Origin of the sequence: Salibaculum halophilum (genome assembly GCF_002094885.1) — a bacterium.
GTDB classification, from domain to species: Bacteria; Pseudomonadota; Alphaproteobacteria; order Rhodobacterales; family Rhodobacteraceae; genus Salibaculum; species Salibaculum halophilum.
In genome coordinates this window covers 1-53,459 of the sequence record NZ_MSIT01000016.1, presented here as the reverse complement: position 1 = coordinate 53,459, position 53,459 = coordinate 1, and the positions used below count along the sequence as shown (strand labels likewise).

General features: G+C 66.0%; 64 protein-coding genes and 1 tRNA gene (1 of these 65 running past the window's edge). 42 read left to right on the top strand and 23 right to left on the bottom strand.

The genetic code is table 11. The features are described 5' to 3' along the window. The 8 genes from rplB to BU124_RS15160 all read left to right on the top strand — a co-directional run. Positions 1-376 carry the end of a 50S ribosomal protein L2 gene (gene rplB / locus BU124_RS11150; RefSeq protein WP_084863659.1) on the top strand. The gene continues 467 nt to the left of window position 1, outside the view, so the window shows 376 of its 843 coding nt (coding positions 468-843); the start codon falls outside the window, past its left edge; it ends in the stop codon at positions 374-376. A 3-nt stretch (positions 377-379) separates the two neighbouring features. Then, the gene (rpsS, locus tag BU124_RS11145) at positions 380-658 is read left to right on the top strand and encodes a 30S ribosomal protein S19 (protein ID WP_084863658.1); all 279 of its coding nucleotides are present in this window, start codon (positions 380-382) and stop codon (positions 656-658) included. A gap of 2 nt (positions 659-660) precedes the next feature. Continuing rightward, a complete protein-coding gene (gene rplV / locus BU124_RS11140) occupies positions 661-1,041 on the top strand; it encodes a 50S ribosomal protein L22 (RefSeq protein WP_084863657.1) in 381 nt (126 codons plus the stop codon). Further along, positions 1,041-1,748 (top strand): 30S ribosomal protein S3, encoded by a 708-nt coding sequence (rpsC, locus tag BU124_RS11135; RefSeq protein WP_084863656.1) that lies wholly within the window; start codon positions 1,041-1,043, stop codon positions 1,746-1,748. Before rplV ends, rpsC begins: the two co-directional genes overlap by 1 nt. Before the next feature lie 13 nt (positions 1,749-1,761). Further along, positions 1,762-2,175 (top strand): 50S ribosomal protein L16, encoded by a 414-nt coding sequence (rplP, locus tag BU124_RS11130; protein ID WP_084863655.1) that lies wholly within the window; start codon positions 1,762-1,764, stop codon positions 2,173-2,175. Positions 2,176-2,439: 264 nt separating this feature from the next. After that, entirely contained in the window at positions 2,440-3,084 is a 645-nt protein-coding gene (locus tag BU124_RS11125; protein ID WP_084863654.1) for an SGNH/GDSL hydrolase family protein, read from the top strand. Positions 3,085-3,262: 178 nt separating this feature from the next. Then, positions 3,263-3,877, top strand: coding sequence for a hypothetical protein (locus BU124_RS15165; protein WP_342743740.1), 615 nt, complete (start codon positions 3,263-3,265; stop codon positions 3,875-3,877). A gap of 33 nt (positions 3,878-3,910) precedes the next feature. After that, the gene (locus BU124_RS15160; protein WP_342743741.1) at positions 3,911-4,384 is read left to right on the top strand and encodes an SAM-dependent methyltransferase; all 474 of its coding nucleotides are present in this window, start codon (positions 3,911-3,913) and stop codon (positions 4,382-4,384) included. Here BU124_RS15160 and BU124_RS11115 read toward each other — a convergent pair. After that, a complete protein-coding gene (locus BU124_RS11115) occupies positions 4,297-4,974 on the bottom strand; it encodes a lysozyme family protein (RefSeq protein ID WP_084863653.1) in 678 nt (225 codons plus the stop codon). The two genes, BU124_RS15160 and BU124_RS11115, sit on opposite strands and share 88 nt — an antisense overlap. Positions 4,975-5,054: 80 nt before the next feature. After that, a complete protein-coding gene (locus BU124_RS11110; RefSeq protein ID WP_084863667.1) occupies positions 5,055-5,675 on the bottom strand; it encodes a TIGR02466 family protein in 621 nt (206 codons plus the stop codon). Positions 5,676-5,849: 174 nt separating this feature from the next. Here BU124_RS11110 and rpmC point away from each other — a divergent pair, with 174 nt between their 5' ends. The 11 genes from rpmC to rpmD all read left to right on the top strand — a co-directional run bounded on the left by rpmC (position 5,850) and on the right by rpmD (position 10,147). Beyond that, positions 5,850-6,056 (top strand): 50S ribosomal protein L29, encoded by a 207-nt coding sequence (gene rpmC, locus BU124_RS11105; RefSeq protein ID WP_084863652.1) that lies wholly within the window; start codon positions 5,850-5,852, stop codon positions 6,054-6,056. A 3-nt stretch (positions 6,057-6,059) separates the two neighbouring features. Beyond that, complete coding sequence (gene rpsQ, locus BU124_RS11100) at positions 6,060-6,290, top strand: 30S ribosomal protein S17 (protein ID WP_084863651.1); 231 nt, start codon at positions 6,060-6,062, stop codon at positions 6,288-6,290. Between the two features lie 74 nt (positions 6,291-6,364). Next, positions 6,365-6,733: a 50S ribosomal protein L14 gene (rplN, locus tag BU124_RS11095; RefSeq protein ID WP_084863650.1), complete on the top strand. Its 369-nt coding sequence runs from the start codon at positions 6,365-6,367 to the stop codon at positions 6,731-6,733. Then, entirely contained in the window at positions 6,733-7,038 is a 306-nt protein-coding gene (rplX, locus tag BU124_RS11090) for a 50S ribosomal protein L24 (RefSeq protein ID WP_084863649.1), read from the top strand. Before rplN ends, rplX begins: the two co-directional genes overlap by 1 nt. Continuing rightward, positions 7,038-7,601, top strand: a complete 564-nt coding sequence (rplE, locus tag BU124_RS11085; protein WP_084863648.1) for a 50S ribosomal protein L5 — start codon at positions 7,038-7,040, stop codon at positions 7,599-7,601. The genes rplX and rplE overlap by 1 nt, the downstream gene beginning before the upstream one ends. A 12-nt stretch (positions 7,602-7,613) precedes the next feature. Next, positions 7,614-7,919 (top strand): 30S ribosomal protein S14, encoded by a 306-nt coding sequence (gene rpsN, locus BU124_RS11080; protein ID WP_084863647.1) that lies wholly within the window; start codon positions 7,614-7,616, stop codon positions 7,917-7,919. 12 nt (positions 7,920-7,931) lie between these two features. Continuing rightward, positions 7,932-8,321, top strand: coding sequence for a 30S ribosomal protein S8 (gene rpsH / locus BU124_RS11075; RefSeq protein ID WP_084863646.1), 390 nt, complete (start codon positions 7,932-7,934; stop codon positions 8,319-8,321). A 12-nt stretch (positions 8,322-8,333) separates the two neighbouring features. Continuing rightward, positions 8,334-8,867 carry a 50S ribosomal protein L6 gene (gene rplF, locus BU124_RS11070; protein WP_084863645.1) on the top strand — a complete coding sequence of 178 codons (534 nt, stop codon included), beginning with the start codon at positions 8,334-8,336 and terminating at the stop codon, positions 8,865-8,867. An 11-nt stretch (positions 8,868-8,878) separates the two neighbouring features. Beyond that, complete coding sequence (rplR, locus tag BU124_RS11065; RefSeq protein WP_084863644.1) at positions 8,879-9,238, top strand: 50S ribosomal protein L18; 360 nt, start codon at positions 8,879-8,881, stop codon at positions 9,236-9,238. 126 nt (positions 9,239-9,364) lie between these two features. Further along, entirely contained in the window at positions 9,365-9,952 is a 588-nt protein-coding gene (gene rpsE, locus BU124_RS11060) for a 30S ribosomal protein S5 (protein ID WP_084863643.1), read from the top strand. A gap of 3 nt (positions 9,953-9,955) precedes the next feature. Next, positions 9,956-10,147 (top strand): 50S ribosomal protein L30, encoded by a 192-nt coding sequence (gene rpmD / locus BU124_RS11055; protein WP_084863642.1) that lies wholly within the window; start codon positions 9,956-9,958, stop codon positions 10,145-10,147. A 335-nt stretch (positions 10,148-10,482) separates the two neighbouring features. On the opposite strand, the gene BU124_RS11050 is transcribed toward rpmD, so the two are convergent. Continuing rightward, positions 10,483-10,854, bottom strand: a complete 372-nt coding sequence (locus tag BU124_RS11050; RefSeq protein WP_245831676.1) for a transposase — start codon at positions 10,852-10,854, stop codon at positions 10,483-10,485. Between the two features lie 13 nt (positions 10,855-10,867). On the opposite strand from BU124_RS11050, the gene BU124_RS14790 reads away from it, so the two are divergent. Then, positions 10,868-11,029 (top strand): hypothetical protein, encoded by a 162-nt coding sequence (locus tag BU124_RS14790; protein WP_179141904.1) that lies wholly within the window; start codon positions 10,868-10,870, stop codon positions 11,027-11,029. A gap of 607 nt (positions 11,030-11,636) precedes the next feature. On the opposite strand, the gene BU124_RS11045 is transcribed toward BU124_RS14790, so the two are convergent. From BU124_RS11045 to BU124_RS11030, 4 genes are all read right to left on the bottom strand, one after another. Next, positions 11,637-14,771, bottom strand: a complete 3,135-nt coding sequence (locus BU124_RS11045; protein ID WP_084863640.1) for an efflux RND transporter permease subunit — start codon at positions 14,769-14,771, stop codon at positions 11,637-11,639. Between the two features lie 3 nt (positions 14,772-14,774). Then, positions 14,775-15,908: an efflux RND transporter periplasmic adaptor subunit gene (locus tag BU124_RS11040; RefSeq protein WP_342743739.1), complete on the bottom strand. Its 1,134-nt coding sequence runs from the start codon at positions 15,906-15,908 to the stop codon at positions 14,775-14,777. A 71-nt stretch (positions 15,909-15,979) separates the two neighbouring features. Continuing rightward, positions 15,980-16,735 carry a SpoIIAA family protein gene (locus BU124_RS11035; RefSeq protein ID WP_084863638.1) on the bottom strand — a complete coding sequence of 252 codons (756 nt, stop codon included), beginning with the start codon at positions 16,733-16,735 and terminating at the stop codon, positions 15,980-15,982. A 1-nt stretch (position 16,736) separates the two neighbouring features. Beyond that, the gene (locus BU124_RS11030; protein ID WP_245831675.1) at positions 16,737-17,519 is read right to left on the bottom strand and encodes a TetR/AcrR family transcriptional regulator; all 783 of its coding nucleotides are present in this window, start codon (positions 17,517-17,519) and stop codon (positions 16,737-16,739) included. Positions 17,520-17,869: 350 nt separating this feature from the next. On the opposite strand from BU124_RS11030, the gene rplO reads away from it, so the two are divergent. From rplO to BU124_RS10950, 16 genes are all read left to right on the top strand, one after another. Next, entirely contained in the window at positions 17,870-18,343 is a 474-nt protein-coding gene (rplO, locus tag BU124_RS11025) for a 50S ribosomal protein L15 (RefSeq protein WP_084863636.1), read from the top strand. 138 nt (positions 18,344-18,481) lie between these two features. Then, positions 18,482-19,822, top strand: a complete 1,341-nt coding sequence (gene secY / locus BU124_RS11020) for a preprotein translocase subunit SecY (RefSeq protein WP_084863635.1) — start codon at positions 18,482-18,484, stop codon at positions 19,820-19,822. Continuing rightward, complete coding sequence (locus tag BU124_RS11015; protein ID WP_084863634.1) at positions 19,819-20,400, top strand: adenylate kinase; 582 nt, start codon at positions 19,819-19,821, stop codon at positions 20,398-20,400. The genes secY and BU124_RS11015 overlap by 4 nt, the downstream gene beginning before the upstream one ends. 210 nt (positions 20,401-20,610) lie before the next feature. After that, entirely contained in the window at positions 20,611-20,979 is a 369-nt protein-coding gene (gene rpsM, locus BU124_RS11010) for a 30S ribosomal protein S13 (RefSeq protein WP_084863633.1), read from the top strand. 15 nt (positions 20,980-20,994) lie between these two features. Further along, complete coding sequence (gene rpsK, locus BU124_RS11005; protein WP_084863632.1) at positions 20,995-21,387, top strand: 30S ribosomal protein S11; 393 nt, start codon at positions 20,995-20,997, stop codon at positions 21,385-21,387. Positions 21,388-21,493: 106 nt separating this feature from the next. Beyond that, the gene (locus tag BU124_RS11000; RefSeq protein WP_084863666.1) at positions 21,494-22,510 is read left to right on the top strand and encodes a DNA-directed RNA polymerase subunit alpha; all 1,017 of its coding nucleotides are present in this window, start codon (positions 21,494-21,496) and stop codon (positions 22,508-22,510) included. A 138-nt stretch (positions 22,511-22,648) separates the two neighbouring features. After that, the gene (gene rplQ, locus BU124_RS10995) at positions 22,649-23,068 is read left to right on the top strand and encodes a 50S ribosomal protein L17 (RefSeq protein ID WP_084863631.1); all 420 of its coding nucleotides are present in this window, start codon (positions 22,649-22,651) and stop codon (positions 23,066-23,068) included. A 107-nt stretch (positions 23,069-23,175) separates the two neighbouring features. Further along, entirely contained in the window at positions 23,176-24,492 is a 1,317-nt protein-coding gene (locus BU124_RS10990) for a replication-associated recombination protein A (RefSeq protein WP_084863630.1), read from the top strand. 32 nt (positions 24,493-24,524) lie between these two features. Continuing rightward, a complete protein-coding gene (gene crcB, locus BU124_RS10985) occupies positions 24,525-24,905 on the top strand; it encodes a fluoride efflux transporter CrcB (RefSeq protein ID WP_084863629.1) in 381 nt (126 codons plus the stop codon). Continuing rightward, positions 24,902-25,942, top strand: coding sequence for an RluA family pseudouridine synthase (locus BU124_RS10980; RefSeq protein ID WP_084863628.1), 1,041 nt, complete (start codon positions 24,902-24,904; stop codon positions 25,940-25,942). Before crcB ends, BU124_RS10980 begins: the two co-directional genes overlap by 4 nt. Beyond that, the gene (locus BU124_RS10975; protein ID WP_143529957.1) at positions 25,942-26,436 is read left to right on the top strand and encodes an HAD-IA family hydrolase; all 495 of its coding nucleotides are present in this window, start codon (positions 25,942-25,944) and stop codon (positions 26,434-26,436) included. The genes BU124_RS10980 and BU124_RS10975 overlap by 1 nt, the downstream gene beginning before the upstream one ends. Continuing rightward, the gene (locus BU124_RS10970; protein ID WP_084863627.1) at positions 26,433-27,137 is read left to right on the top strand and encodes an ATP12 family chaperone protein; all 705 of its coding nucleotides are present in this window, start codon (positions 26,433-26,435) and stop codon (positions 27,135-27,137) included. Before BU124_RS10975 ends, BU124_RS10970 begins: the two co-directional genes overlap by 4 nt. Positions 27,138-27,352: 215 nt before the next feature. Further along, the gene (locus BU124_RS10965; protein WP_084863626.1) at positions 27,353-28,369 is read left to right on the top strand and encodes an amino acid ABC transporter substrate-binding protein; all 1,017 of its coding nucleotides are present in this window, start codon (positions 27,353-27,355) and stop codon (positions 28,367-28,369) included. 136 nt (positions 28,370-28,505) lie between these two features. Beyond that, positions 28,506-29,807: an amino acid ABC transporter permease gene (locus BU124_RS10960; RefSeq protein ID WP_084863625.1), complete on the top strand. Its 1,302-nt coding sequence runs from the start codon at positions 28,506-28,508 to the stop codon at positions 29,805-29,807. Between the two features lies 1 nt (position 29,808). Further along, positions 29,809-31,125 (top strand): amino acid ABC transporter permease, encoded by a 1,317-nt coding sequence (locus BU124_RS10955; protein ID WP_084863624.1) that lies wholly within the window; start codon positions 29,809-29,811, stop codon positions 31,123-31,125. Between the two features lie 11 nt (positions 31,126-31,136). Further along, positions 31,137-31,928, top strand: coding sequence for an amino acid ABC transporter ATP-binding protein (locus BU124_RS10950; protein ID WP_084863623.1), 792 nt, complete (start codon positions 31,137-31,139; stop codon positions 31,926-31,928). A gap of 16 nt (positions 31,929-31,944) precedes the next feature. Here BU124_RS10950 and BU124_RS10945 read toward each other — a convergent pair whose 3' ends face one another. From BU124_RS10945 to rpmH, 10 genes are all read right to left on the bottom strand, one after another. After that, positions 31,945-32,451 (bottom strand): SixA phosphatase family protein, encoded by a 507-nt coding sequence (locus BU124_RS10945; RefSeq protein ID WP_084863622.1) that lies wholly within the window; start codon positions 32,449-32,451, stop codon positions 31,945-31,947. Continuing rightward, a complete protein-coding gene (locus tag BU124_RS10940; RefSeq protein WP_084863621.1) occupies positions 32,448-33,077 on the bottom strand; it encodes a ferredoxin in 630 nt (209 codons plus the stop codon). The genes BU124_RS10945 and BU124_RS10940 overlap by 4 nt, the downstream gene beginning before the upstream one ends. After that, positions 33,074-33,940, bottom strand: a complete 867-nt coding sequence (argB, locus tag BU124_RS10935; RefSeq protein ID WP_084863620.1) for an acetylglutamate kinase — start codon at positions 33,938-33,940, stop codon at positions 33,074-33,076. The genes BU124_RS10940 and argB overlap by 4 nt, the downstream gene beginning before the upstream one ends. A gap of 5 nt (positions 33,941-33,945) precedes the next feature. Beyond that, on the bottom strand, positions 33,946-34,596 hold the full coding sequence (gene yihA / locus BU124_RS10930) for a ribosome biogenesis GTP-binding protein YihA/YsxC (RefSeq protein WP_084863619.1): 651 nt from the start codon (positions 34,594-34,596) through the stop codon (positions 33,946-33,948). 61 nt (positions 34,597-34,657) lie between these two features. Beyond that, complete coding sequence (yidC, locus tag BU124_RS10925) at positions 34,658-36,514, bottom strand: membrane protein insertase YidC (protein WP_084863618.1); 1,857 nt, start codon at positions 36,512-36,514, stop codon at positions 34,658-34,660. Between the two features lie 113 nt (positions 36,515-36,627). Next, positions 36,628-38,064 (bottom strand): putative bifunctional diguanylate cyclase/phosphodiesterase, encoded by a 1,437-nt coding sequence (locus BU124_RS10920; protein WP_084863617.1) that lies wholly within the window; start codon positions 38,062-38,064, stop codon positions 36,628-36,630. 72 nt (positions 38,065-38,136) lie between these two features. Further along, on the bottom strand, positions 38,137-38,997 hold the full coding sequence (ttcA, locus tag BU124_RS10915; RefSeq protein WP_084863616.1) for a tRNA 2-thiocytidine(32) synthetase TtcA: 861 nt from the start codon (positions 38,995-38,997) through the stop codon (positions 38,137-38,139). Positions 38,998-39,088: 91 nt separating this feature from the next. Continuing rightward, entirely contained in the window at positions 39,089-39,310 is a 222-nt protein-coding gene (gene yidD, locus BU124_RS10910) for a membrane protein insertion efficiency factor YidD (protein ID WP_084863615.1), read from the bottom strand. After that, on the bottom strand, positions 39,307-39,690 hold the full coding sequence (gene rnpA / locus BU124_RS10905; protein ID WP_084863614.1) for a ribonuclease P protein component: 384 nt from the start codon (positions 39,688-39,690) through the stop codon (positions 39,307-39,309). The genes yidD and rnpA overlap by 4 nt, the downstream gene beginning before the upstream one ends. Before the next feature lie 28 nt (positions 39,691-39,718). Further along, positions 39,719-39,853: a 50S ribosomal protein L34 gene (gene rpmH / locus BU124_RS10900; RefSeq protein WP_084863613.1), complete on the bottom strand. Its 135-nt coding sequence runs from the start codon at positions 39,851-39,853 to the stop codon at positions 39,719-39,721. Positions 39,854-40,149: 296 nt separating this feature from the next. Here rpmH and BU124_RS10895 point away from each other — a divergent pair, with 296 nt between their 5' ends. The 4 genes from BU124_RS10895 to BU124_RS10880 all read left to right on the top strand — a co-directional run bounded on the left by BU124_RS10895 (position 40,150) and on the right by BU124_RS10880 (position 43,847). Continuing rightward, positions 40,150-40,872, top strand: a complete 723-nt coding sequence (locus BU124_RS10895; RefSeq protein ID WP_084863664.1) for a TVP38/TMEM64 family protein — start codon at positions 40,150-40,152, stop codon at positions 40,870-40,872. Positions 40,873-40,875: 3 nt separating this feature from the next. Next, complete coding sequence (locus BU124_RS10890; protein WP_084863612.1) at positions 40,876-42,258, top strand: dihydrolipoyl dehydrogenase family protein; 1,383 nt, start codon at positions 40,876-40,878, stop codon at positions 42,256-42,258. A gap of 12 nt (positions 42,259-42,270) precedes the next feature. After that, positions 42,271-43,671: a sensor histidine kinase gene (locus BU124_RS10885; RefSeq protein WP_084863611.1), complete on the top strand. Its 1,401-nt coding sequence runs from the start codon at positions 42,271-42,273 to the stop codon at positions 43,669-43,671. 99 nt (positions 43,672-43,770) lie between these two features. After that, positions 43,771-43,847, top strand: a tRNA-Arg gene (locus tag BU124_RS10880). Between the two features lie 273 nt (positions 43,848-44,120). Here BU124_RS10880 and BU124_RS10875 read toward each other — a convergent pair. The 5 genes from BU124_RS10875 to BU124_RS10855 form a co-directional block, all read right to left on the bottom strand. Next, on the bottom strand, positions 44,121-44,882 hold the full coding sequence (locus BU124_RS10875) for a DeoR/GlpR family DNA-binding transcription regulator (RefSeq protein WP_084863610.1): 762 nt from the start codon (positions 44,880-44,882) through the stop codon (positions 44,121-44,123). A gap of 127 nt (positions 44,883-45,009) precedes the next feature. Then, entirely contained in the window at positions 45,010-45,966 is a 957-nt protein-coding gene (locus tag BU124_RS10870) for an ABC transporter ATP-binding protein (RefSeq protein WP_084863609.1), read from the bottom strand. Next, positions 45,963-47,846: a dipeptide/oligopeptide/nickel ABC transporter permease/ATP-binding protein gene (locus BU124_RS10865; protein WP_084863608.1), complete on the bottom strand. Its 1,884-nt coding sequence runs from the start codon at positions 47,844-47,846 to the stop codon at positions 45,963-45,965. Before BU124_RS10865 ends, BU124_RS10870 begins: the two co-directional genes overlap by 4 nt. After that, positions 47,843-48,790 (bottom strand): ABC transporter permease, encoded by a 948-nt coding sequence (locus tag BU124_RS10860; RefSeq protein WP_084863607.1) that lies wholly within the window; start codon positions 48,788-48,790, stop codon positions 47,843-47,845. Before BU124_RS10860 ends, BU124_RS10865 begins: the two co-directional genes overlap by 4 nt. Before the next feature lie 69 nt (positions 48,791-48,859). Continuing rightward, a complete protein-coding gene (locus BU124_RS10855; RefSeq protein ID WP_084863606.1) occupies positions 48,860-50,437 on the bottom strand; it encodes an ABC transporter substrate-binding protein in 1,578 nt (525 codons plus the stop codon). Between the two features lie 95 nt (positions 50,438-50,532). Here BU124_RS10855 and BU124_RS10850 point away from each other — a divergent pair, with 95 nt between their 5' ends. Continuing rightward, a complete protein-coding gene (locus tag BU124_RS10850; RefSeq protein WP_084863605.1) occupies positions 50,533-51,192 on the top strand; it encodes a DUF1028 domain-containing protein in 660 nt (219 codons plus the stop codon). A gap of 37 nt (positions 51,193-51,229) precedes the next feature. On the opposite strand, the gene BU124_RS10845 is transcribed toward BU124_RS10850, so the two are convergent. After that, the gene (locus BU124_RS10845; protein ID WP_084863604.1) at positions 51,230-51,991 is read right to left on the bottom strand and encodes a FadR/GntR family transcriptional regulator; all 762 of its coding nucleotides are present in this window, start codon (positions 51,989-51,991) and stop codon (positions 51,230-51,232) included. A gap of 91 nt (positions 51,992-52,082) precedes the next feature. On the opposite strand from BU124_RS10845, the gene BU124_RS10840 reads away from it, so the two are divergent. Next, a complete protein-coding gene (locus BU124_RS10840; RefSeq protein ID WP_084863603.1) occupies positions 52,083-53,309 on the top strand; it encodes a M20 family metallo-hydrolase in 1,227 nt (408 codons plus the stop codon). Positions 53,310-53,459 lie beyond the last annotated feature (150 nt).

Below are 53,459 nucleotides of genomic sequence, written 5' to 3'. Positions count from 1 at the left end.
GGCGGCGGGTACCTATGCGCAGTTCGTCGGCCGTGATGGTGGTTACGCCCAGATCCGGCTGTCCTCGGGCGAGCTTCGGATGGTCCGGCAGGAATGCAAGGCCACCGTCGGGGCCGTCTCGAACCCCGACAAGACCAACCAGAACATCGGCAAGGCCGGGCGCAACCGCCACCTGGGCAAGCGGCCCTCGGTGCGTGGTGTCGTGATGAACCCCATCGACCACCCCCACGGCGGTGGCGAGGGGCGGACATCAGGCGGTCGCCACCCCGTCACGCCCTGGGGCCAGCCCACCAAGGGCAAGCGCACCCGCAACACCAACAAGGCGTCGCAGCGCATGATCCTGCGCTCGCGTCACGCCAAGAAGAAAGGGCGCTAGGACATGGCTCGCTCTGTATGGAAAGGCCCGTTCGTCGACAGCTTCGTGCTCAAGAAGGCTGAAGCTGCCCGCGAATCCGGCCGCAACGACGTTATCAAGATCTGGTCGCGCCGCTCGACGATCCTGCCCCAGTTCGTGGGCCTGACGTTCGGCGTCTACAACGGCCGCAAGCACGTTCCCGTGAACGTAACCGAAGACATGATCGGTCAGAAGTTCGGTGAATATTCGCCGACCCGTACCTACTACGGGCACATGGCCGACAAGAAATCGAAGCGGAAATAGTCATGGGCCAGGACAAGAACCCCCGCCGCGTGGCCGAGAACGAAGCGATGGCGAAAACGCGCATGCTTCGCACCAGCCCGCAGAAACTCAACCTCGTCGCCGGCATGATCCGCGGCAAGAAGGTCGAGACGGCCCTCAACGACCTGACCTTCTCAAGGAAGCGGGTCGCCGAGGACGTCAAGAAATGCCTTCAGTCCGCCATCGCCAACGCCGAGAACAATCACAATCTCGACGTGGACGAACTGGTGGTCGCCGAGGCCTTCGTCGGCAAGAACCTGACCATGAAGCGCGGTCGCCCGCGCGCGCGTGGCCGGTTCGGCCGTATCCTGAAGCCGTTCGCGGAAATCACCATCAAGGTGCGTCAAGTTGAGGAGCAAGCCTAATGGGTAACAAGGTCAATCCCGTCGGAATGCGCCTCCAGGTCAACCGCACCTGGGACAGCCGCTGGTATGCCGACACCAAGGACTATGGCAACCTGCTGCTCGAGGACATCAAAATCCGCGAGTTCATCAAGGCCGAGTGCAAGCAGGCCGGTGTCGCCCGCGTCATCATCGAGCGGCCGCACAAGAAGTGCCGCGTGACGATCCACACCGCGCGCCCCGGCGTCATCATCGGCAAGAAGGGCGCGGACATCGAGACGCTGCGCAAGAAGCTCGCCACGATGACGGCCAGCGAACTGCACCTCAACATCGTCGAGGTGCGCAAGCCCGAGCTTGACGCGCAACTCGTGGGCGAGAACATCGCCCAGCAACTCGAGCGTCGTGTCTCGTTCCGCCGTGCGCTCAAGCGCGCCGTTCAGAACGCTATGCGCATGGGCGCCCTCGGCATCCGCGTGAACATGGCCGGGCGCCTCGGCGGGGCCGAGATCGCGCGGACGGAATACTACCACGAGGGCAGCGTGCCGCTTCACACCCTGCGGGCCGACATCGACTATGCCGGCAGCGAAGCCGCGACGCCCTACGGCATCATCGGGATCAAGGTCTGGATCTTCAAGGGCGAGATCATGGAGCACGACCCCTCCGCGCGCGATCGCAAGCAACAAGAGCTGCAAGACGGCCCCGCCCCGCGCGGCGCCGGCGGCCGTCGTTAGGGAGATCTGAGACATGCTTCAGCCAAAGCGCACGAAATTCCGCAAGATGCACAAGGGCCGCATTCGCGGCGAGGCCAAGGGCGGCTCCGACCTGAACTTCGGCACCTTCGGGCTCAAGGCGGTGGAACCCCAGCGCGTCAGCGCCCGCCAGATCGAGGCCGCCCGCCGTGCCATGACGCGCCACATGAAGCGTCAGGGTCGCGTCTGGATCCGCATCTTTCCCGACACGCCGGTCTCGGCCAAGCCGATCGAGGTCCGCATGGGCAAGGGCAAGGGCTCGGTCGATCGCTGGGTCTGCAAGGTCAAGCCTGGCCGCGTGATGTTCGAGATCGACGGCGTCAGCGACTCCATCGCGCGCGAGGCCCTGCGCCTGGCCGCGATGAAACTGCCGGTCAAGACGCGCACCGTCGCCCGCGAGGACTGGTAACCCGCGAAACCCGTTTCGCGGCGTGCAGCCGTACTCGGTAAAAAATTTCCGCCCCCGCCGGGACACCGGCGGGGGTTTTTCTTGGCCCGTCCTCCGGCCGTGGTCGCGCCGTGACATCGAAATCCGCAAACGTCAGGGTGTCTCGTTGGCGCCAGCCGCCGCCCGATAATGGCGCGCGTCGGGCCGTGTTGATGCGTGACTGTCACATTGTCCGGTCAGATTGTGCGATACTGACCCGAGGGTGTTTGCCGACCGGAGTCTCACATGATCCTGCGCTTTGCCGCACTGGCTCTATCCGTCCTGCTCACAGCGCCGGTGCAGGCGCAGGACATCATCGCCATTGGCGACAGTATCATGGACTGGAACGGCGCGCAGTCCGTCCCGGCCCAGCTGTCGCGGGAATTGGGACTTCCGGTCGATGACCGGTCCCTCGCCGGGGCGCGGATCAGCACCGGATTCTGGGACCGCATGGCAGGGCTCGACATCCGGGCGCAACTGGGTGGTGACCGCCCCGATATCCTTGTCATGACGGGTGGCGGCAATGATATCGGCACGGGGTGCGGGTGCCGCGCGGGCTGCGCCGAGGCGGCCGAGGCGTTGGTGACCGAGGACGGGCAGGGCACGCTCGGCGACTTTCTCGGGGACGTCGTGGCCGACGGCACGCAGGTCTTTGTGCTGGGCTATGCCGACCCGCCCGTCGGTGGCAACGCGTTTTCCGGCTGTATCCCGCATCTTCGGGCGTTAGCCGAGCGGCTGGACGGGCTATCCGGCGTGACCCTGGTGCCGGTGCGTCGGGCGATCGATCCGGCCGACCTGTCCCTTTACGACGCCGACCGGGTGCATCCGTCGGTCAAGGGTTCTGCGGTTATGGCCAGGGTGCTGGCGGACGCCATCGCGGCGGCGCCCTGAACCGTTATCCGGGCGGCACCGGGACAGCATCGCCCGAAGCGGCGCCCGGATCGTGTTTCGTTCAAAACTGACCGCGTAATGGGCAGCCTGCTTCAAAGACCGGCCGGGGCGCGAGGGACCATGTGCAATTTGCCCAGACAGGCTTGCCCTGGCGCGGTTGCGGTTTCACTCAAAAGACATGCCCACCAGGCTCTCCGTCGTCATCGTTGAGGAAGATCGTGCGCGGGCCATCGCGATCGTCGATGCGCTGAAGGACGCGCATGTCTGCGACGCGATCGCGATCGACAATTCCAGCGGGCTGGCGCGCCGTATCGCGGCGCATGCGCCGGACATCGTGCTGATCGACATCGATAATCGCACGCGCGGCATGATGGAGGAACTGACCCTGGCGTCGGGTCCTCTGGAACGCCCAGTGGCCATGTTCGTCTCGGGCGACGCGGGCGGACTGGCGCAAATGGCGATCGAGGCGGGCGTGTCGGCCTACGTTGTGGACGGGCTGACCCGGGCCGCGTGCTGCCCTGTCAACGTGGTGGATCAACCCGACTTGTGCGACGTGACCACGCCCGCGCTGGTCGACCGCGACCCCGTCGTCGTCGTCATCGGTAGCGAAGGCACGGCCCCGGTTCTGACCCGTAAGATCAAGACGCGGCTGGAGCGCATGTTGCCGGGCAACCTCGGCGGCCTGGCGGCACTGGCCCGACGCCTTCGCGCTGACGTCAGCGCCCGCGTGCCACGGCAGAGGCGCCGCGCCTTCTGGGGCTGGGTGTTCAAGCGCGCCCCGCGCGCCGCCTGAGCCCGCGGCAAGGAACGCGCCGTCGCGCGCGATATCAAGGCCGCGATCGCCCGCGGTGGCCCACCGCGAGATGTACAGGGCGGCCATGTCTCGCTGGTCGGGGCCGAGCCGGGCGCGCGCGATCTGTTGACACTGCGCGCCGTCGAACACCTGCAGGAAGCTGACGTGACCTTCCATGATCGGCTGGTCGATCCGGATGTTTTGGAACTGGCCCGCCGCGATGCCAAGCGGGTCTATGTGGGCAAGACGGTCGGGGCGCACCGTCGTGCCTGTCTCGCTTGGCACGACGTCTGGCGGCGGGGGCGCCCTGCCTTGGCAGTTGCCCTAAGGGCTAGCAGACGGCCTGCGCCTTGGCCGACCCGGGCATGTCCCCGTCATGACCCACGAACCGAGGGGTCGCCTCGCCCGCGTGTCCTCCGTCAACCCGCCTCCGGCCAGATCTCTCGCATCGTGCCCTCGAAATCGGCCCAGGTCATGGTGGCGCTATTGCCCGCATGGCCCTCGTAGTAGGAGCGCCCGTCGGGCAGGGGCAGTCCGGCCCAGATGCGGGCGAGGTTGTGCATGAAATCTGCGCGGGGCAGGGTGCCGTCGCGGAAATCCGCCAGCCCCGCCTCTTGCAGCAGAATCATGGCGAGGCGGTCCTGCACGCCGGGGGCGAAAACGGTCTGTCGCGGCAAACCCTCGGCCCGGACCAGTCTGCGTAGCGTGTCAGGGATGAACTGGTAGCGCCCGATGGCATGGGGCTGGCCGGGTGTGGCCGCGATCCAGGCGTCGATCTGGCCGAGGGTCAGGTCGGTGGGTGGCCGGGGCGGTGGCACGCGGGCCCCGTGCTGAACGGCATCGTAGTCGGCGGGGCCGGCCTCGGCCCGGGCGATCAGGGCCAGCAGGCGGTCGATCCGCGTATGCTCCCGGCCCGGCGGGGCGGGGGCCGGTTGGCGCACCACGGCGCGGAACAATCCGGCCTCGGCCCCGGGGAACGGGCTGGCTGGCGCGGCGGGCGCCGCCGCCCCGTCCTGTCGAGGAAAGAGCGACTGCAACTCCGCCACTGCCGGCGTGGCCAGACAGGCCAGACACAGCCCCAATACGCGCCAAGCCATTCTGGCCGCCTCCGATCACTGGACATAGGTCCGATCTACGGCGGCAAGGGTTTCGAAGGCCTTTCGGCCAGGGGCGGAAATTACGCCCATTTGTAATTGAAACTGACGGAAATCCGCTCGTCCTCGGCCATGGTCATGGGCACCTCGTGGCGCAGCCAGCTTTCCCACATCAGGACGTCGCCGACCTGCGGCGCGACGTAGACGAAGGTGCGCAACGCCTCGCGCGCGTCCTTGCGGCGCGGGGGCGCGGCCATCAGTCGGGCCGACCGCGGGTCTTCCAGCTTGAGCGCCGAGGCCCCGTCGGGCATGGCCACGTAGGTCGTGCCCGAGATCACCGAATGCGGGTGGATGTGGCTGGCATGGGTGCCGCCCTCGGGCAGGATGTTGATCCAGATATCCTCGAGCACCAGACCGCGCCCGTCCAGGTCGAACTCCAGATCCTCGGCAAAGGCCATGACGTGCCGGTCAAGGCTGTCGACGACCTGCTGAAAGATCGGGAAGCGCCAGGGCAGGTCGCCCAGCGAGGCGTAGGAGGTATAGCCGGGATAGCCTTCGCGTTCGCACCAGGCCTGGCCGGCGGCGTCATCCTCGGCGATCGAATAGCACGACGCCTCCAGTTCCTGCGCATCGACGGGGGCGCCATACTCGGACAGGCGGGCGTGATAGAGGCGGGTCACGAAGAGGGATCTTATATCGGCCATGCCGCCCTGATAGCCCAGCCGCGATCGGCCCGCGAGGGGCATTTTCGCCGTGCACGACAAAGGGGTTGCCAGAGCCGGAAATCGCCCCTATACGGCGCACTTCTACACGAGCTCCACCGAATCTGTGGGTGACCCGCAAGGGGCCCCTCGGTGATGTTGGAAAGGACAAGGGCGATGGACGCCAAGGAACTTCGTGACAAGACCCCCGATCAGCTTCGGGATCAACTTGCCAACCTGAAAAAGGAGGCCTTCAACCTCCGCTTCCAGCAGGCCACCGGCCAACTGGAGAACACCGCCCGCATGCGCGCCGTCAAGCGCGACGCCGCCCGGGTCAAGACAATTCTGAACGAGAAAGCGGCGGCTGCCGCGCAGGAGGCGTAAGACATGCCCAAGCGTATCCTTCAAGGCACCGTCACCAGCGACCAGAACGCCCAGACCGTCACCGTTTCGGTCGAGCGTCGCTTCAAGCACCCGCTGCTGCAGAAAACCGTCCGCAAGTCCAAGAAATACCGGGCCCACGACGAGGCCGACCAGTTCAAGGTCGGCGACAAGGTTCGCATCCAGGAATGCGCGCCCAAATCCAAGACGAAACGCTGGGAGGTGATCGCCACCTAGGGCGGTCACATCCCGGTTTGAGCGAAACCCTGGGGAACAGGCAATGACGCCCCCCAAAGGTCGGGAGAAACCACATGATCCAGATGCAGACCAATCTGGATGTCGCTGACAACTCCGGCGCGCGCCGGGTGCAGTGCATCAAGGTCCTCGGTGGCTCGCACCGCCGTTACGCATCAGTCGGCGACATCATCGTCGTCTCCGTCAAAGAGGCCATTCCGCGCGGCCGCGTGAAAAAGGGCGACGTCCGCAAGGCCGTCGTCGTGCGCACCGCCAAGGAAGTCCGCCGCGAGGACGGGACCGCGATCCGCTTCGACCGCAATGCCGCCGTCATCCTCAACAACAACGAAGAACCTGTCGGCACCCGTATTTTCGGGCCGGTGGTTCGCGAACTGCGCGGCAAGAGCTTCATGAAGATCATCTCGCTCGCCCCGGAGGTGCTGTGATGGCTGCGAAACTCAAGACCGGCGACAAGGTCATGGTCCTGGCCGGCAAGGACAAGGGCAAGACCGGCGAGATCACATCGGTTGATCCCAAGGCCGGCAAGGCCGTGGTCGACGGCGTGAACATCGCCATCCGCCACGAGAAGCAGAGCCAGGCCAGCCAGGGCGGCCGGACGCCCAAGCCGGCGCCGATCCAGCTAAGCAACCTGGCCATCGTCGACAAGAACGGCAAGCCGACCCGCGTCGGGTTCAAGATGGACGGCGACAAGAAGGTCCGCTTTGCCAAGACCACGGGGGATGTCATCTGATGCTGGACACCACGACCTATACCCCGCGCCTGCGCGCCCAGTTCAATGACAGCATCCGTGCTGCCATGAAGGAAGAATTCGGCTACGGCAACGACATGGAAATCCCGCGCCTGGACAAGATCGTCCTCAACATCGGCTGCGGGGCCGAAGCGGTGAAGGACTCGAAAAAGGCCAAGGCGGCGCAGGACGACCTTACCGCGATCGCCGGCCAGCAGGCCGTCATCACCAAGGCCAAGAAATCCATCGCCGGCTTTCGTGTCCGCGAAGGCATGCCGTTGGGTGCCAAGGTGACCCTGCGCGGCGACCGCATGTATGATTTCCTCGACCGTCTGATCACCGTGGCGATGCCGCGCATCCGCGACTTCCGCGGGGTCTCGGGCACGTCGTTCGACGGCAGTGGCAACTACGCCACCGGCCTGAAGGAACACATCGTGTTCCCGGAAATCAACTTCGACAAGGTCGACGAGGTCTGGGGGCTTGATATCGTCATCGCCACCACCGCCAAGACCGATGCAGAAGCCAAAGCGCTGTTGAAGCATTTCAACATGCCTTTCAACAGCTGAGGGACGTATACGATGGCCAAGAAATCCATGATCGCCCGCGAGACCAAGCGCCAGAAGATGGTCGAGAAATTCGCCGCCAAGCGCGCCGCTCTCAAGGAAACCGCCAACGATGAATCCAAGCCCATGGAAGAGCGTTTCAAGGCGCGGCTCGCGCTTGCCAAGCTGCCGCGCAACAGTTCGCCCACCCGGCTTCACAACCGCTGCCAGCTGACCGGGCGTCCGCACGCCTATCATCGCAAGCTGAAGATCAGCCGGATCGCGCTTCGGGACCTCGGGTCCGACGGGCAGATCCCGGGCCTGGTCAAGTCGAGCTGGTAAGGAGGGACAGTCATGAACGATCCTATCGGTGATATGCTGACCCGTATCCGCAACGGCCAGCTGCGCGGAAAGTCGACGGTGTCCACCCCGGCCTCCAAGCTGCGCGCCTGGGTGCTGGATGTGCTGGCCGACGAAGGCTACATCCGCGGCTATGAAAAGACCGAAGCCAAGGGCCACCCCGCCTTCGAGATCAGCCTCAAGTACTACGAGGGCACCCCTGTCATTCGCGAGCTTGCCCGTGTGTCCACACCCGGCCGCCGTGTCTACATGGGTGCCAAGGACATTCCCCAGGTCCGTCAGGGCCTTGGCGTGTCGATTGTCAGCACGTCCAAGGGCGTGATGTCGGATGCAAACGCCCGCGCTGCCAAGGTCGGCGGCGAGGTGCTTTGCCAGGTCTTTTAAGGAGATCAGATCATGTCTCGTATTGGTAAAAGACCGGTCGAGCTGCCCGGCGGCGTGAGCGCCACTGTCTCCGGCCAGACCATAGAAGTGACCGGCCCCAAGGGCACCCGCAGCTTCACGGCAACCGACGACGTCACCCTGACGGTGGACGATAACGCCGTGTCGGTCGAGCCGCGCGGCCCCTCCAAGCGCGCCCGCCAGCAGTGGGGCATGTCGCGGACCATGGTGCAGAACTGCGTGACCGGCGTGACCGACGGCTTCAAGAAGGAGCTCGAGGTCAGCGGCGTCGGCTACCGGGCGCAGATGCAGGGCGACGTGCTCAAGCTGAATCTCGGCTACAGCCACGACGTGAACTTCGAGGTGCCCGAGGGCGTCACCGTCACCGCACCCAAGCCGACCGTCGTGGTCGTCGAGGGCGCCGACCAGCAGCAGGTCGGCCAGGTGGCCGCGAACATCCGCGAATGGCGCATCCCCGAACCCTACAAGGGCAAGGGCATCAAGTACGCCGACGAGTATATCTTCCGCAAGGAAGGCAAGAAGAAGTAAGGACGCGACAGATGGCAAACAGCAAGAGACAACTGTTCCAGAAGCGCCGCCTGCGCGTCCGGAACAAGCTTCGCAAGATGAACTCGGGCCGTCCGCGGCTGAGCATTCACCGCTCTAACAAGAACATCAGCGCCCAGCTGATCGACGACGTGAACGGCGTTACCCTCGCTTCGGCCTCCTCGATGGAGAAGGAAATGGGCGGAGCCGGCAAGAACAACGTTGAGGTGGCCACGAAAGTGGGCTCGGTGATCGCCGAGCGCGCGAAAAAGGTCGGCGTGAGCGAGGCCTACTTCGACCGTGGCGGGTTTCTGTTCCACGGCAAGGTCAAGGCAGTGGCCGATGCCGCCCGCGAGGGTGGCCTGAAGATCTGACAGTTGCGGGGGGCGGGGCACGCCCCCCCGATGATCCGGGCCTGCATCGTCCCTGGCGGGACGCACCGGCACCAGGATTGAGCGAAATGCAAGGCGCGCCGTCGCGCCAGACCGAGAGGAAGCCAGATGGCTCGAGACCAGCAGAACCGCGGAAAAGGTCGCGACCGCGACGAGACCCCGGAATTCGCCGATCGCCTTGTTGCGATCAACCGTGTGTCCAAGACTGTGAAGGGGGGCAAGCGATTCGGCTTTGCCGCGCTCGTCGTCGTGGGCGACCAGAAGGGCCGCGTCGGCTTCGGCAAGGGAAAGGCCAAGGAGGTCCCCGAGGCCATCCGCAAGGCCACTGAAGCCGCCAAGCGCAAGATGATCCGCGTGCCGCTGCGCGAGGGTCGCACCCTGCACCACGACGGCTTCGGCCACCACGGGGCCGGCAAGGTCGTGCTGCGCACCGCGCCGCAGGGGACCGGGATCATTGCCGGTGGCCCGATGCGCGCCGTCTTCGAGATGCTGGGCGTTCAGGACGTCGTCGCCAAGTCGGTCGGCACCCAGAACCCCTACAACATGATCCACGCCACGCTGAACGCGCTGCAGTTCCAGCAGAGCCCGCGCAACGTGGCGCAGCGGCGTGGCAAGAAGGTCACCCAGATCCTGCCCAGCCGGGACGAGGCGCCCGACTACGGCGATCCGCAGACCCAGATTGCCGAGGAGGCCTGATCCATGGCGCAGAAAACCATTGTCATCAAGCAGATCGGCTCGCCCATCCGCCGTCCGCGCGACCAGCGCGCGACCCTCGTCGGGCTGGGCCTGAACAAGATGCACAAGACCCGCGAGCTGGAGGACACCCCCGCCGTCCGCGGCATGATCGCCAAGATCCCGCACATGGTCGAGATTGTCGAAGAGCGCGGCTGAGGCCGCGCTCGGAGACAGAAGACGGCGCCCCGTTCACGAATAGCCCGGCCGTTCACTTTAGAGTGGCTCCAGTGAGAACGATACTGGAACACGCCCCATAAATATGGTTCTGGGCAATGCGTTAGCACATTGCCCGGAGCTTGTCCCCGCGCGAAGATATTATCGTGAGCGCGGAGTGGGTCGAAAATCGGGGAACACAAGATATTGAGATGCCGGCGGAGACTATCGTATTCCGCCGCCGCATGGCGACCTTCAGGTGAATGCGTGCAGGACGCCCGGATATCCGAACTTCGGGGTCGAGGCGCTCTCACGGGTGGACTACGGCCTGTTGACGTTCATTTAAGGTGAACAAGTGTTACGGCGAGTGAGATGAAGGCTTGGAAGCTTTGGTCCGTCTTGCACGAGCACACGGAGATGCCTCTGTTTTCATTGATTTTTCCGAAGTAATTCTCGATCAAGTGCCGCCATTTGCAGGTGTCCGTATCGAAATCGGCAGGAAAGCGGCGGTTGGATTTCGGTGGGATGACAGGGGTGATGTTCCGTTCGTCGAGGTTGGCGCGCAGCCAGTCGGCTTCGAAGGCACGGTCGGCAAGCAGGTGATCGGCGGCAAGTTCCTCGATCAGTTCCGGCACCGCGCGGAGGTCGTGCGCCTGCCCCGGCAGCAGGCGGAAATCGGCAAGGTTTCCAAGCACGTCGGTGAGGGCCAACATCTTGGTCGTGATGCCGCCGCGCGAGCGGTCTAGGGCCTGGCTCTGGGTCGCCCGGTATCTGGAGATTTTCAGGGTCTACACGACCTACATCGAGACGGACGCCAAGTGGGTCACGCCGGCGTTGCGGTTTGGCTTGGCGCGCGGGCCGATCAAGGTTGAGGACATCCGCTAATTCTGGCTGTGGAAGTGACTTCATCGCCGGTACGGGGCGCAGCCACTTCTCATCGGTGACGTCTCGGATCAGGTCGATTTCGCCGGAAGAATCTGGAAATTGCAACGGGATCAAGGTTGGAGGTTCGCCCATCAACCCGATGAAGCAAACGCCTTGCGTTCGAGCTTGATATCGGGACACCTGAAATCTGCCCAGCCTTTCCCGCAGCACACTGCAAGGGCTCGGCCGCTCCGGCATCGGCAGCGCATGCTTGGGTCGATACTGTCATTGTTGGCATATCGACGAAGGAGGGTTCGGACGGTGAGTTTGTTGATCTACCGCCAGGGGCGCGGCGCTCGCGCGCGCGGATGACGCTGGCCATGCGCCACGGCATGGATGTCTTCACGAGGCGCAAGGACGGCAAGCAAGACCCACCCGACATCTATCGGATTCTATATCACCCCTGGATCTATATGGGCACCAAGCACGGAGCGCGATTTGAGCGGTCGAGCGGTATCAAGAGAAAAACGCGTACGCCCGGTCATAGGGTCGATCCGCCTTGTGGATAACCAGCCGCAAACGAAGCGAGTAAGCCGGGCGCGGCGACGCGGACGTTATAATTGCCCCGTTATTCTGCAGGTTCCGCCGCGACGAGTGCCGCCCCTCGAGACCGCGCCGTCCGCTTCTCTCCGAGCATGAGCATGGCGGGCGTCAAAACCAGCGTCAGCAGCGTCGCGACCGTTAGGCCGCCCACAATGGCGCTGGAAAGCTCGGTCCAGTATTGCGTAGACGGCGCACCGAAGACGATCTCGCGGGTGAAGAAGTTGAGGTTCATACCAAGGACCATCGGCATCAGGCCGAGCGCCGTGGTGACCGAGGTCAACATGACCGGCCGCAGGCGCTGCGCCCCGGTCCTTAACGCTGCCTCGCGCGGGGACATGCCCACGCGTTTCAGATCGTTGTAGGTGTCGATCAGGACGATGTTGTTGTTCACCACGATCCCGGCCAAGGCGATAATCCCGATGCCCCCCATCACAACGCCGAAGGGGCGCCCGGTGATGATCAGACCGAAAAGAACGCCAGCGACCGAAAAGACGATGGCGCTCATGACCACGAAGGCCTGGTAGAAGCTGTTGAACTGAAGAACGAGAATGACGAGCATGAGGATAATCGCGGTGATAAAGGCGGTGACGAGGAAGGTGATCGCCTCGGTCTGGTCCTCGGCCTCGCCTGCGAAGCTATAGCTCACGCCCTCGGGAAGCTCGGCATTATCCAGGGCCGTTTGAAGCTCCGTAACCTGATCGTTGACCAGCAGCCCCGGCGCGACATTCGCCTCGATGGTCACGACGCGTTGCTCGTCGATGCGGGTGATCGTGCCGGTGCGCTCGACCGGCTCGAAGGTGACGAAGTTGGAGATGGGCACCAGGCCGGCCGAGGTCGGCACACGCAGGTTGCCGAGTTCGGACAGGGATCGTTCCTCGGCCGGGAAGCGGACGCGGATATCCATCTCGCCGTCGGCGTCGCTCGGGCGGTAATCGGCCACAGCGATGCCTTGGGTCAGCAGCTGCACTGCCTGCCCAAGCAAGCTGACGTCCGCTCCGTAGCGCGCCGCTTCGGCCCGATTGACGCGTATGGACACCTCGACGCCGGGCAGTGGACGCGTATCTGTCACGTCGGTGAAACCGCCGATCCGATCCATGATCGCCCGCACCTGTTCGACCCCCTCGGCCTGCACGGCCGGATTCCGTGCGGCAATCTTGAGATTGACCGGCTTGCCGCTGGTCGGGCCACCGCTTTCGGTCTGCACCTGCACGTCGATGCCGGCGATGTCCGAGACGTCCTGCCGGATTTCGGCACCGATCTCTTCGGCCGGCCGCCGGATGTCCCAATCGATGAGTTCCAGTTGAAGCGTGCCGATCGTCTCCTCGTCGCCCTGGCCCGCGCTCATGGTCGAGCGGGCATAGACGGTTGCGATCTCGTCATAGTCGAGCAGGCGCTGCTCGACTTGGCGCACGAGGGAGTCCCGCTCGTAGATCGACAGGTTGTCGCGGGCGCGAACCTGCACCTGCATGAACTCCGGCTCGACCGAGGGGAAGAATGACAATCCCTTGCCGAACTGGCCATAGAGCCCGAAGGCGCCGAGCAACAGAGCGAGCGCGAGAAGCGCGGTGGCGCCCGGCCGCAGGATCGCCCATTCGAGCAGGCGGACATACATGCCGGTAAGACCGCCTATACGTCGCGGATCGCCCTTTTCCGCTTCGGCCAGGGACTTCTTGGCTGCAGCCTTCTGGGGCTGACGTTTACCGATCAGACCGCCGAGGACGGGAATAAAGATCAGCGCCATGAAGAGTGAGGCGAAAAGCGTCAGGATCACCGTGATTGGTAGGAATTTCATGAACTCGCCGACCATCCCCGTCCAGAACAGCAGCGGAAAGAAGACGCTGAGCGTCGTCGCGGTCGCGGCGATGATCGGCCAGGCCATGCGCTTGGCGGCATGCGCATAGGCGGTCTTTGGGTCGTCGCCTTCCTGCAGGCGCCTGTCGGCAAGCTCCACCGTGACGATGGCACCGTCGACCAGCATGCCGACAACCAGGATCAGCGAAAAGAGCACGACGATGTTCATCGTGAAGCCCATCGCCCAGAGGGCGGTCACACCCGCAAGGAAGGCCCCCGGGATAGCCAATCCCACCAGGATCGCCGACCGGAACCCGAGGGCGGCCACAATCACGATCATCACCAGAAGCACCGCGGCGATGACATTCGCCTCGAGGTCGGAAAGCAGCGTCTTGACCTGCTCGGACTGGTCCTGAAGGTACGTCACTTGGACACTTTGGGGCCAGTCTGCGCGCAAGCTGTCGATGGCCTCCCTCGACGCCGCGACCGTGTCGATGACGTTCGCGCCGGAGCGCTTCTTTATCTCCAACGCCAGTGCAGGCTGTCCATCGATCCGGGCATAGCCGCTCGGGTCCTCGAAGGAGCGCCGGACGGTCGCCACATCCTCGAAGGTCACGACCGTGTCACCGCGGACCTTCACCGGGATCTCCATGACGTCCTTAAGGTCCTCGATCAGCCCGGGCACCTTGAGGACAATCCGGCCGCCGCCTGTCTCGATGGCGCCGGCTGCGATCAGACGGTTGTTGCGTTGAAGCTGGCCGATCAATTCGTCGAAGCTGAGATTGTAGGTCTGAAAGACGGTGGGATCGATCAGGACTTCCAGGAACTCATCGCGCGCGCCGCCAATGTCGACTTCGAGCACGCCGGGCAGGCCCTCGACGGTTTCCTGTGCCTCGTCGGCCAGATCATTCAGGGTCCGCTCGGGAACGGGACCGGAGATGACGGCGGTGATGATCGGGAAGAGGGCCGTATTGATCTCTGTAATCGTCAGATCGTAGGCGTCTTCGGGAAGATCGCTTTCGACGCTGTCGGCGGCTTCTCGGACTTTGCGAAGCGCTTCGTCGATATCACCGCCCGGCGTGAACTCGAGTTGCACGCTTGCCACGCCCTCGGCGGAATGGCTCTCAATTTTCTCGAGCCCCTCGATGGCGGCGAACTCCGCCTCCATGGGTTCGATCAGAAGACGCTCGGCGTCGGCAGGGCTGATGCCCTCAAGGCCTGTCGAAACATAGACCAGCGGCAGTGGCACCTCGGGGTTGGCCTCTTTCGGGATCGTGACGTAGGCGATGGCGCCGACCGCGAGGACCGACAGAAGCGCCATCAGCACGACCCGGCCGCGCGAGAAGGCGGCGTCGATGATGGTGTTCATGGCTCAGTCCTCCCGTGCGAGCGTGCGAGGCCCGTCCGACGCCGGCGATGGCGCAACCACCTCGCCCTCGCTCACGAAGCCCTGACCGACCGTAATGATCCGGGACGTTTCGGGCATGCCGGTGACCCAGAGGCCATCGATTTCCGCACGCACGATCTCGACCGGGTGGAACACGACCCTGTCGTCCTTTCCCACCGTCTTGACGCCCAGGCGGCCCTCGGGACTCAAGGAGATTGTCGAGGGCTGCACGAAATGCGCCTCGACCTGTCCTGTCGGAATACGGATCTCGGCGGAGATACCCGCAGGAATGAAGCCATCCGCGTTCGGTACGGTGATTTTGGTCAGGAATGTTCGCGTTTCGGAATTGGCGGCGGTGCTGACGAAGCTCACCCTGCCTTCGCGCTCCTCGCCCGTGATGAAGGTGACGGTCGCGGTCTGGCCGCTCTCGATCCGACCAAGCGCCTGCTGCGGCACCTGGATCGCAACCGTCAAGGGGCGGTTGTCCACGATGCGACCCACCTCGGCACCGGCTTGAACGAACTCGCCCGCATCAAGTGTCAGCGACTCGATCCGTCCCGCAAAGGGGGCCGTGATTTCGAGGGACTCGATCGCCTCTTCCGCGGTCGTAACCGCGGCTTCCGCTGCGGCGAGCGTTGCGCGTGCCTGACTGACCCTGTCGGCTGTGGCGACACCGCGCTCCAGAAGCTCCGACGCGTTGTCGAACTCGCGCTGTGCGCGGTCAAGCTCCTCTCGAGCCCTATTCAGGTCCGCCTCTGCCCGCTTTGCGGAAAGACGTGCGATGACATCGCCATCGTCAACATCGTCGCCTTCGTCGAGACGGACTTCGGCCACGTCGCCTGATGCCTCGGCCCGAAGCGACGTGTCGCGATCCGGCTGCGCCTGGCCCTCAGCCCGGAAAAAGAGCGTCACCGGCTCGGTAGAGGATTGCTTGATCGCGACAGCGACGGGCTCGACAGGTGCGTCGTCGGATTGCGGGGCGCTCTGATCGCCGGATGGCAATAGATAACCGCTGCCCATCCATCCGATAATCGCGACCACCAGGATCGTGGCAATCCATGTCGAGCGCGAGGCGCCCTTGTCGTCCCGAAAGGACAGCTCTTCTTTTTCTTCTGACATGCTCATCCTTGCCGCTCGAGGTTTCTGGGGTGTGTGGTGTCGCCACATCTCTTGCGGCGGCACCCATCTCTTTATCCGGCCGACGCCCATTCGAGTGCGGCGGCGTCGTCGGATGCATCGAAGGCACGCATGCCGAACTGCAAGAGCGGGCCCATGCTTTGCACCATCGTGCGCATCCAGCCGGGCGCGCCGACGACGGCATAGCGACCGATATTGCCGATGGCACCGAATTTCGATGTCAGGAAATCGCCGCCGCCGAGCAGGCCGAGGTCGAAGCCCTCGTAATCCTTCACCCGAACCATGAGGTTGATCTTGCCCTGTTTCTCGACGGCGCAGTCGAACGCGTCGAAGACTTGGTCGGCATCTTCTTCGGTCAGCTTGCCGTCGATCTCGAAGACCAGCAGGCCGTCCGAGCCGTCCTCGAGGATGCGCAGGCCGGGGCCTGTCGCGTCGGATTTGGGCAGATCGGCCGCCCAGATTTCGGCGGCGGAGGCGTCTGACGGCGCGAAGGTTCGGAACTCGATCATCGGCAGGATCGGATCGAACCAGTTCAGCAGCGCCTCGAAGGCCTGCTTCTCGGTCACAACGGCAACACGGCCGACCTTCGACCACTGCGGCAGCATCGACATCTCGAACCGGGTATCGGCGATCAGCGCGTCGCCGGTCACATCGTCCAGGTTCTCCATCCGCAGCACGAGGCCCATCTTGCCCCCGGCCTCCAGCGCCGGCGTCAGGTCGCGCTTCATGGTCTCGATATCCGACGCCTCCACGAAACCCGAAAGCTTGATCTCGAAAATACGCGGCTTCAATTCCTTCACGGACAGCATGTCAATTTTTCTTTCTTGCTTGGTTTCGTTCCGTCGAAGCACTCGCTCCGGCGCGTCTTCCGTCGGAACCGGCCAGTCCGGCCAGCATCCGGCGGTAATCCTCGGGGCTCGACAGCGCGACACTGCCCGGTGGCAGGCCGAGCAGCCGGTCGCAGGTCAGGCCCTCGGCCTGCATCCTTGCATCCAGGCGGTCGGTGCCCGCGTCGATATCGCCCGCTGCGGCAAAGGCTATCGCGTCGCTCAGGACGGCCTGTCGCCCCTGCGACAGCCCGATGACGATCTCGGCGACGAGCCCCGGGTCGGCCACGTCGAAGACGCCTTCCTCCACGCCTTCGGAAATCATCTCCTCAAGTACTGGCACGACGACCTTGGCCGTGGCGCCGAACACGCGCTGGGCGAGAAGGTCGTTGCCCGGCCGCAAGAGAACTTCGGCAAAAGCCCGCATCTCGGCGGCGTGCTCGGCCTTCCAGCGCAGCCAGTTTGCCAGAAAGGCGTTCAGCCGCGCGAGCGCGTTACCGGAGCTACGCTCAGGCAACGCTTCGATTGCGGCGACGGCCTGTTCGGTCATGCGCGCAACGATGCCGGTCAGGAGATCCTCCTTGGCGGCGAAGTGGTGATAGAACCCGCCTTTGGAAATGTTGGCTGCCCCCAGGACATCCGCGATGGTCACGGCCTCCCACCCGAGCTCCATGAATAGGGCATGGGCAGCATCAAGGATCGCCTCCCGGCGTTCGTCCGGCGCCATTCTCTGACGCACCGCTTTGGAAGCGTTATGCTTGGCCATGATGCAGAGCCTTTTAAAAACCGACCGTCGGTACGTGTGGTGATTTCACGCGCATGACAAGGACAGATCGCGATGACGCTGCGTTAGATGTCGTAGTGTCCTGTCCGGGACGGTTACATAGACCGTCGCCGCTCTGCGCTTTTCATGGCAAGATTGATCCCGCGCGAGGTTCGGGACGGGTGGCAGGAATGGCCGGGGCGTTTTCTTCTGTCAGCCACCCCGGCCCCTTGATCGCCCACCGCTCAGGCCCTATACGCCCCCGGTGGCCCTCTGGGTCCGACTCACATGACCGCAACGCCGTGTCCCCTGCGTATCGCTTCGGCAGGGTCGTCCGGCAAAGGAGAAGCGATATGAAACTGCACGAACTGCGCGACAATGACGGCGCGTCCACGAAACGCCTGCGCGTCGGCCGTGGCCCCGGCTCCGGCAAGGGCAAGACCGGCGGGCGCGGCCTCAAGGGCCAGAAATCCCGCTCGGGTGTGGCCGTCAAGGGCTACGAGGGCGGCCAGATGCCGCTTTATCAGCGGCTGCCCAAGCGCGGCTTCAACAAGCCCAACCGCAAGAGCTTCGCGGTGGTCAACCTGGGCACGGTCCAGAAATTCATCGACGCGGGCAAGCTCGACGCCAGCGCCGAGGTGACCGAGGACACCCTGCTGCAGGCCGGTGTCATCCGCCGCAAGCGCGACGGCGTCCGCCTGCTGGGCAAGGGCGAGATCACCGCCAAGGTCACGCTGCACGTCACCGGTGCCTCGAAGGGCGCGGTCGAGGCCGTCGAGAAGGCTGGCGGCAAAGTGAGCCTGACAGCCGCGGCGGCGGCAGAGTAAAGGGTTGTGGGGGTGCGCCGCGCCCCTTACATCTCGATCCAAGTTTCCTGACGCCGCCGCCCGGGAGACCGGTCCGGCGGCGTTCGTCTGAACAGGTGGGCATACAGGTGGGCATCCATGGCATCCGCTGCTGAACAAATGGCATCGAACATGAGCTGGGGGGCGATTGGCCAGGCCAAGGAGCTCCGCCAGCGCATCTTCTTCACGCTCGGTCTGCTGATCGTCTACCGGCTGGGCACCTACATCCCCGTGCCGGGGATTGACACGATCGCGCTGCAATCCTTCATGGAGGACGCGCAGGCCGGCATCGGCGGCATCCTGTCCATGTTCACAGGCGGTGCGCTGGGGCGGATGGGCATCTTTGCCCTGGGCATCATGCCCTATATCTCGGCCTCGATCATCGTGCAGCTTCTGTCGGCCATGTGGGAGCCGCTAAAGCAGCTCAAGAAAGAGGGCGAGCAGGGCCGCAAGAAGATCAACCAGTATACCCGCTACGGCACAGTGGTGCTGGCCACCTTCCAGGCCTACGGCATGGCGGCCAGCCTCGAGGCGGGCGACCTTGTCACCGACCCTGGCCTGTTCTTCCGTGCCGCCTGTGTCATCACTCTGGTCGGCGGAACCATGTTCCTGATGTGGCTGGGTGAGCAGATCACCGCCCGCGGCATCGGCAACGGCATTTCGCTGATCATCTTCGTGGGCATCATCGCCGAGATCCCCTCGGCGCTGGCCAGCTTCCTCGCCCAGGGGCGATCCACCGGAAACTGGGGGCTGATCGTCGGCGTGATCCTTATGGTGATCGTGGTGCTGGCGTTCGTCGTCTTCATGGAACGATCCCTGCGCAAGGTCCACATCCAGTACCCGCGCCGCCAGGTTGGCATGAAGGTCTTCGACGGCGGCTCCAGCCACCTGCCCATCAAGGTGAACCCGGCGGGCGTCATCCCGGCGATCTTCGCCAGCGCGCTGCTGCTGCTGCCCACCACGCTGAGTACCTTCTCGGGCGGGCAGACCGGGCCGGTGATGTCCACGATCCTCGCCTACTTCGGGCCGGGCCAGCCGCTCTACCTGCTGTTCATGGTCGCCATGGTGGTGTTTTTCACCTTCTTCTATTCCAAGGAGGTGGCCTTCAAGGTCGATGACGTGGCCGACAACCTCAAGAACCAGAACGGCTTCGTGCCCGGTATCCGCCCCGGCAAGCGTACGGCGGAATACCTCGACTACGTGCTGACCCGCATCCTTGTGCTCGGCTCGGCCTATCTGGCGTTGATCGTCATCCTGCCCGAGATCCTGCGCAGCCAGCTGGCGATCCCCTTCTACTTCGGCGGCACCTCGGTGCTGATCATCGTCAGCGTCGGCATGGACACGATCCAGCAGATCCAGTCGCACCTGCTGGCGCACCAGTACGAAGGGCTGATCGAGAAATCGCAACTGCGCGGCAAGCGCGGATCGAAGAAACGCAACAAGGGACCGGCACGCAAATGAATCTCATCCTTCTCGGACCGCCCGGCGCGGGGAAGGGCACCCAGGCCCGCATCCTCGTGGAAGATCGCAACATGGTGCAGCTGTCCACAGGCGACATGCTGCGCGAGGCGCGAAACTCGGGCACCGAGATGGGCCGGAAAGTGGCCGCGGTCATGGACGCCGGCAATCTTGTGACCGACGATATCGTCATCGGCCTGATCCGCGAGAAACTGGAAGCGGGGGGCGACCACGGCGGGTTCATCTTCGACGGTTTCCCGCGCACCCTGGCGCAGGCCGACGCCCTGAGTGCACTGCTGCAGGAACAGGGCCAAAGCCTCGACCGCGTGATCGCGCTGTCGGTGGACGACGATGTCCTGGTGCAACGGATCCTCGGCCGGGCCGCCGAAACCGCAAAGGCCGGCGGGCAGGTCCGGGCCGACGACAACGAGGACAGCCTCAAGACCCGGCTGCTGGCCTACTACAAGCAGACCAGTCCGCTGGTTGGTTACTACCACGCGAAGGGCCAACTGGCGACCGTGGACGGGCTGGGCGAGATCGACGAGGTCGCCCGGGCGATCAAGGCAGCCGTTGAAAGCTAGGCTCTGCGTCGCCCGCCGGAACGGGGGTTGACCATCCGCGCGCACACGCCTAGACGGCAACATCCCGTGCGGGACATGCTCCGAATCGAGCGGTGCTCGTGACGGGGCAGACCACCTCGACCAGGCTAGGGCCCGGCAGCGGAGTGCTCCGGGCCTCAGTTGTGAAAAAAGGTTCCGGCATTACGGAACCGCAACGAAAGGAAAGACAACGTGGCACGTATCGCCGGCGTGAACATCCCGACTGCAAAGCGGGTTCCGATCGCCCTCACCTACATCACCGGAATCGGCCACAGCTCGGCCAGGGCCATCTGCGAGGCCGTCAACATCGACGAGACCCGTCGCGTGAACGAACTGTCGGATGCCGAGGTCCTCTCGATCCGCGAACACATCGACAGCACCTACACCGTCGAGGGCGACCTGCGCCGCGAGGTGCAGATGAACGTCAAGCGCCTGATGGACCTTGGTTGCTACCGCGGCCTGCGCCATCGCCGCAACCTCCCCGTGCGCGGTCAGCGCACGCACACCAACGCACGCACGCGCAAGGGCCCCGCAAAGCCCATCGCTGGCAAGAAGAAGTAAGGGAGGACGCGACCGATGGCACGAGATACCCGTCGCGGAGGCAAGAAGAAGGTCTCCAAGAACATCGCCGCTGGCGTCGCCCATGTGAACTCCAGCTTCAACAACACCAAGATCCTGATTTCCGACGTGCAGGGCAACGCCATTTCCTGGTCGTCGGCCGGCACCATGGGCTTCAAGGGGTCGCGCAAGTCCACGCCTTATGCCGCCCAGATGGCTGCCGAGGATGCGGGCCGCAAAGCGCAGGAACACGGCATGAAGACCCTCGACGTCGAGGTGCAGGGCCCCGGCTCGGGCCGCGAGAGCGCCCTGCGCGCCCTCGCCGCCGCCGGGTTCAACATTACCGCGATCCGGGACGTGACCCCGATTGCGCACAACGGCTGCCGCCCGCCGAAGCGTCGCCGCGTCTGATAGACAGGATTCCACGGGGACCCCGCGCGCGGGGTCCCTTTTCGTCATTTCTACCTCGGGCGTCCGCCCCGCCGGATCAGCAGGGCAGACAAGTATGGAGGGACGCATGATCCACAAGAACTGGGCCGAACTAATCAAACCCACGCAGCTTGACGTGAAACCGGGCAAGGACCCGGCACGGCAGGGCACCGTGGTCGCCGAACCGCTGGAACGCGGCTTCGGCCTTACAATGGGCAATGCCCTTCGCCGCATCCTTCTGTCGTCGCTCCAGGGGGCCGCTATCACGGCCGTGCAGATCGACAACGTGCTGCACGAGTTTTCCTCCGTGTCCGGCGTGCGTGAAGACGTCACCGATATCGTGCTGAACCTCAAGGGCGTCGCCATCCGCATGGAGACCGAGGGCCCCAAGCGGCTGCAGGTGCAGGCCAAGGGCCCCGGCGTGGTCACCGCTGGCGATATCTCGGAAAGCGCCGGGATCGAGATCCTCAACAAGGATCACGTCATCTGCCACCTCGACGAGGGGGCAGAACTCTACATCGAGCTGACCGTGAACACCGGCAAGGGCTATGTTGCGGCTGACAAGAACAAGCCCGAGGATGCGCCGATCGGCATGATCGCCATCGACGCGATCTATTCGCCGGTCAAGAAGGTCAGCTACGACGTCCAGCCCACCCGTGAAGGCCAGGTTCTGGACTACGACAAGCTGACCATGAACATCGAGACCGACGGGTCGATCACCCCCGAGGACGCGGTGGCCTACGCCGCGCGTATCCTTCAGGACCAGCTCCAGGTCTTCGTCAACTTCGACGAACCCGAAGCCTCTCACAGCAGCCAGGATGACGACGGGCTGGAATTCAACCCGCTCCTGCTCAAGAAGGTGGACGAGCTGGAGCTTTCGGTCCGGTCCGCGAACTGCCTCAAGAACGACAACATCGTCTATATCGGTGACCTGATCCAGAAAACCGAAGCCGAGATGCTGCGCACGCCGAACTTCGGCCGCAAGTCGCTCAACGAGATCAAGGAAGTGCTCTCGGGCATGGGCCTTCACCTCGGGATGGATGTGGAGGACTGGCCGCCCGACAATATCGAGGACCTGGCCAAGAAGTTCGAAGACCAGTTCTGATACCACGTCGGGCCGACCAAAATTCCAGAATTTTGGTCCGCCCGGCCCCGGGCACATCGCCCCAAGGAGAGCGGGTCACACGCATGGCCCGCCGGACAAAGCAAAACAGCCCGTAGAGGGCATCCAAGGAGATCGAAAATGCGCCACGCCCGCGGATACCGCCGCCTCAACCGGACCCATGAACACCGCAAGGCCCTGTTCTCGAACATGGCCGGCTCGCTCATCGAGCACGAACAGATCAAGACCACCCTGCCCAAGGCCAAGGAACTCAAGCGCGTCATGGACAAGCTTGTGACGCTGGCCAAGCGCGGCGACATCCACGCGCGTCGCCAGGCCGCGGCGCAGCTCAAGCAGGACAAGGATGTTGCCAAGCTTTTCGACGTTCTCGGTGCGCGCTACAAGGACCGTCAGGGCGGCTATACCCGGGTGCTGAAGGCCGGGTTCCGCTACGGCGACATGGCCCCGATGGCGATCATTGAACTGGTCGACCGCGACCCCGACGCCAAGGGGGCGGCCGACAAGGAACGAGTCGCCGCCGAGGAAGCCGCCGAGGACTGAGCCACCCCGCGATCCGGTTCCCGATGGCCCGCCCCGCCCGGCGGGCCATTCGCGTTTCTGGTGCCCGGCATCTGGTCTCGGACGCGGTGCAGGCATAGAGTTGTCCCATGGCCGATCTCTTCGACACACCGGGCGACGACGCGCCTGGTACCAACGCGCCCCGTCCCCTGGCCGACCGGTTGCGCCCGTCGGCCCTGGACGAGGTTATCGGGCAGGAACACCTCCTGGCAGCGGAGGCGCCGCTGGGTTCCATGCTGGCGGCGGGCAACCTGTCGTCGCTGATCCTCTGGGGGCCGCCCGGGGTTGGCAAGACCACGATCGCGCGGTTGCTGGCCGAGGCCAGCGACCTGCATTTCGTCCAGATCAGCGCGATCTTCACCGGCGTGTCGGAGCTGCGCAAGGTCTTCGATGCCGCGCGCATGCGGCGGCAGACCGGCGCGGGCACGCTGCTGTTCGTCGACGAGGTCCATCGTTTCAACAAGGCCCAGCAGGACGGGTTCCTGCCCCACATGGAGGATGGCACCATCGTGCTGGTCGGGGCCACGACCGAAAACCCCTCCTTCGAACTCAATTCCGCCGTCCTGAGCCGCGCGCAGGTGCTGGTTCTGGAGCGGCTGACGCTGGCCGACCTGGAACGCCTGGCGCAGCGCGCCGAACAGGTGCTGGGCCGAGCCCTGCCCCTGACCGGCGCGGCACGCGAGGCCCTGCTGGAGATGGCGGACGGCGACGGGCGGGCCTTGCTCAACCTCGTCGAGCAGGTCTCCGCCTGGCCCGAGACCGGCAAGCTGGACACCGAGACGCTGACCACGCGGCTGACCCAGCGCGCCGCGCAGTACGACAAGTCGGGCGACGCGCATTACAACCTGATCTCGGCGCTGCACAAATCCGTGCGCGGCTCGGACCCGGACGCGGCGCTCTACTGGTTCGCGCGGATGCTGCAGGGGGGCGAGGACCCGCGGTTCCTGGCCAGGCGCCTGACGCGCATGGCGGTCGAGGATATCGGCCTGGCCGATCCGCAGGCGCAGGAGGTCTGCATCGGGGCCTGGCAGGCCTACGAGCGGCTGGGCAGCCCCGAGGGCGAGCTGGCCCTGTCGCAGGCGGTGATCTACTTGGCGCTCGCGCCGAAATCGAACGCCGGTTACGCCGCCTACAAGAACGCCGTGGCGGCGGCGAAAAAGACGGGCAGTGAACCGCCCCCGAAACACATCCTCAACGCGCCCACGTCCCTGATGCGCGATATCGGTCACGGCGAGGGCTATGCCTATGACCACGACGTCGAGGATGGATTTTCCGGGCAGGACTACTTTCCCGACGGCATGAAGCGCGGGGTCTACTACAGCCCGGTCGATCGTGGTTTCGAACGCGAATTGAAACGGCGGGTCGACTATTTCGCCAAGTTGCGCGCGAAGCGGCAGGGCAGTTGACAACGCCCCCGATTGCCTCAAGGAACGCGCCCATGTTGATCACCATGTTGCAAGTCGCCCTTGGCGGGGCCATCGGCTCGGCCGCGCGCTTTGCCACCGGGGTTGCGGTGACCCGCGGCTTTGGCGCGGGCGGTTTTCCGCTGGGCGTGCTGACGGTAAATGTGCTCGGCTCGTTTCTGATGGGTGGGCTGCTGGTCTATCTGGGCCAGCGGGGGCTGGCCGCGCTCAATCCCTTTTTGATGACCGGGGTGCTGGGCGGCTTCACCACGTTTTCGGCCTTTTCGCTGGAAGCCCTGACGCTGGTCGAGCGTGGCCAGACCGGGCAGGCGGCGCTTTATGTCGGGCTGTCGGTCGCCGGGTCGCTCCTGGCGATTTTCGCAGGGGTGCAGATCATGCGCGCGGTGCTGGCATGAGCGGGGTCACGACCCGGACCGTCGCGGCGGGCGAGGGGGACCAGCGGCTCGATCGCTGGCTCAAGCGGCACTTTCCGCAGATCACCCAGGGCCGCATCGAGAAGGGCTGCCGCAAGGGCGAGATCCGCGTCGATGGTGGCCGGGTCAAGGCCAGCACCCGGTTGGACGCGGGCCAGCAGGTCCGCATCCCGCCGCTGCCCGACAGCACGGCCCCGGCGCGCCCCAAGGACAGCATCTCGGAGGCCGACGCCCGCATGATCCGCGATTGCGTGATCTACCGCGACGACGAGATCATTGCCCTGAACAAGCCCGCCGGCCTTCCCACCCAGGGCGGCAGCAAGCAGAGCCGCCACGTGGACGGCCTGGCCGAGGCGCTGACCTTCGGGGCCGAGGAAAAGCCGCGGCTCGTGCATCGGCTCGACAAGGACACCTCGGGCGTGCTGATACTGGCCCGAACCCGTCAGGCGGCGCAGGGGCTGACCACGGCCATGCGCCACAAGGACACGCGCAAGATCTACTGGGCGCTGGTGGCGGGTGTGCCCACGCCTTACCTCGGCGAAATCAAGTTCGGTCTGGCCAAAGCCGGGGGCCGCGGTGCCGCCGGCGAGGGCGAGAAGATGCACGCCGTCCACCCCCGCGACATGGACCGCACCCCGGGGGCCAAGCGGGCGCATACGCTCTATGCCACGCTTTACCGCGTGGCCAGCCGCGCCGCCTGGGTGGCGATGGAACCCTTGACCGGCCGAACCCACCAGTTGCGCGCGCACATGGCCGAGATCGGGCATCCAATCGTCGGCGACGGCAAATACGGCGGCTCGGGCCAGGAAAACATGGGCGACGGCTGGGGCGCGCAGCTGGGCGGCGTCATCTCGAAAAAGCTGCACCTGCACGCGCGGATGATGCGGGTGGAAAACCCGGTGACGCGGCAGGTCATCACCCTCACCGCGCCGCTGCCCGACCACATGGCGCAGTCCTGGGACACCTTCGGCTGGGCAGAGGACCTCGCCGCCGAAGACCCCTTTGCCGAGCTGATGTGATGCCCGAGCTGCGCCTGGTGATCTTCGACGTGGAAGGCACGCTGATCGACAGCCCGGCCGCGGCGCCGCAGGTGCGGCCGCTCGTCCCCGGGGCGCGGGCGGCGCTGGATCGCTTGCGGGCCGATCCTTTTACCCTGCTGGCCGTGGCGACGGGCACCTCGCGCCGCAGGCTGGACGCGCTGATCGCGGCGGAGGGGCTGGCGGGCGTCTTCGATACCACCCAGACCAGCGATCACCACCCCTCGAAGCCGCATCCCGCCATGGTGTTGGCCTGCCTGTCCGAGACGGGGGTGGCGGCCCGCCGCGCCGTCATGGTGGGCGATACCCGCTCCGACATGGAGATGGCCCGCGCCGGCGGGGTGCGCGGCCTCGGTGTCGGCTGGGGCCGGCCCGCCCCCGACACCTTGACGGCCGATGTGGTGATCAGCGCGTTCACCGGGCTGGACGGCGCGGTGGATGCGCTGATCGGTCCCTCAACGGAGCAGGACGCATGAGCGATGCACACCCCCGCCGCTTCTGGACGGACGTGAGCGTTGGCGAAACCGGCGCCGGCCACGCCATCGCGCTGGACGGACGCCCGGTCAGGACTCCGGCCAAGGCAACCGTCGCCGTGCCGACCCGCGAGCTGGCCGAGGCCATCGCGGCCGAATGGCGGGCCGTCGAGACGACCATCGACCCGGCGGCCATGCCCCTGACCCGCGCGGTCAATGCCGCGATCGACAAGGTCGCCCCGCAGTTCGACGCGGTGGCAGAGATGCTGGCCGACTACGGCGGCAGCGATCTGTTGTGTTACCGCGCCGAGGGGCCCGAGGCGCTGTGCGCCCGGCAGCGCCGCAACTGGGACCCGCTGCTGGACTGGGCGGCGGATACCTATGGCGCGCGACTGCGCCTCGCGCAGGGGGTGATGCCCGTGGCCCAGCCGGCCGAGGCGCTTGCGCGGCTGCGATCCGCGACCCGGGATCAGGGCGTCTTCCAGCTGACCGCGCTGCACGACCTGGTGACGATCACCGGGTCGCTGGTGCTGGGCCTGGCCGTGTCGCGCGGGCGTCTGGAGGCGGACCATGCCTTCGACCTGTCCCGACTCGACGAGGACTGGCAGATCGAGCAATGGGGCGCCGACAGCGAGGCCGAGGCGGCCGCACGGGCCAAACGGGCGCAGCTGAACGCGGCCGCAAAGCTGTATGCCATGGTATAGCGCGCGCTGTTTGGTCGGATCGCCCGAAAATTGCGCATTTTGCAGGCGAACACGCCGTTAATGGCCGATAAGGCCCCCTCACTTTCCCTTGACCTCGGCACGTGAATCCGACCACTGTGAGGTCGTTCGCAGTGCGTCTGCGTCATATCACCCTCGTCCCCCGGGACGACCAACAAGAACCCCGTTCTGACGGGGAATTCAGGAAGAGGTAAACAATGAAGAAATCCGTACTTTTCGGCACGCTGACGGCCGCTGGTCTTGCCGCCGGTGCCGCGTCCGCCGCCACGCTTGACGACGTCCAGGCGCGCGGCACGCTGAACTGCGGCGTGACAACCGGCCTCGTCGGCTTCGCGGCCCCCGATGCCGACGGCGAATGGCAGGGCTTCGACGTGGCCGTGTGCCGCGCTGTCGCCGCCGCCGTTCTCGGTGATCCCATGGCCGTCGAATTCGTGCCCACCACTGGCCAGACCCGCTTTACCGCGCTGGCCTCCGGCGAGATCGACATGCTGGCCCGCAACACCACATGGACCTTCACGCGTGACGTCGACCTGAAGTTCGAATTCGTCGGCATCAACTACTACGACGGCCAAGCCTTCATGGTGCCGCGCGACCTTGGCGTGTCCTCGGCCATGGATCTCGACGGGGCGACCGTCTGTATCCAGACCGGCACGACCACCGAATTGAACCTCGCGGACTTCTTCCGCGTCAACGACATGGAATACGAGCCGCTGCCGATCGAGACAAACGCCGAGGCGCAGCAGCAGTATCTCGCCGGGGCCTGTGACGTCTACACCACCGACTCCTCGGGCCTGGCCGCGACGCGCGCCTCCTTCGAGAACCCGTCGGATCACGTCATCCTGCCCGAAACTGTCTCGAAAGAGCCGCTCGGCCCGCTCGTGCGCCACGGCGACAACGAATGGGGCGACGTTGTGCGCTGGACCCTGATGTCGCTGATCGCCGCCGAGGAAATGGGCGTGACCGCCGACAATGTCGAGGAGATGGCCGAAGGCACCGACGACCCGGAGATCAACCGGATGCTCGGGTCCTCGGGTGAGCTGGGCGCCAAGCTCGGCCTCGACTCCGACTGGGCCGTGCGCGCCATCCAGGCCGGTGGCAACTACGGCGAGCTGTTCGCCAAGCATATCGGCGAGGAAACGCCGGTCGGCCTGGCCCGCGGACTCAACGCCCAGTACACCGACGGCGGCCTGCTCTACGCCATGCCGTTCCGGTAAGACATACCTGATGACGGGGGGTGCGATCGTGCCCCCCGTCGCCGTGTCGGGCCAACGCCGACATTTACCCCGGACAGTTCGCGCAATCCGGCCAACGGATGCGCCAGGATGAGACCCGGGACCAGGGAGATAATTGATGTCAGCGTCCACCGACGTGCCGAAGGCGTCCTTTCGGCTCAGCCAGCTCATCTACGACACGCGGTATCGCTCGATCACCATCCAGGTCATCGCCCTGGTGCTGCTGGTCGCGGCGCTCTGGTGGCTGGTCAACAACACGGTCCAGAACCTGGAAACCCTGGGCAAGGACTTCGACTTCGGCTTTCTGACACAGCCGGCCGGTTATGACATCAACCAGCGCCTGATCGACTACGACAGCCAGAGCACGCACGGCCGCGCCGCCATGGTCGGGATCCTCAATACCCTGCTGGTCGCCCTGCTCGGCTGTGCCCTTGCGACGATCGTGGGCGTTCTGGCCGGCGTCCTGCGGCTGTCCAAAAACTGGCTGGTCAGCAACCTGACGGCCGTCTACGTCGAAGGGTTCCGCAACGTTCCCCTGCTGCTTTGGATCATCCTGATCTTCGCGATCATGACCGAGAGCACGCCCGAACCGCGGGATTTCCGGGGTGAGGATGCCACGGCCTCGCTGATCGTCGGCGAAACCGTCGCGGTGACGAACCGCGGCGTCTATATCCCGCGCGTCGGCTTCGAGAATTCGCTGAGCGCAGCCGGCGCCGACTGGCGGGCCGAAACCGCGGCGCTCGAGGCCGGCGAAGAAGCCGCGCCGCCGCCCTCGTCGGGCCTGGACTGGCTTATCGTCTTCGGCGTTCTCGTGGCGTCGATCCTTGGTGCGCGCTGGAACACGCGCCGCGCCGATGCCATACAGGAGGCGACAGGCGACCGCCCTGCCACATGGTATGTCAACCTCGGGATCATAGTTCTGCCCACGCTCGCGGCGCTGTTGGCACTGGGGGCGACGATCGTGGCGCCCATTTTCCGCGGCTTCAACTTTGCCGAGGGCATACACCTGCGCAACTCGCTGATCGCGCTCTGGCTAGCGCTGGCGCTTTATACCGGGGCCTTCGTTGCCGAGATCGTCCGCGCCGGCATCCTGTCGGTCAGCAAGGGCCAGACCGAGGCCGCCAGCGCCCTAGGCCTGCGCCCCGGCCGCATCATGAACCTTGTCATCCTGCCGCAGGCGCTGCGGGTCATCATCCCGCCGCTGATCTCGCAGTACCTGAACCTGACCAAGAACAGTTCGCTCGCCATTGCCGTGGGCTACATGGACGTCCGCTCGACGTTGGGGGGCATCACCATCAACCAGACCGGCCGCGAGCTGGAGGGCATGCTCTTGCTGGGCCTGTTCTATCTTGTGCTGTCGCTGGTCATCTCGGCGCTGATGAACGTCTACAACAATGCCGTGAAGCTGAAGGAGCGGTGACATGAGCGAAGTCCACGCCGAGACCACCCGCTTCGTGCGCACCGAAATGGTGGCCGAGCAGGACCCGCCGATTACCGAGACCGGCGCCGTCAAATGGGTGCGCGAGAACCTCTTCTCGGGGTGGCTCAACGTGCTTCTGACGGTTCTTTCGCTGTTCATCATCTACACCATCCTGGCGGCACTGCTGCCGTGGTTCGCCAACTCCGTCTGGACGGCCGAGAGCCTGGCCGGATGCCGCGAGGTCCTGTCCGAGCAAGGGCTTTCGGGCCATGGCGGCGCCTGCTTTTCGGTCATCACCGAACGCTGGAACCAGCTTATCTTCGGCTTCTATCCGCCCGAGCTCTACTGGCGGCCAATTCTTGCCTTCGTCGTCTTCCTGCTGGGCATCGCGCCGGTGCTGTTCCAGGGCATGCCGCGGCAGGCGCTCTGGGGGTCGATGGCCGCGCCTTTCGTGGTCTACTGGTTGATCTGGGGCGGCAGCCTCTGGGGCCCGGTCCTGACGGCGGCCGGTTTCGGTATTGGCGCGGCGGCCTTCATCGTCATCAGCCGCGCGGCCGGAAATATCCTGGGCAGCCTGGCCGCGCTGTTGTTGCCCGTGTTGTTCTGGATGTTCCTTGTCTCGCCGCTGGTCTCGGGCCTCGCCTCCGTCGCGCCGCTGGAGATCACCAAGGTCGAGTCCAACGACATCGGCGGCTTCATGCTGGCGCTGATCATCGGCATCTCGGGGATTATCCTGTCGCTGCCGCTGGGCATCCTGCTGGCGCTGGGGCGCCAGTCGCACCTGTTCATCATCACCAAGGTCTCGGTCGCCTTCATCGAGATCATCCGCGGCGTGCCGCTGATCGTCTGGCTGTTCACGGCCTCGCTGCTGCTGAACTACTTCCTGCCGCCGGGCACCGATTTCGACCTGATGCTGCGGGTCATCATCATGGTCACCCTCTTCGCCTCGGCCTATATCGCCGAGGTGGTGCGCGGCGGCCTCGCCGCCCTGCCCAAGGGCCAATACGAGGCCGCCGATGCGCTGGGGCTGGACTACGCCAAGTCCATGCGCTTGATCATCCTGCCGCAGGCGCTCAAGATCTCGATCCCGGGGATCGTCAACACCTTCATCGGGCTGTTCAAGGACACGACGCTGGTGGTCTTCATCGGCCTGCTGGACCCGATCGGCCTGACCAACGCGATCCGCGCGACGACCGAGTGGAACGGCATCTACTGGGAGCTGTTCATTTTCATCGGGCTGATGTTCTTCATCTTTTGCTACAGCATGGGGCGCTACTCTATCTACCTCGAAAAGAAGCTCCAGCGTGAGCACCGTTAAGGAGACCTGACATGACCGACATTGCCACCGACCGCGAGATCGATCGCAGCCAGATGCAGGTTTCCGACGAGGTCGCGATCCAGATCAGCGACATGAACAAGTGGTTCGGGGCCTTCCACGTGCTGCGCGACATCAACCTGACCGTTTATCGCGGCGAGCGGATCGTGGTCTGCGGGCCCTCGGGTTCGGGCAAGTCGACTCTGATCCGCTGCATCAACCGGCTGGAGGAACACCAGGCCGGCCAGATCGTCGTGGACGGCACGGAACTGTCCAACGACCTCAAGAACATCGACCGCATCCGGTCGGAGGTCGGCATGTGCTTTCAGCACTTCAACCTGTTCCCGCACCTGACGATCCTGGAAAACTGCACGCTGGCCCCGCTCTGGGTGCGCAAGACGCCCAAGAAAGAGGCCGAAGAAGTGGCGATGCACTACCTTGAGAAGGTCAAGATCCCCGAACAGGCCGACAAGTATCCCGGCCAGCTGTCGGGCGGCCAGCAGCAGCGGGTCGCCATCGCCCGGTCGCTGTGCATGCGCCCGCAGATCATGCTTTTTGACGAGCCGACCTCGGCGCTCGATCCCGAGATGATCAAGGAAGTGCTGGACACCATGATCGAGCTGGCCCAGGAGGGCATGACCATGATCTGCGTCACCCACGAGATGGGCTTTGCCAGGCAGGTGGCCAACCGGGTCATCTTCATGGACCAGGGCCAGATCGTGGAACAGAACGAACCCGAAGAGTTCTTCAACAACCCCCAGAGCGACCGGACCAAGCTGTTTTTGAGCCAGATCCTCGGCCACTGACAGGCCCCGGGGCGCCTCAGTCGGTCAGGTCCCGCGGTACGATGAAATCGACCACCCGGCCGGTGCCCGGCGCCGCGTAGCGCCAATCCGAGACGTCGAAATCCATGACCGTGGTGGCGCCGGTCGGGTATTGATGGAATTTCGGATGCGGCGGCACGCCGGAGGCCATGGCGCCTGCAAAATCCCCGATCCCGGGATTATGCGCGACGAGCGCGACGCGCCGGGCAGTCGCGGTGCGCAGGACCGCCAGCAGGCTTTGAGGTGTCGCAAGGTAGAGGTCCGGCAGATAGGTTACGGCAACCGGATCGTCCCAGCCCGCCTGCAGGCGCGTCACCGTTTCCGTTGTCCGGGCGCTGTCGGAACTCAGGAACGCGTCGGGAAGATATCCCTTGTCGCGCAGCCAGGTGCCGATGGCCTTTGCCGCGCGCCGCCCCCGCGGGTTGAGCACGCGCGCGTGGTCGTCGGCGAACGGGTCGTCCCAGCTGGACTTGGCGTGTCGGATCAGGATCAGGCGTTGCGTCACAGGAAGGCCTCCATGTGAAAGGCCGATTGCCGCGCGTCGCGCGGAAAGGACCGGCTGACGGGGCAGGCGGCCCGAACGGCACATCCCCCGCGCATGCAGTCGGCCCCGCCGCGCAGGTAGTCCTTGCAGGTGGCCACGTCATAGCCCGCAGGGGTAAGGGCCGAGACGGGGCAGGCGCTGCGGCAGGGCTGGTCGGGGCAACTGTCGCAGGGCTTATCCATGGCGGGCGGAACATCCAGCGCCGCGTCGAAGGCCAAAGCGCCGCGGAATGAGACCCAGAGGCCCTGTTCGCCGTGGACAAGGAAATTGACCGGCGAGGGCCAGATGCGCCCGGTGCGCGTGGCCCAGGACTGGAAGGGGTGAAAGGGCGGAGGGCCGAAGGGAAAGAGCGCCCGCGCGCCAAGGACCTCGGCCATGCGCGACACCACGCGCCGCGACCAGCGATCGAGCGGATCGGCCGCACCGTCACGCATCTCGGGGGACTGCGCAAAATGGGGCCAGAACGCCGGCCCCGGGCCAAGCAGCATCAGCGTTCGCCCCAGCCCTTCGTCCGGGGCGGGGTGGAACCCGCCGAGAACGCTCAGGCGGGCCGCGCCCGCCGCTGCCTCGACCTCGGGCAGGGTCACCGCGGCGTGCGGATCAAGGAACCCGCCCCGTGGTCGGTGAAGAGTTCCAGCAGAACGGCATTGGGCGCGCGGCCATCGAGGATCACCACCGCGCGCACCCCGCCGGCGATGGCGTTCAGAGCGGTCTGCGTCTTGGGGATCATGCCGCCGGCGATCACGCCCTCCTCGGTCAGGGCGCGGATCTGGTCGGGCGACAGCTCGGTCAGAAGGGTGCCGGCGGTATCCTTGACACCCTCGACATCCGTGAGCAGCAACAGCCGGTCGGCCTTGAGCGCGGCGGCCACGGCCCCCGCGGCGGTGTCGCCGTTGATGTTGAGCGTCACGCCATCCGGGCCGGCGCCGAGGGGCGCGATCACCGGGATCGTGCGGGCCTCGAACAGGGTGTGCAGCAGGCTCGGGTCGACCTCGGCCGGGGTGCCGACCAGGCCAAGCTCTGGCGCGTCCTGGGTGCAGGTGATCAGGTGCGCGTCCTTGCCCGACAGGCCCACCGCGCGGCCGCCCTGCTGGTTGATGGCATGGGTGATCCACTTGCTGACCTTGCCGGCCAGCACCATCTCGACCACCTCGACGACAGCAGCGTCGGTGACGCGCTTGCCGCCGACGAAATCGCTGACGATACCCAGTCGGTCGAGCATGTCGTTGATCATCGGCCCGCCGCCGTGGACGATAACCGGGTTTACGCCGACCTGCTGCATCAGCACCACGTCGCGGGCGAAGTCCTCCATCGCGGCCTGGCTCGACATCGCGTGCCCGCCCAGCTTGATGACGACGATCGCCCCGGCGTAGCGCTGCATGTAGGGCAGCGCCTGGTTGAGCGTTTTCGCGGTGGCGATCCAGTCGCGGGTCATGTCCTGCGTCTTCATGGCGCTCACTCTATCCCGGCAATGATGCTGCGCAACACGTCGATCCCGTGGCCCTTGTCGGCCGAGGTCAGAACAAGCTCGGGAAAGGCGGCCGGGTGGGTGGAAAGGCGCTCGCGCACCTGGTCCAAAACGCGGGTGCGGTCCTTTTCCTTGACCTTGTCGATCTTGGTCATGACGCACTGGAATGTCACGGCGGACTGGTCGAGCAGGGTCATGATCTCGTCGTCGACCGGCTTGATCCCGTGGCGGCTGTCGACCAGCACGAAGGCCCGCCGCAGGGTCTGGCGCCCGGCCAGGTAACGCCGCAGCAGCGCCTGCCACTTCTCGACCACCGCCACCGGCGCATTGGCGAAACCGTAGCCGGGCAGGTCCACCACGTAGTGGCTGCGGCCGAGTTCGAAAAAGTTGATCTCCTGCGTGCGGCCGGGCGTGTTCGAGGCCCGCGCCAGCCCCTTGCGCCCTGTCAGCGCGTTGATCAGGCTGGACTTTCCCACGTTCGACCGGCCGGCGAAACAGACCTCCGCGCGGTCAGGGGTCGGCAACCCCGACATGGCGACCACGCCCTTGAGGAAATCCGTCGGCCCGGCAAAGAGCTTGCGCCCCGCCTCGCGTTCGGCGTCCGTCTCGATCTCGGCGACGGGGAAGGGCAGCCGCATCACCGCGCCCCGCCAAGGCGCGGCCGATGGCACGGCGTGCGGGGCGGCGCGTGCGGCGCCATCACTTGTCCTCCGAGGCCCCGTCACCCTTTCGGAACGAGCCGACGATATTGCCGATCAGGTCGGGCTTGTAGCCTTGGCTGCGCATGATCGTGTATTGCTGCAGGAAGGTGATCACGTTGTTGGAAATCCAGTAGAGCACCAGCCCGCTGGCAAACCCGCCCAGCATGAACATGAAGACCCAGGGCATCCAGGCGAAGATCATCTTCTGCGTCGGGTCGGTGGGGGCCGGGTTCAGCTTTTGCTGCAAATACATCGAGATGCCCAGCAGGATCGGCAGCACGCCGAGGCTGAAGATGAAGAAGATCGACCCGGGTTCCGGCGTCGACCAGGGCAGCAAGCCGAAGAGATTCAGGATCGACGAGGGGTCGGGCGCAGACAGGTCCTTGATCCAGCCGATCCAGGGCGCGTGGCGCAGCTCGATCGTGACGAAGATCACCTTGTAGAGCGAGAAGAAGATCGGGATCTGCAGCAGGATGGGCAGACAGCCCGAGGCCGGGTTGACCTTGTTCGTCTTGTAAAGCTCCATCATGCCTTTCTGCATGGCTTCCTTGTCGTCGCCCGCGCGCTCCTTGAGCTTTTCCATCTCGGGCTGAAGTTCGCGCATCTTGGCCATCGAGACGTAGGACTTGAAGGCCAGCGGGAAGAGAACGGCCTTGATCAGCAGGGTCAGGCCGATGATCGCCCAGCCCATGTTGCCGATCAGTTCGTTGAGCCAGTGCAGCACGGCGAAGATCGGCTTGGTCAGGAAGAAGAACCAGCCCCAGTCGATGGAGTCGATGAAGCCCTCGATCCCGTCGGCCTCGTATTCGCGGATCGTGCCCCATTCCTTGGCCCCGGCGAACAGCCGGCTTTCCGCCGAGAGGGTCTCGCCGGCGGCGACGGTCTGCTGGGGATAGATGGTCTCGGTCTGGTAGACGCCGCTGTCGGGGTCGTCCTCGTCCACGCCGGCGGCCCGCGCGACCGAGCGGAATTCGCTGCCCGGCTCGGGGATCAGGGTGGTCATCCAGTATTTGTCGGTGAAACCGACCCAGCCGTTTTCCTCGACTTCGACCCGGCTTTCGTCGCGGGTCATGTCGGGCATGCTGCCATAGCTGGTTTCCTCCAGCGTGCCGTCGGACATGCGCACCACGCCCTCGTGCAGGATGAAGAAGCCGATGGTCTCGGGCTCGCCGTGGCGGGCGACGATGCCATAGGGGCGCATGGCGACGTCGGCGTCGCCGGTGTTTTCGACCGACTGGCGGATGGTGAACATGTAGTCCTCGTCCACCGAGAGGGTCTTGCGAAAGGTCAGCCCCGCGTCATTGCTCCAGGCCAGGGTGACGGGGGCACCCGGGGCGAGCGTGTTGCCGCTCTCGACCGACCAGAGGGTGTCGGGGCCGGGCACCTCGCCCTGTTCCACGCCGACGGTGGCGATCCAGCCGTGCAGGGCATAGTAGGGATCGGCGCTGCCTACCGGCGACAGAAGCCGCACAAGGTCGGACTCCTCACTGAGTTCCTCGCGGTAGTCGGTCAGCGACAGGTCGTCGATTCGCCCGCCCTTGAGCGAGATCGACCCGGTCAGGCGCGGGGTGTCGATCTCGACGCGCTCGGCCTCGGCCAGGGCGGCCTCGACCGACCGGTCCGCGTCTTGGCCGGCCGTCTGCTCGGCGTTGCCGCTGACCGAGGGGGCGGCGGCCCCGTCGTCAGCGGCGGTCGTGCGGGCGGTGTCGGGGGCGGACTCCGGCGCGGTGATCTCACCATCGGCATCGGTGATGCCGGGGGACTGCTCGGGCGGCGGAAACAGCAGGAACCAGACCAGGATCACGACGAAGCTGAGCGCCGTCGCGAGGATGAGATTCTTGTTCTGATCGTCCATCGAAACCGCCCGGAACTGCTGATCTTCGGTCACGGGCGTTCAACAGGTCGGGGCGCCAAAGGTCAAGCGATTTTGCCCCAGCCGAGGGCCCGGCGGCCCCTTGTGCGCAGGGCTCAGGCACTGCGGCGGCGCAGGTTCACCGTCGGGCCCGGGGCGGTGCGTCGCGCGGCCAGCCAGTCGTCGGTCTCGGCCAGCGGCATCGGCCGCGCAAAGAGAAACCCTTGGGCGTATTCGCACCCCAGCCGTGTCAGCATGTCCCGCTCGCCCGGGGTTTCCACGCCTTCGGCCAGGGTCTGTAGGGTCAACCGGTCGGCCATTGTCAGGATCGCGCCGATCATGTCCTGCTGTTCGGCATCTTCGTCGACGCGCGTGACGAAGCTGCGGTCGATCTTGATGCGGTTGATCGACAGCTTGCGGATAGTCGTGATCGAGGCGTAACCGGTGCCGAAATCGTCAAGGTCGATGCCGCAGCCGAGCCGCGACAGACCGGCCAGGTTTCGCGCGACCTGATCGTCGGCGCAGCGGGCCACGACCGTCTCGAGGACCTCGATGACCAGGCGATGTGGGGCGATGTCGCGGCTGTCCAGTGTCATGGCCAGGCGGTCGACCAACTGCGGCGATCGCAGTTCATCGGTCGAGAAGTTCACGCCCACCTGCGGCACCTCGTGACCGAGATCATCCCAATGGCGCAGGGCGTCCAGCGCCGTCGACACCATCAGCTGGCCCAGCTGCTCCATGCGGCCGCTGTCTCGCAGGATCGGCAGGAATTCGGCCGGGGAGACGACGCCAAGCTCGGGGTGATGCCACCTTGTCAGGGTCTCGAAGCCGGCCAGGCGCCCCGAGCCCAACTCGAACTGGGGCTGGAAGTAGGGGCGGATCTGGCCCGATGTCAGCCCTGTGTCGAGATCCCGGCTCAGGCGGCTGCGCGAGGCGATCCGCTTGCGCATTCCGTCGGAATACGAGCGGATCGCGGCCGGGGCGCTGCGCTGGGCCTCGACCAGGGCGCATGTCGCCGCTTGCATCAGGTCCTGCGGATCGGACGACCGGATCCGGTCGGACAGCGCGAACCCGACCGAGGCCGTCGCCTGTATCGCCTCGCCCGACGCGCGGAACGGGGTCGCAAGCGCCTGTTGCAGCCGTGTGGCGCGCTGCAGAACCGTCTCGAGCGAATGGGCCTCGCCCACGTCGAGTGCGACGGCGAACCGCGGCCCCTCGAGGTGGGCGGTCAGGTCCCCCGTGGCCAGCTGTTCGCCAAGGCGGTCGGCACAGTGGCGCAGGAAGGCCTCTATTACCGGCCGGACGTGGCGCTCCTCGAGCTGATGAAAGTCGTCGACCTCGGCCAGGATGACGGCGGTCTGGCCGGCGCTGGTGCGCTGGCCGCGCACGGCCATCCCGGCAAGCAGGCCCTCGCGCGTGCCCAGTTGCGTGACCGGGGCATTGCCGGTGGTGCCGGTCGCGGCCCATCGCCCGCGCATGGCGCGTGCCGCCGCCGCGACGATGGCCCGGCGCACACCGGTTGCAAGATGAAAAGCCTTGGACCGCTGGGTCATTCCTGTCGCCCCTGACACGCCCGAAACCGGGCAGGTTCGGGGCCAGATTGGGGCAGCCGGTTGCACAGACCGTTAATCGACCGTTGGAAAACCCTTAGAATTTTCATGATCTTCGCGGGTCAGTCCCGCGAAATCGAAAAGGGCGGGGTCCAGCAGGTGCGAGGGGCGCGTGTTCATCAGCGCCCGGAACATCTTTTGCCGCCGCCCCGGCGCGTTGCTCTCCCAGCCGTCCAGCATCGCCTTGACCTGTTGGCGCTGAAGGCCGTCCTGGCTGCCGCACAGGTCGCAGGGGATGATCGGGTACGCCATGGCGCGGGCAAAGCGGTCGCAATCGGCCTCGGCCACGTGGGCCAGCGGGCGATAGACAAACAGGTCGCCTTCCTCATTGACCAGCTTGGGCGGCATGGTGGCCAGCCGCGACCCGTGAAAGAGGTTCATGAAGAATGTCTCGAGGATGTCGTCGCGGTGATGGCCCAACACCACCGCCGAACATCCCTCTTCGCGGGCGATGCGGTACAGGATGCCGCGTCGCAGCCGGGAGCACAGCGCGCAATAGGTCCGGCCCTGAGGCACCTTGTCCATGACGATGGAGTAGGTGTCCTGGTATTCGATCCGGTGCGGCACGCCCATCCGTTCGAGGAATTCGGGCAGGACCGTCGCCGGAAAACCCGGTTGCCCCTGGTCGAGGTTGCAGGCCAGCAGGTCGACGGGCAGCAGGCCGCGCCACTGCAATTCATGCAGGACCGCCAGCAGGGTGTAGCTGTCCTTGCCGCCCGAGAGGCAGACCAGCCATTTCGCACCCGGCTCGATCATCCCGTACCGATCTACCGCGTCCCGCGTGTTCTGCAGGATGCGCTTGCGCAACTTCCTGAATTCCGTCGTGCCGGGCGCACCGTGGAACAGAGGATGGATATCGTCGGCGTCGTCGCGCATGGGACGGGCATACGCCGCGCGGGGGCAGCGGGCAAGAGGCGGCTTGCGCGCCCCGTCTTGCCTCGGCGTGTCGATGTCGCGGCCGATGGGATCAGTCCGGCACGTTGTCCACGCCGTGCCCGCCCCAAGGGTGGCAGCGGCCTATGCGCCGTAGCGCCAGCCAGCCGCCGCGGAGCGCGCCGTGTTTTTCCAGCGCCTCGAGGGCGTAGGCCGAACAGGTCGGCTGGTAGCGGCAGCCATGCCCGACCCAGGGGCTTAGGATCAGCCGATAGGCCCGCACGGGCAACGAGACGATATAGGCAAGCGGTGTCATGAATGGACCTGCGCCAGCGCTTGTCTCATGTCCTCGCGCATCTGCCCGAAACCACGGGTGGCGGTGGCCTCGCGCCGTCCGATCAGGACATAGTCCCAGCCGGGGCGGGCATTTTCGGGCAACTCGAGCCGGGCGATCTCGCGCAAGCGGCGTTTGGCCCGGTTGCGGGCGACGGCGTTGCCGACCTTTTTGGAGCAGGTAAATCCGACGCGGGCCGGGCCGTCCGCGCCGCGGTCGCGGGCTTGCAGGACGAAGCCCTTGGTGTGGGCGACGCGGGCGCGGGCGGCCGCCAGAAAATCGGCCCGCTTTCGCAGGCCTTCCACAACAGTCAAAGCCGCCGCAGAGGGGGCTGGGGCGGTAGTTGCGGGTTCGGAGGTCATGACGACCCCGCCACGACCTGGCCGCCGGTCAGGCGCTCAGTTTCTTGCGGCCGCGGGCGCGGCGCGCGTTCAGGATCTTGCGGCCCGACTTGGTGGCCATGCGGGCGCGGAACCCGTGGCGGTTCTTGCGAACACGGTTGGACGGCTGATAGGTGCGCTTCATCGCGACATCTCCGGTCTTTGGGGCGAGTCCCGTACGGAGTCGAGCCCCGGGCAAATTGCGAAGCCTGTCCTTAGAGGCGCCCCGCCCGCCTGTCAACGCGGCCAGGGGGCAAAACGCAACAAATGCCGCCAGACACGGCCCGGAATGTTACAAAACCGGGGCCACCAACGGGGATTTCCCACGATACCGTCACCGGCCATCAAGGCCGCGTGACCCCCCTATCACCCGCCGCGCCGCTGCGTCATCTATGCGGCATCTTCACTCTTCCGGCCGAAAGGATGCCCTACGTGAGCGACATGACACGGACACCCGACCGCCCCTGGCTGAAACGCCTTCCGATCCTCATCATCCTCGCCGTGGCCGCGCTCGGGGCCGTCTACCTGCGCGACTACCTGAGCTTCGAGGCGCTGGCCGAGAACCGCGAGGCGCTGATCGCCTTTCGCGACGCGAATTACCTGGCCACGGCGGGGGTCTTCGTGCTGCTCTACGCCGTCATCGTGGCGTTTTCGCTGCCCGGCGCGACGGTCATGACCCTGACCGGCGGATTTCTTTTCGCAACCTTCCCCGGCGCACTGTTCAACGTGATCGGGGCCACCTTGGGCGCCGTGGGTATCTTCCAGGCTGCGCGCTGGGGCTTTGGCGAGCAACTGGGCCGCAAGCTCGAAGGCGCGGAGGGCACCGTCAAGAAGATCAAGGACGGCATCGACGAGAACCAGTGGTCGATGCTTTTCCTGATCCGGCTGGTGCCGGCGGTGCCGTTCTTCCTGGCCAACCTGATCCCGTCGTTCCTCGAGGTGCCGTTGCGCCGATTCGTGGTCTCGACCTTCCTCGGCATCATTCCCGGCGCGGTGGTCTATACATCGGTGGGCGCGGGGCTGGGCGAGGTCTTCTCGCGCGGCGAGACGCCGAACCTCGGCATCATCTTCGAGCCGCAGATTCTGCTGCCGATCCTGGGGCTCTGCGCGCTGGCGCTGCTGCCCGTCCTCCTCAAGGCCCTGCGCGGCAAGAAAGGACTTTGACCCATGACCCGGATCGAGACTGACCTGTGCATCCTCGGCGGCGGCTCTGGCGGGCTGGCCATCGCGGCCGGCGCGGCCCAGATGGGGGCCGAGGTGGTCCTGCTGGAAGGCCACAAGATGGGCGGCGACTGCCTCAACTACGGCTGCGTGCCGTCCAAGGCGCTGCTGGCCGAGGGCAAGCGCGCCAGGGCCGGGCAGGAGGTCGCCTTCAAGAGGGCCAAGGACCATGTGGCCGATGTCATCGCCACCATCGAACCCCACGACAGCGTCGAGCGATTCGAGGGGCTTGGGGTCCGGGTGATCCGGGAGTACGGCCGCTTCATCTCGCCGACCGAGGTGCAGGCGGGCGACACGGTGATCGCCGCGCGCCGATTCGTCATTGCCACAGGCTCCGGCCCGCTGGTGCCGCCCATCGACGGGATCGAAGATGTCACCGTCCACACAAACGAGACGATCTTCGAGCTGCAAGAACGGCCCGAGCACCTGCTGGTGATCGGTGGCGGCCCCATCGGCATGGAAATGGCGCAGGCGCACCGGCGGCTGGGCTGCAAGGTGACGGTGATCGAGGGCGCCAAGGCGCTGGGCAAGGACGACCCCGACCTGGCCGCCATCGTGCTGGACAAGCTGCGGGGCGAGGGGATCGAGATCATCGAGGGCGCGCAGGCCAGGCAGGTGAGCCAGGCCGATGGCCGGATCACCGTGCACACCGACCAGGGCGCAGTCACCGGCTCGCACCTGTTGATGGCGGTAGGGCGCAAGGTCAACGTCGCGGGGCTGGACCTCGACGCCGCCGGCGTCGATTGGGACAAGTCCGGGGTCAAGGTGTCGGATACCCTGCGCTCGACCTCGAACCGGCGGGTCTACGCGGTGGGCGACGCGGCCGGGGGGATGCAGTTCACCCATGTGGCGGGCTATCACGCGGGAATCGTGATCCGCTCGGCCTTGCTCGGGCTGCCCGCCAAACAGACCACGCGCCACATCCCCTGGACCACCTACACCGACCCTGAAATGGCGCAGGTGGGCCTGACCGAGGTGCAGGCGCGCGAAACCCATGGCGACCGGCTGGAGGTGGCCGAGGCCGAATTCGCCGGCAACGATCGCGCCGTGGCCGAGGGCAAGACCACCGGCCGCATCAAGATCATGGTGGTCAGGGGGCGCCCCGTCGGGGCCACCATCGTCGGGCCCATGGCGGGCGAACTGATCGCCATGTGGGCCATGGCCATCGCCAACAAGCTGAAAATGTCGGCGATTTCCAACACCGTGCTGCCCTATCCCACCTTCAGCGAGATCAACAAGCGCGCCGCGGGCAACTACTTTGCCCCGAGGCTTTTCGAAAGCGACACGGTGAAACGCGTGGTGCGCCTTGTGCAAAAGTATCTGCCGTAGTCTGGTGCGGACATGCGGCCGTTGAACACACTTTCGGGGCGGTTCCTGATCCTGACCATCATCTTCGTGATGCTGGCCGAGATCCTGATCTTCGTGCCCTCGGTCGCGCGCTTTCGCGAGGATTACCTGCTGACCCGGCTGGAACGGGCGCAGATCGCCTCGCTCGCGCTGCTGGCCGACGACATGATCACCGAGGAGCTGGAACAGGAGCTGCTGACCAACGCGGGCGTCTTCAACGTGGTGCTGCGGCGCGACGAGGTTCGCCAGCTCGCGCTCAGCTCGCCCATCCCGGCGCCGATCCACGCCACCTACGACATGCGCGACCCCGGGGCCGTTGTGCTGATCCGCGATGCCATGGCCCGGCTCTGGGACCCCGAGGACCGTATCATCCGCGTGATCGGCAACCCCGTGCGCGGGGGCGGGCAACTGATCGAGGTCACCATGGAAACCGCGCCGCTGCGCGCGGCGATGATCGACTACGGCCTGCGCATCCTGCTGCTGTCGGCGGTGATCTCGATCGTGACGGCAACGATGCTGTTTTTGGCCGTGCGGGTGCTTCTGGTCAAGCCGATCAAGGCGGTAGTGAACAACATGCAGCACTACGCCCAGGCCCCCGAGGACGCGCGCTCGGTCATCACGCCCAGCTCCTCGGTGGTCGAACTGCGCGAGGCCGAGGAGTCGCTGGCCAGCCTGCAGACCCAGCTGACCGGGGCGCTCAAGCAGAAAGAACGCCTGGCCCAGCTTGGCGGCGGCGTCTCCAAGATCAGTCACGATTTGCGCAACATCCTGACCTCGGCGCAGCTGTTTACCGACCGGCTGGAAAATTCCGAGGACCCTACAGTCCGGCGCCTTGCGCCCAAGCTGGTGGGCTCGATCAGCCGGGCCGTGAACCTGTGCGAAACAACGCTGGCCTTCGGACGGGTGGACGAACCGGCGCCGCGGCTGTCGCGCCTCGTGCTGGGCGATATCGTCGAGGACGTGCTCGACGGCGAGCGGCTGGCCGAGACGGAGGCCGAGATTTCCTTTTCCGCCGACATCCCTGTGGGCATGCAGGTGCGGGCGGATGGCGAACAGCTCTACCGCGTGCTCAGCAACCTGGTGCGCAACGCCCGCCAGGCCATCGCCGCCACCGGCCAACCCGGCGAGATCAACATCCGCGCCTGCGAGGACGAAGAGGCCTGGTGGATCCACGTGACCGATACCGGCCCGGGCCTGCCGCAGAAGGCGCGCGAACATCTTTTCGAGGCCTTCCAGGGCGGCGCGCGGCGCGGTGGATCTGGGCTGGGCCTGGCCATTGCCGCCGAACTGGTGCGCGGCCACGGCGGCCGGCTGGAACTGCGCCACACCGACGAAACCGGCACCGCCTTCGCAATCTGTTTGCCGAAGGCCGAGGCGGCGCTGGATGCCGGGTGACCAGTCCCGCGCCCGCGTGTTCGGCCAGAAAACTTGATGTTGATGGCGTCAGCCCCCTTGCGTTGACCCTCGGACACGTCTAAGCCCGCGAACCATAGCGGACCGATAGCTCAGCTGGATAGAGTACCTGACTACGAATCAGGGGGTCGGGGGTTCGAATCCTCCTCGGTCCGCCACTTTCATGATCAAGACATTGACGTCGACGTATTCGACCGGCTGGCAATCCTGCTGCCAAGGGTCGTCGGCCAGTGTAGAGTGCCCGTGGACAACGCCATGAAAACGGCTCGGAAACCCTTGAGCATCCGGCGACGTCCGGCGGTGCCTTCCGCGCCGAGGCGAGCGGGCGGTGTTCGCCCCGGTCCTGACGAGGGGACCGGGCAGGTGCTTTGATGGACCGCTGCCCGCGGTCAGTGCCGCCTGGGGCGTCTCAATGACCCTGCCCCGCTGTGTCAGCCCGCCTGGATGATCGCTGTTGCCCAGTCCGCGCAGTCGGCAACCAGGCTCCGGTGCAGCGGCGCGTCGGTGTAGATCGCGTCCAGATCCGCGAGCGAGGCGATGCGCACCGGGGCGGTGCGGGCCAGCTTGGTATGGTCGGCCACAAGGACCGTGCGGCGCGACTGGCGCAGGATGGCCTGGCTGACGCTGACCTCCTGGATGTCGAAATCCAGCAGGTCGCCCTCGGCATCGAGCGCCGAACAGCCGATCACGGCGCAGTCGAACTTGAACTGGCGGATGGTCTCGGTGGCCAGCGTGCCCACCAGCCCCCCGTCGGAGCGGCGCAACTGGCCGCCGGTGACCACGATCTCGCAGTCGGTGTTGGCGGCCAGGATGTTTGCGACGTTCATGTTGTTGGTAACCACAAGCAGGTCGCGATGATGCAGCAGCTCCTGCGCGACGGCCTCGGTCGTGGTGCCGATGTTGAGAAATAGCGAGATCCCGTGAGGGATGTCGGCGGCGCAGGCCCGCGCGATTGCGCGCTTGGTTTCGGCGTTTAGGGCGCGACGTTCCTCGTAGCCGATATTGCTGGTGCCCGAGGGAAGCACGGCGCCGCCATGTACGCGGTCGAGCCGGCCCGCATCGGCCAGGTCGGTCAGGTCGCGCCGGATCGTCTGCAGGGTGACGCCGAAATGCGCGGCCAGCCCGTCGACGGTGACCTTGCCGTCCCGGCGGGCCATCTCGAGGATCTCGGGGTGGCGGAGGGTCTGGGACATCTTCGCGGCCTTTCGGATGCAGCGCGGTTGCGCGCGGTATCATCGCGAGAGTCGGCGCAAACGCGCCAGATGGCAACGAAAATCCGACAGCGGGCGGCGGCCCGTCAGGGCCAGCGCGCTGCCCCACTCAGGTTTCGAGCGGGTGGAAACAGGCCACGTGAGAGCCCTGGGCGGTGCGTTCCAGCGGCGGCACGGTCTCGCAGCGCTCGCTCGCCCGCGGACAGCGCGCCTTGAAGGCGCAACCCCCGGGTGGGTTCATCGGGTCGGGCAGTTCGGTCTCGCGGCCCTCGGGGGCCTTGAGCCCGCGACCGACCACCGGGGCGCTGTCGGCCAGCAGCTTCGTGTAGGGGTGGCGCGGGCGCGCGAAGACCTCCTCGGCGCGGCCCACCTCGACCACCGATCCGAAATAGAGCACGGCGACGCGGTCGCTGACCGCCTCGACCACGGCCAAGTCATGGCTGATGAACAGGTAGGTCAGGTCGAATTTGTCCTTGAGATCACGCAGCAGGTTCAGAACCTGCGCCTGCACCGAGACGTCGAGCGCGGAGACCGGTTCATCGAGGATCAGGATGCGCGCGTCGGCGGCCAGCGCCCGGGCGATGCCGATCCGCTGGGCCTGCCCGCCGGAGAACTCGTGCGGGTAGCGATCCAGGAATTCCTCGCGCAGGTTCACGGCGGCGAAGATTTCCGCGATGCGCGCTGTCCGGGCCGCGCGGTCCATTCCGTGAAGGTGGCGCAGGGGCGCCTCGATGATCTGGCGGATGGTCTTGCGCGGGTTCAGGCTGCTGATCGGGTCCTGAAAGACATACTGGATGCGCTTGCCAAAGTCCGCCGGATCGGCGGTGTTCAGCGGCGCGCCCTCGATCTCGATGGTGCCGTCGGTGGGGTCCAGCAGGCCCACGAGCATCCGGGCCAGCGTCGATTTCCCGCAGCCGGACTCCCCGACAATACCCAGCGTCTCGCCTGTCTCCACCTCCAGCGTGATGGGTTGCACCGCGCGGACCTGCGCGCGGGGCGGGCGCAGCAGGCGCTTGCCGACATCGAAGGTCTTGGACAGGTCGGTCAGCTTCAGGGCGCGGGTCATTGGGCGGCCTCCCTCACCGGTTCGGGGTCGATGCAGCGCACGGTCCGATCCGGCCCGTTGTCCACCAGGTCGATCTCGCCGCGGCGGCAGGCCGCCTGCACCTTGTGACAGCGGTCGGCAAAGGCGCATCCGTCTGGCAGTCGGTCGACCACTGGCGGCAGGCCGGGAATCGCGGCCAATTCGCGCCGCCCGGCGCCAAGTTCGGGCACGCATGCCATCAGCCGCGATGTGTAGGGATGTGATGGCGCTGTCAGGATGGCGTCGGTCGGCCCCGCCTCGACGATGCGGCCGGCATACATGACGGCGACCCGGTCGCAGAGCTGGGCCACCACGCCGAAATCATGCGTGATGAAGACGATGGCCAGCCCGCGGTCGCGCCGCAGGTCCTCCAGCAGTGACAGGATCTGCGCCTGCACCGTCACGTCCAGCGCCGTCGTGGGTTCGTCGGCGATGATCACGTCCGGGTCGTTGGCCAGGGCCATGGCGATGCCGACCCGCTGGCGCATCCCGCCCGACATCTCGTGCGGGTAGCTGTCGATTCGGCTTTCGGCATTGGGGATGCGCACGGATTTCAGCAGGTCGATGGCATGGGCGCGGGCCTCGGGCCTCGACGTGGGGTGGTGGGACTGCACCGCTTCGATCAACTGGTCACCGACCGAGTAGAGCGGGTGCAGCGTCGCCAGCGGGTCCTGAAAGATGTAGGCGACCCGGTCGCCTCGCATCCGGCGCAAATTGGCATAGGGGGCGCCGACAAGGTCCTGGCCCTCGAAATGCACGGCCCCGCCGGTGATGACCCCGGGGGGCGAGGCGACCAGCCCCATGACCGAAAGCGCGGTGACCGACTTGCCCGAGCCGCTCTCGCCGATGATGCCGAGGCATTCGCCCGGTCGCACCGACAGAGTCACGCCGCCCACCGCCTTGTAGTGGCGGTTCTTGAGGTGGAACTCGGTCTTCAGCCCGTCGATGGACAGCAGCGCGCCGCCAGTCTGCGGCGCGGGTACCGGGCCCTCGCGATCCACAAGCGTGGTCGGCATGGGCCGGTTCAGCGCGCCGGATTTCAGGCGCGGGTCCAGCGCGTCGCGTACCCCGTCGCCCAGCAGGTTGATCGCCATGACGATGACCAGGATCATCGCCCCCGGCACGATCGAGGTATGCGGATTGGTGATCAGGGCCGAGCGCGCCTCGCCCAGCATCGAGCCGAGGTCGGCCACGGGCGGCTGGCTGCCCAGCCCCAGAAAGCTCAGACCGGCGGTCTCGAGGATCATCCAGCCCACGGTTGTGGACATGGCGATGACGATCACCGGGATGACGTTGGGCAGGACTTCGGTGGCGATGATGCGAATGTCGCCCATCCCCGACAGCCGGGCGGCGTCCACGAATTCCTTGGTCGCGATCCCCACGGTCACGCCACGAATGTTGCGGGCGAAGAAGGGGATGTTCACCGCCGCCACGGCGATCAGCGCGTTCAGCAGGCCGGGGCCGAGGGCGGCGACGATGGCCAGCGCCAGCAGGATGTAGGGAAAGGCCATCAGCATGTCGACGCCGCGCATGATGATGTTGTCGGTGCGCCCGCCGTAGAAGCCGGCGATGATGCCGACAGCCGCACCCAGCGTCGCCGCGATCACGGCGGCGGCGACCCCCACGGCCAGGCTGAGCCGCGTGCCGTGCAGCAACCGGCTGAGCAGGTCGCGGCCCAGGTGATCGGTGCCCAGCAGCGCGCCCTCGGTGAACGGGCGCTGGAAGCGGTCACCGGTGCTGGTCACGTTCGGCTCGGCCAGGGGCAGCAGTGGCGTGATCAGGGCCAGCAAAACCACGATCCCCATGACAACCAGCCCGGCAAGCGCCAACCGGTTGCGGGCGAGAAGGCGCAGGAAGCTCATGTCTTGATCCTCGGGTCCAGCAGGCTTTGCGCCACGTCCACCGCGATGTTGAACATCACGTAACAGGCGGCGACGAAGACCACCCCGCCCTGCACCAGCAGGATGTCGCGGGTCAGGATCGCGTCGACCAGCATCCGCCCCACGCCGGGCCACTGGAACACGATCTCGATGTAGACCGCGCCGGACAGGACGAATCCGGCCTGGATGCCGAGTACCGGGATGATGCTGACCATGGCCGCGCGCAGCGCATGGCGCCAGATCACGCCGCGCTCGTGCACGCCCTTGGCCCGCGCGGTGCGGATGAAATCCTGGCGCAGCACCTCGAGCATGGCCGAGCGCGACAGCCGCGCGATCACGCCGGTGGCCACGGTGGCCAGCGCCAGCGCAGGCAGGGTCAGGTGGCTGATCAGGGCCGCGATGTCGCGATCACCGTAGATCGGCCACATGCCCGAAACGGGGAACCACTGCAGGTTCACCGCGAAGATCAGGATCATCATCATGCCCAGAAAGAAGGACGGGATCGAAATGCCCAGCAGGACCACGAAGGTGATCGCCTTGTCGGCCGCTCCGTATTGCCGCGCGGCCGAGATCACGCCCGCCGCCACGCCGAGAAAGGAGCAGATGACAAAGGATGTCCCGGCCAGGATCAGCGTGCCGTTGAACCGTTCCAGGACCTCGTCGATCACCGGGCGGTTGAGCGAGAAGGAGCGCCCGAAATCCCCCTGCAGCATGTTGCCCAGCCATATGAAGTATCGCTGCACCAGCGGTTTATCGAGGCCCAGGTCGCGGTTGAGTTTTTCGACGTTCTCGGGTGTCGCGTAGGAGCCCAGGATCGCCGTGGCCGGGTCTCCCGGGATCATCGCCATGATCAGGAAGACGATGACCGAAATCCCCAGCAGCACGGGAATGGCCGACACCAGCCGTTTCAGGATATATCCGGCCATGCGCGCCCCCCCCGGCGAGGATTGGTGCAGGGGCGCGGCCCGCCGGAACAGGCCGCGCCCGGTGTCGGATCAGTCCTTGGTCACGTCATCCAGCAGCAGGAAGAAGGACGGTTGCAAGGAAAACCCGTCGACCCGGTCGTTTGTGACCGCGTTCTGCTTCCAGTTGGCGACAAAGACCCAGGGCGCGTCCTCCTGCACGATCTCCTGCATCTCGCGGTAGAGTCGCGCGCGTTCCTCCTGGTCGGTCTCGACGCGGGCCGCTTCCAGCAGCTCGTCCACCTCGGGGTTGGAGTAGTAGCCTGAGTTGAAGCCGCCCTGGTCGGGAAGCGCCTCGGATCGCAGTGTCAGGAAGGGCAGGGTGTCCGGGTCGTTGGTCATCCAGGCCATCTCGGCCATGTCGGCCTTGCCCTCCAGCCCCGGGTTCACCTCGCCCAGGAAGGTGTTCCACTCGTAGGTCTCGATGGTCACGTCAAAGCCCACGGCCTCAAGGTCGGCCTGGATGGCGGTGCCCATGGCGACCGGGTCCAGCATTCCCGACCCGCCCTCGGTGACGTAGAAGGTCAGCTCGGCATCCTCGACCCCGGCCTCGTCCAGCAACTCGCGGGCACGGTCCGGGTCGTAGGGATAGGGCTCGAGGTCCGGATTGTGCGCCCAGGCGAAGGCCGGCGGCGTCGGGCCGGCGGCGACCTCGGCGGTCCCTTCCAGCACGTCGTTGACGATGGCCTCCTTGTTGACCGCGTAGTTCGCGGCCTGGCGGACGCGCTTGTCGACGAAGGGGCCTTCCTTGGCGTTCAGGATCAGGAACCAGACATGCGGGCCGGCCTGTTCGTGCACGGTGAACCCGTCACCCTCGAACTCCGACAGGGCCACAGGGGGCACCTCGACCATCAGGTCGATGCCGCCGGCCAGCATTTCCGCGGTGCGGGTGTTGGCGTCGGTGATCGGGCGGAAGACCACGGCCTCCAGCCCCGGGGCGCCGTCCCAGTAGTCGGGGTTGCCCTCGACAACGACGGCCTCGTTGCTGCGCCATTCGACGAAGGTGAACGGGCCGGTGCCGACGGGGTTGCGGCCGACCTCTTCGCCATGGTCCTCGACCGAGGCGGGCGAGACGATCAGCCCGGTCGGATAGGCCAGGTTCGACAGGAAGGGCGCATAGGGCGCGTTCAGGGTGAACTCGACCGTTGTATCGTCCAGCGCCTCGACGCTCTCGACCGCCGAGAAGAAGAAGGCCAGCGGGAAGGGGCCGGTGTCGTGGTAGGGGTGGTCCTCGTTGAGCATCCGCTCGAAGTTGAAGACCACCGCCTCGGCATTGAAGGGCGTGCCGTCGTGAAAGGTGACGCCCTCCCGCAGGTTGAAGGTGTAGACGGTGCCGTCGTCGCTGATGGTCCAGTCGGTGGCCAGCGCGGGTTCAACCTCCAGCGTGCCGTCCTTGTAACGGACGAGCCCGTCGAAGACGTTCATCAGGATGCGGAAATCGTTGACGGCCGTCACCGCGGCCGGGTCCAGCGCCTTGGGTTCGGCGATCTGGCCGACGATCAGCACGTCTTCGGGGGTCTGGGCCGTTGCCACAGGCGCCGCGCCAAGCCCCAGCGCAAGCGCCGCCGTCGACGCCATCAGCGTCCGCCGTGTCAGGTCAGTCAGTGTCATGCGAGCCTCTCTGTTGCGGGTTAAATTATCATGATTAATTGCATTGAGACAAATTATAATGATAAATTCAAGAAAAATGTTACACGGATCCTGGCATGACCTTTTCGATTCTCTCCTACGACGAAGAAACAGGCACTTATGCCGGGGCCGCGGCCACGGGAAGTCTGTGCGTGGGCGGTTGGGTGCTGCGCGGCGATATCGAATCGGGGCTTGTCGCGGCACAGGGCACCGCGCCCAGCACCTTCTGGCGCGATGACGCGTTGCGGCTCATGCATGCGGGCGCCACGGCGGATCGCGTCGTCGCCGACCTGACCGAGGCCGATCCCGGAAAGGGCCATCGCCAGATGATCGCGCTCGACCGCGGCGGCGGAACGGCCGGGCATACCGGCACCAACAGCATCGCCCATGCCGCTCATGACTGCCGGCCGGGGCTGACCGTCGCAGGCAACATGCTGGCCGGACCGGAAGTTCTGGCGGCCATGGTGGCGGCCCATGCCCGCCCCTGCGACAGCGCATCCGAGCGGATGCTTGGTGTGCTGGACGCCGCCGCCGACGCGGGCGGCGACACGCGCGGGCTGCAATCGGCGGCACTTCTGGTGCTGTCCCCGGATCACCCGCCGCTGGACCTGCGGGTGGACTGCGACCCGGCGCCGCTACGCGCGCTGCGCGCCCTTTGCGACCGGGTTCACATGCCGCCCTATCACGATTGGCTGGACGAAGTGCCGGTGCTTGCCGACCGCCACCGCGCGCCGTGACCGGCCCGGACCAGGGCCGGCCCGCCCTTTCGGTGGATTACTCGGCCATGAACTGCCGTTTGATCTGGGCCTCCTGGGCGACCATCATTTCCTCGGCCCCGGCCATGTGCGACGCCATGACCTGCCGCGCACGCGCCGCATCGCCCTGCCGCAGCGCGGCGACAAGATCGAGCTGGTGCTTGCGCCCGCGCGCCCAGAGCGCATGGTTCGGCGGCTCGTAGAGCCTGCGATAGACGGTCATTTCCCGCAGGATGCGGGCCATGAAGCCGATGACGAAACCCAGCAGACGGTTATCGGCGAATTCCGACAGGCGCGCGTGAAAGGCCAGCGACGACACGTGCTGTTGCTTTTCCTCCTCCGCGGTTTGCGCGGGTTCGGGGTGGCGTTCGGCCAGGGCCTGCAATTCGTCCAGCTGTGCCGGGCTCAAGGTGCCGGCGAGGCTCGCGGCCAGCTCCGGCTCCAGAAGCTTGCGCATCTGGTAGATGTCGGCGAGCGAGAGTTCCTGGAAATAGAAATAGTTGGCCAAGAGCGACCGCGCCCGGTGGGCCGAGACCTCGCCCACGAAACTGCCGCCCCCCGGGCCGGTGCGGGTAACGATCAGCCCCTGCGCCTCGAGGATACGCATGGCCTCGCGCACGGTGCCCTTGGACACCCCGAATGTCTGGATCATCGCCGCCTCGTTGGGCAGCTTGGCCCCCTGTTTAAGGTCCCGCTCGACAACCCATTGCTTGATCTCTTCGGCCACGCGAACCGGGCGCGATCGCCTGGGTCGCTCCGCTTGCTTGTTGCTGCCGTCCATCAGGACCTCGGGCGTATTATCATGATAAAAACATAGACAAGAGGTGGCCGTATGTGTAGCCGATAATTTATCATGATAATTGGAGGGTCGCATGGAGTGGGGCGCCGAGGCCGAACGCAGGCTGACCGAGATCGCCGCGTGCAGCGAAACGACCGACGGCGTGACGCGCTTGCCGTTCACCCCCGAACATGCAGCCGCCAACGACCTGATCGGCCGCTGGATGGAACAGGCCGGCCTGTCGGTTCATCTGGACGCCGCGGGCACGCTGGTCGGGCGCAAGGCGGGGCCCGAGGGCGCGCCGACGCTGCTGATCGGCTCACATCAGGACTCGGTGCGCAACGGCGGGCGCTACGACGGGATCATGGGGGTTGTCCTCGCCTGTCTCGCCCTTGAGCGCCTGCAGGCCGAGGGGGTCGCGCTGCCCTTCGGCACGGAGGTCCTGGCCTTTGCCGACGAAGAGGGCGTGCGCTTTCCCACGGCCCTGATGGGGCCGCGGGCGCTGGCCGGAACGCTCGACCCGGAAATTTTCGACCTGACCGACCGCGCCGGAAACCGCCTCGGTGCGGCGCTGGAGGCCTTCGGCGGCGACGCCGAGGCCGCGTTGACACTGGCCCGTGACCCGACCCGCACACTGGGCTTTCTGGAGGTCCATATCGAACAGGGTCCGGTGCTGGAGGAGGAAAACCTCGCGCTGGGGGTGGTCACCGGGATCTGCGGGATCGAACGCAACCGGGTGCGCTTTACCGGAGAGACAGGCCATGCGGGCACCGTGCCGATGCAGGGGCGTCGCGATGCCCTCGTCGCGGCAAGCCGTTTCGTGGCCCGGGTCCATGATGCCGCCTGCGCCCAACCCGACCTGCGCGCCACGGTCGGAACGCTGGAGGTGCATCCCGACGTCGTGAATGCGATCCCCGAAAGCGTTGATCTCACGCTGGAAATCCGCGCGCCGGACGATGCTGATCGCGCGCGGTTTGCCGACACAGCGCGGGCAGAGGGCGAGGGCCTGGCAGCGGCGGCCGGTCTGACCTTCGAGATGGACCGGACCTACGCCCAGCCTGCCGTCCCGTGCGACGCGCCCCTGCGCGGGGCGCTGGCCAAGGCTGTGACGGCCCGTTCCGGGTCCGCGCGCCTGCTGCCGTCGGGGGCCACGCATGATACATCGGCCATGGCCGACCTTTGCCCGGTCGCGATGCTGTTCCTGCGCTGCCGCGACGGGGCCAGCCATTCGCCCCGAGAGTTCGCCAGCGCCGCCGACATGGGCCTTGCTGTCGAGGTCTTGGCCGAGGCGTTGACAGGCCTGTCCCGGCATCCCGTCTGACCCTTTTGAGCCGGGGACGGAAATTCTGGAATTTCCGTCCCGCCGCGGCGGGGTTTTTCACAGGTTCGGGTAGATCGGGAAGGTGCTGCAGAGGGTGTCGACCTCCTGGCGGACGCGGGCCTCGGTCTCGTGGTTTCCTTCGGCGCCATC

Coding starts and splice junctions, on each gene's coding strand:
- rpsS (WP_084863658.1), top strand. CDS start 380: ATGGCTCGCTCTGTATGGAAAGGCCCGTTCGTCGACAGCTTCGTGCTC.
- rplV (WP_084863657.1), top strand. CDS start 661: ATGGGCCAGGACAAGAACCCCCGCCGCGTGGCCGAGAACGAAGCGATG.
- rpsC (WP_084863656.1), top strand. CDS start 1,041: ATGGGTAACAAGGTCAATCCCGTCGGAATGCGCCTCCAGGTCAACCGC.
- rplP (WP_084863655.1), top strand. CDS start 1,762: ATGCTTCAGCCAAAGCGCACGAAATTCCGCAAGATGCACAAGGGCCGC.
- BU124_RS11125 (WP_084863654.1), top strand. CDS start 2,440: ATGATCCTGCGCTTTGCCGCACTGGCTCTATCCGTCCTGCTCACAGCG.
- BU124_RS15165 (WP_342743740.1), top strand. CDS start 3,263: ATGCCCACCAGGCTCTCCGTCGTCATCGTTGAGGAAGATCGTGCGCGG.
- BU124_RS11115 (WP_084863653.1), bottom strand. CDS start 4,974: ATGGCTTGGCGCGTATTGGGGCTGTGTCTGGCCTGTCTGGCCACGCCG.
- BU124_RS11110 (WP_084863667.1), bottom strand. CDS start 5,675: ATGGCCGATATAAGATCCCTCTTCGTGACCCGCCTCTATCACGCCCGC.
- rpmC (WP_084863652.1), top strand. CDS start 5,850: ATGGACGCCAAGGAACTTCGTGACAAGACCCCCGATCAGCTTCGGGAT.
- rpsQ (WP_084863651.1), top strand. CDS start 6,060: ATGCCCAAGCGTATCCTTCAAGGCACCGTCACCAGCGACCAGAACGCC.
- rplN (WP_084863650.1), top strand. CDS start 6,365: ATGATCCAGATGCAGACCAATCTGGATGTCGCTGACAACTCCGGCGCG.
- rplX (WP_084863649.1), top strand. CDS start 6,733: ATGGCTGCGAAACTCAAGACCGGCGACAAGGTCATGGTCCTGGCCGGC.
- rplE (WP_084863648.1), top strand. CDS start 7,038: ATGCTGGACACCACGACCTATACCCCGCGCCTGCGCGCCCAGTTCAAT.
- rpsN (WP_084863647.1), top strand. CDS start 7,614: ATGGCCAAGAAATCCATGATCGCCCGCGAGACCAAGCGCCAGAAGATG.
- rpsH (WP_084863646.1), top strand. CDS start 7,932: ATGAACGATCCTATCGGTGATATGCTGACCCGTATCCGCAACGGCCAG.
- rplF (WP_084863645.1), top strand. CDS start 8,334: ATGTCTCGTATTGGTAAAAGACCGGTCGAGCTGCCCGGCGGCGTGAGC.
- rplR (WP_084863644.1), top strand. CDS start 8,879: ATGGCAAACAGCAAGAGACAACTGTTCCAGAAGCGCCGCCTGCGCGTC.
- rpsE (WP_084863643.1), top strand. CDS start 9,365: ATGGCTCGAGACCAGCAGAACCGCGGAAAAGGTCGCGACCGCGACGAG.
- rpmD (WP_084863642.1), top strand. CDS start 9,956: ATGGCGCAGAAAACCATTGTCATCAAGCAGATCGGCTCGCCCATCCGC.
- BU124_RS14790 (WP_179141904.1), top strand. CDS start 10,868: ATGCCGCCGCGCGAGCGGTCTAGGGCCTGGCTCTGGGTCGCCCGGTAT.
- BU124_RS11045 (WP_084863640.1), bottom strand. CDS start 14,771: ATGAACACCATCATCGACGCCGCCTTCTCGCGCGGCCGGGTCGTGCTG.
- BU124_RS11040 (WP_342743739.1), bottom strand. CDS start 15,908: ATGTCAGAAGAAAAAGAAGAGCTGTCCTTTCGGGACGACAAGGGCGCC.
- BU124_RS11035 (WP_084863638.1), bottom strand. CDS start 16,735: ATGCTGTCCGTGAAGGAATTGAAGCCGCGTATTTTCGAGATCAAGCTT.
- BU124_RS11030 (WP_245831675.1), bottom strand. CDS start 17,519: ATGGCCAAGCATAACGCTTCCAAAGCGGTGCGTCAGAGAATGGCGCCG.
- rplO (WP_084863636.1), top strand. CDS start 17,870: ATGAAACTGCACGAACTGCGCGACAATGACGGCGCGTCCACGAAACGC.
- secY (WP_084863635.1), top strand. CDS start 18,482: ATGGCATCGAACATGAGCTGGGGGGCGATTGGCCAGGCCAAGGAGCTC.
- BU124_RS11015 (WP_084863634.1), top strand. CDS start 19,819: ATGAATCTCATCCTTCTCGGACCGCCCGGCGCGGGGAAGGGCACCCAG.
- rpsK (WP_084863632.1), top strand. CDS start 20,995: ATGGCACGAGATACCCGTCGCGGAGGCAAGAAGAAGGTCTCCAAGAAC.
- BU124_RS11000 (WP_084863666.1), top strand. CDS start 21,494: ATGATCCACAAGAACTGGGCCGAACTAATCAAACCCACGCAGCTTGAC.
- rplQ (WP_084863631.1), top strand. CDS start 22,649: ATGCGCCACGCCCGCGGATACCGCCGCCTCAACCGGACCCATGAACAC.
- BU124_RS10990 (WP_084863630.1), top strand. CDS start 23,176: ATGGCCGATCTCTTCGACACACCGGGCGACGACGCGCCTGGTACCAAC.
- crcB (WP_084863629.1), top strand. CDS start 24,525: ATGTTGATCACCATGTTGCAAGTCGCCCTTGGCGGGGCCATCGGCTCG.
- BU124_RS10980 (WP_084863628.1), top strand. CDS start 24,902: ATGAGCGGGGTCACGACCCGGACCGTCGCGGCGGGCGAGGGGGACCAG.
- BU124_RS10975 (WP_143529957.1), top strand. CDS start 25,942: ATGCCCGAGCTGCGCCTGGTGATCTTCGACGTGGAAGGCACGCTGATC.
- BU124_RS10970 (WP_084863627.1), top strand. CDS start 26,433: ATGAGCGATGCACACCCCCGCCGCTTCTGGACGGACGTGAGCGTTGGC.
- BU124_RS10965 (WP_084863626.1), top strand. CDS start 27,353: ATGAAGAAATCCGTACTTTTCGGCACGCTGACGGCCGCTGGTCTTGCC.
- BU124_RS10960 (WP_084863625.1), top strand. CDS start 28,506: ATGTCAGCGTCCACCGACGTGCCGAAGGCGTCCTTTCGGCTCAGCCAG.
- BU124_RS10955 (WP_084863624.1), top strand. CDS start 29,809: ATGAGCGAAGTCCACGCCGAGACCACCCGCTTCGTGCGCACCGAAATG.
- BU124_RS10950 (WP_084863623.1), top strand. CDS start 31,137: ATGACCGACATTGCCACCGACCGCGAGATCGATCGCAGCCAGATGCAG.
- argB (WP_084863620.1), bottom strand. CDS start 33,940: ATGAAGACGCAGGACATGACCCGCGACTGGATCGCCACCGCGAAAACG.
- yihA (WP_084863619.1), bottom strand. CDS start 34,596: ATGCGGCTGCCCTTCCCCGTCGCCGAGATCGAGACGGACGCCGAACGC.
- yidC (WP_084863618.1), bottom strand. CDS start 36,514: ATGGACGATCAGAACAAGAATCTCATCCTCGCGACGGCGCTCAGCTTC.
- BU124_RS10920 (WP_084863617.1), bottom strand. CDS start 38,064: ATGACCCAGCGGTCCAAGGCTTTTCATCTTGCAACCGGTGTGCGCCGG.
- ttcA (WP_084863616.1), bottom strand. CDS start 38,997: ATGCGCGACGACGCCGACGATATCCATCCTCTGTTCCACGGTGCGCCC.
- yidD (WP_084863615.1), bottom strand. CDS start 39,310: ATGACACCGCTTGCCTATATCGTCTCGTTGCCCGTGCGGGCCTATCGG.
- rnpA (WP_084863614.1), bottom strand. CDS start 39,690: ATGACCTCCGAACCCGCAACTACCGCCCCAGCCCCCTCTGCGGCGGCT.
- rpmH (WP_084863613.1), bottom strand. CDS start 39,853: ATGAAGCGCACCTATCAGCCGTCCAACCGTGTTCGCAAGAACCGCCAC.
- BU124_RS10895 (WP_084863664.1), top strand. CDS start 40,150: ATGACACGGACACCCGACCGCCCCTGGCTGAAACGCCTTCCGATCCTC.
- BU124_RS10890 (WP_084863612.1), top strand. CDS start 40,876: ATGACCCGGATCGAGACTGACCTGTGCATCCTCGGCGGCGGCTCTGGC.
- BU124_RS10885 (WP_084863611.1), top strand. CDS start 42,271: ATGCGGCCGTTGAACACACTTTCGGGGCGGTTCCTGATCCTGACCATC.
- BU124_RS10875 (WP_084863610.1), bottom strand. CDS start 44,882: ATGTCCCAGACCCTCCGCCACCCCGAGATCCTCGAGATGGCCCGCCGG.
- BU124_RS10870 (WP_084863609.1), bottom strand. CDS start 45,966: ATGACCCGCGCCCTGAAGCTGACCGACCTGTCCAAGACCTTCGATGTC.
- BU124_RS10865 (WP_084863608.1), bottom strand. CDS start 47,846: ATGAGCTTCCTGCGCCTTCTCGCCCGCAACCGGTTGGCGCTTGCCGGG.
- BU124_RS10860 (WP_084863607.1), bottom strand. CDS start 48,790: ATGGCCGGATATATCCTGAAACGGCTGGTGTCGGCCATTCCCGTGCTG.
- BU124_RS10855 (WP_084863606.1), bottom strand. CDS start 50,437: ATGACACTGACTGACCTGACACGGCGGACGCTGATGGCGTCGACGGCG.
- BU124_RS10850 (WP_084863605.1), top strand. CDS start 50,533: ATGACCTTTTCGATTCTCTCCTACGACGAAGAAACAGGCACTTATGCC.
- BU124_RS10845 (WP_084863604.1), bottom strand. CDS start 51,991: ATGGACGGCAGCAACAAGCAAGCGGAGCGACCCAGGCGATCGCGCCCG.
- BU124_RS10840 (WP_084863603.1), top strand. CDS start 52,083: ATGGAGTGGGGCGCCGAGGCCGAACGCAGGCTGACCGAGATCGCCGCG.